The sequence below is a fragment of the Clostridium sp. B9 genome (assembly GCF_050509515.1).
GTDB lineage: Bacteria > Bacillota > Clostridia > Clostridiales > Clostridiaceae > Sarcina.
In genome coordinates this window covers 165,172-222,842 of sequence record NZ_JBNWKA010000003.1, presented here as the reverse complement: position 1 = coordinate 222,842, position 57,671 = coordinate 165,172, and the positions used below count along the sequence as shown (strand labels likewise).

Below are 57,671 nucleotides of genomic sequence, written 5' to 3'. Positions count from 1 at the left end.
GTTTGAGTATATTTATTATTACAAGCACAGCAATGTCATCTTTCAATTTAATTCCAGAATCAATATATACTTACACTAACGGATTCAGCTTTTTATTTGCTCCAGTTTTAACACTTTTAAACCTATTAAATTTTCTATCATATTTATATTTAAAAGAATCAAACAAGATTTCAATTTCAATTAAAACATCTAAGATTTTTTTAATAACAACCGGCTTATCCTTTTTACCTTTCTTAGGTTTTATAAGCATAATACACTATTTTGGATTCTGATATATCTCTTATATACTTTTAAATCATACATTACACAAATTAAATAAATAGCAGGTTTTCACCTCAACTTTATATCTATGATATAATAAATTATAAACTTGGTATAAATTTGTACATTTAGAAGAAAGGGGTTATTTATGCTATATTATTTAGTTGCATTATTTGATAAAGATTCCTATGCTTTAATAAAGCCATTACAAGAATCTCTATCTGATGAATATAAGCTATATGACCATCTCCCGATGCTTCATATTACCCTAGCTGTAATTGAAGATCCTGATATGGATAAATTAAATGAGATTGTTAAAAACACTTTAAAATCATATAAAAAATTTGATGTACATTTAAATGGAGTTATCTGCTTTGGTGATCCATATAAGTCAGTAAACCTTAAGGTTGATGAGGAAAGTGGCATAATAAAAAATTTATCTAGAACTCTTTATGATAATTTAACAAGAGAAGGCTTCAAACTGACATCTTGTCCTGATACATGGCAACTTCATGTTTCAATAGCCAATCCTTACTTTGCCCAAAGAATATGGGGAGAGGATGAGTTTGAATCTGCTTGCACTAAACTAGATAAAGATGGTTTCAATAAAGAGCTTCTAATAGATGACATTCAATTTTGGAGACCAATTAATGATGAAAGTAAAATGGTAGTCTTTGATTATCCATTAAAATAAAACATATAAATGAATTAAATCTTATAAATCAAAGGGATTATGTCATAACTTGATATAATCCCTTTTTTTAATAAGTAAAACGAAAAGGTGTAAGCTTATCTTACAAGGCTACTAGCTTTGTAGAGTAAACTTACACCTACTAGGGTTATATAAATATTTATTAACTTAATCCATAAAAATGGCTAGAGTAATATTTTAAATTCTTAATCTTAGTAGTTTTCATGGAAAACTTCGAAGTAAGCTTGTGGATGTAAACAAGCTGGACATTTGATTGGAGCTTCAGCACCTTCCCATATGAATCCACAGTTTCCACATTTCCATAAAGTTACTTCATCTTTTTTGAATACTTTTCCTTCTTCTATGTTTTTAGCTAATTTAGTAAATCTATTAAAATGAGCTGTTTCAGCTTTAGCTATCATTCTGAAAGCACCAGCTACTTCTGGGAATCCTTCTTCATCAGCTACATCTGCAAATGATGGATAAAGATTACTTAATTCATCATGTTCACCTTCAGCAGCGAATTTTAAGTTAGTTAAAGTATCTGTAGGTAATTCTACTGGATAAGCAGCATTAATTTCTACCATTTCACCTTGTAAATCATCTTTTAAAAATTTATAGAATCTTTTAGCATGTTCTTTTTCATTTTCAGCTGTTTCCATAAATATGTTTGATATTTGAACATATCCTTCTTTTCTAGCTGTACTTGAGAAATAAGTATATCTTGTTCTTGCTTGACATTCTCCAGCGAATGATTTCATTAAGTTTTCTGCAGTTTTAGTTCCTTTTAAACTTTTCATAATAAACCCTCCTACAAATCACTTATTTACCTAAACATGAGATAAACTATTTAAACAAATAAATGATTTCCAATCCTTATTAAATAATAATAGTTATTTCTTACAACTATTATTGTATCACTTTCTCATAAAAGTTCAAGGCTTTTTTAAACATTTTGTAAACTAAAATTAATATTTTCTTTAAAAATATATTCCTAATAAATAATTCAATAATCTTATTAGGGTATAATAAAACTAAGATATTTAATATAAAACTACATATCTGAAAGGAGATTATAAAATGAAAGTAAAAATACATGAAAATACTATAGACTTAATTAAAGATATGCTTTCAAAAAGTGATAAAGATGCCGTAAGAATACAAGCATGTTCTGCTGGCTGAGCAGGTTTAAATATTGAAGTTGTTCTGGATGAACAAAAAGATAATGATGATGTTGTAATAGATAATGGAATAAAAATTGTTGCAGATAAGAAGATATCTCACTTCTTTACTGATGCAACACTAGAATATAAAAACACAATTTTAGGACGTAAATTTAAAGTGTATTAATATGAATAATATTATATTTTTTGGTTAATACTATAAATAGCTTAATACACTCTTAAGTTAACCACACAACTAAATAGAAAAAGAGCTGTCATTCCCAAGACAGCTCTTTTTTATATTTTTAAGCTATTTTATTCTTAAATCGCAAAGAAGAATGTATACACTATAAATACTAAAACACTTAGTACAAATGGTATATTTATTACTTTCTCTTCTTTATATGAAACTCTTGTTGCCACATCTAACTCATCTAAAGTTATATTTAAGTTTCTCTTCTCCATTTTTCTTATTAAATAACTTATTAGGAATCCACAAATAATAGCTACAAATAAATAATAGAAGAAAAACTGTATTTTTACTTCTATAGGCATAGTTTGTATAAGATCCATCTGATGAAGAAGATCTTCCATTGGCACACCCTGGCTAGTTATTCTCTGTACTACTAAATTCCATGTGTTAATTGAAAAATGTATTAACATTGATAAGAATATACTTCCTGTAGCTCTTACAACATAAGCTAAAATCATCCCCATAACAGTAGCATATAAAAATTGATGGGCATTTAAATGTAGTATTCCAAACATAAGCCCTGTCATTATAGCAGCTATATGTTTACTTTTAAACTCATATCCTGATAATACAATTCCTCTTATTGTTATTTCTTCAGTTATAGCAGGAGTAACCCCTATAACTAAAATCATTAACCAAAGTGGATATGAATTCATCTGTTCTAACATTATTGCAACATCATTAGTATAAAATAAACTTGATAAATATGAGAAAAATGCCATAACAGGTTGTGATAGTGCTGCTATTAATAATGCAAAAAATACATCTTTTCCTTTTGGTTTCTTAAAACTAAGTACTTTTTTATAATTACTTTTTGTAACCATTATATATATAATTGCTGGTATTATGAAAAATACTCCATGTACTATCATTAAAGTAATTGGCGGAATTATTCCTAGACTAGAAAGTCCTCTTGCCAAATATCCCTGTCCTAATATCGATACAACTAATACGACTAAAAAGTATAAGCTTACTCTAAATATAGGTTTCATACCTACTCTCCCTTCATAAACATAAATTAAAATCTTATTATAATTCCAAATTTAATATGTAAAAACATATTTCTTCATTATAAAATATACCACATTATAACTTATCTTATATTACTAATTAATTAATTTTTGATTTAATCTCATATAACAATATTATTACCTTCTTAAGCATATTATGTAGTTCACTTTGAAATCCATTATGAAATCATAAAAATTTATAGTAACTAATCTTTTCAAAAATCATACTCTATTTATGTATGACATGTATCTTATTGATAAAACTTTCTCCAAATATCTATCCCTAAAAAAATCAAAATATTTTTATATAAATTGTATAAAAAAAATAATACTGTTAATACTATTTACTGAGGCAATAAGCTTCAATCTTATAATAGCCTCTCCCCCATTTTATTTATACTGACAGTTTCGTTAAAGTACGGAATAACGAAACTGTCTCCCCCTTAAAACCCTTATAATGTAATAAATTTTCTTCATGTTTTTCTAGTAGAGAGTATGAGAATACTCTCTTACTTTTTAAGACAAATTAAAATTATTACATGTTTAATGTTAGACATAAAATATCTTTAGATAAATTATTCAACTAATCTAAGCACATATAGAGAAGGTGGATTCACATGAATCCACCTTTTTTACTTATTGATATCCAAATTATTAAATCTTTTCTACTTCTCTTCTTATCCAGTCTAAGACATTCATCATTGTTCTAGTTCTAACTCTTTGTCTTTCCGCCTTAAAGTTAAATTTCTTAACTTTAGTGTTTCCATCTATTGATAGTCCTACATATACTAATCCTACTGGTTTTTCCTCTGTTCCACCGCCTGGCCCAGCTATTCCTGTAGTTGATACCCCTATTCTTGTACCTACATTTTTAGCTATTCCTTCAGCCATCTCTCTAGCACACTCTTCGCTTACCGCTCCAAACTTGTCTAAAGTTTCTTTTTTAACTCCAAGTCTTCTCATTTTAGCATCATTAGAATAAGTAACTGCCCCCTCCATAAACACCTCAGATATTCCTGGATAGTTTATTAAAGCACTTGCCACCATTCCCCCTGTACAAGACTCCGCTGTTGAAATAGTCATTTTCTTATCTACTAATAACTTTCCTACAACTTCTTCTAGAGGAATTTCTCCTTCACCATATATATTATCTCCAAGTCTCTTTCTTATTTCAGCTTCCATTGGCTCAATAAGTTTCTTAGCTTCTTCCTCATCTATTCCCTTAGCTGTAACCCTTAAAATAACATCAACATTTTTTGCATAAGGGGCAACTGTAGGATTTTCGTTATCTAGAAGATCTGAAACTAAATCTTCCATCTTACTTTCTCCAATTCCAAAAACTCTTATAATTTTTGAAACTAATATCCCATCAGTAAACTTACTTAAATAAGGAACAACATGGTTTGTAAACATAGGCTCCATCTCCCTTGGAGGCCCTGGCATAAGTATTATTTTCTTATTATTTGGTCCTTCTAAAATAGCTCCTGGAGCTGTTCCATTAGGATTTGGAAGTATTATTGCTTCCTTAGGGAAATAGCATTGCTTTTTATTGTTTTCTGTCATTTCTAAGTTATTTTTCTTAAAATAATCTTCTAAATCACACAACAATTCATCTCTTAAGCACATTTCCATTCCAAAATATTTTGCTGCCAATTCCTTGCTTAAATCATCCTTAGTTGGCCCTAAACCACCTGTAGTTAATATTACATCACACTCTTCAAAAGCTCTATCAAAGGCTTCTAGAATCCTATCTTGATTATCTCCAACTACTGATTGATGATACACTCCAATTCCTAAATTAGCTAATTCCTTCGATAAAAACTGAGCATTTGAATTAACTATATCTCCTAAAAGTATCTCAGTTCCTATTGCCATTATTTCAGCTTTCAAAAAATCACCTTCTTCTAAATACTAATCTTTTTCAAATATCAAATTCCATTCCATTTTGTTTTACTATTTTTACTTTTATTATTTGTTCTATTCCAATATAATCCTAAATTCTAAAATTTAAAAGTGTTCCCTATTAAAATAATATGCCACTTTTATATCAATGTTTATTCCTGTAACTCTTAAATAACCATACTTCTTTTAGTTATCAATAAATCTATTATAAAAAAACAAACCTCAGTTCAGCACGAAATATATTGTACTTACTGAGGTTTAATACCATTATTTAATTTCTATTTTCAACCCAAAGGTCTACAAATTCTCTAAGCTCTCTTGTTTCTATTATGCATTTATCTCCATCATCAGAAATATTATCATAAATAGTTGTGAAATCTTTTCTTATCTCAACTCCACAAACATTACCATCTATTTCTTCATAGTCACTTTTTCCACTTAGAACATTGTCTATAGCATCATAAACATAAGTTGGATCTGACCCTTGTATATCTGACATTAAAAATTCTGCAACTAATCTTATTTCAGGATCTACAATAATTATTTTTTTCTTTCTTCCACTTTTAAAAGTTATTTCATCAAATTCATAATGATACTTCATAAAATACCTCCTAATAAACTGGGAAAGCTGAAATAATCTTTCCTGTCTTATCATTTATGTACATGCTTATTTCCATACCATCTTTAGTTTCTCCAACATAAGTATTCTTACTACCTTTTACGAATTCTTTATCTTTATAAGCTTCATTGATAGCATCTACAACTTGTTGAGGTGTCCAATCATCTGGGAAAAAGCTTGATTTACCATTGTTAGAAGTTTTCTTAACTCCATCAACTTCTACCTTAGCTGTATAAACCCCTTCTTTATTTGGCTTAGATTTCGTTCCTTCTATAACCTTACCTTTTCCACCTGGAAAATCTTCGTAGTGGAATCCTACAGCTTTTCCTCTACTATTTATCTCCCCTTCTAAAATATGCTCTAAAGCACCATTTTGAAAGTTCTCAACATGCTTTAAGTCTGATATAGAATTTATAGTCTGTTGTTCTGTACTTTTATTATCATTACTTGGCGTACTAACATTATTAGCACTACAACCTGTAAGTATTCCAGCAATTAAGAACACTCCTAGAAATAGTTTAATAAAATTATTCTTTATTATTTTCTTCACCATTCTCTCTCCTTCTTTATCTTTTTTGATTATTTTTAGATAGACCTTATTATACTAAATATTATAATTTTTTTCACTTTTACATTGCTTCAAATTCCTTTATTCCCCTTATTTTGAGGTTTGACCTATAAAACTCTTAATCATATAATAGGTTATGTTTGTGTATTTATGCTAATGTATTTTAATTTATAGAATAAGAAAATTTTTATTCTGTATTCTATTGCCAAGAGTTATAATTCTTGGATCTGTTTTAAACTAATGTTGATTTATAGATAATAGAAACTATTTGTGAAATTAAGTTCCGTCTTAAGATATAGCTAGAAATCAACGCCCACTTAAAACGAAACCTAATTATTAAACTCGATCACATTATAGGGAACATATTTGTCCCACTCAGAGTAAATATTTATATTAAGGAGAAAGAAATGAATTCAAAAACTAGAGGAATTATATTTATGATACTTTCTTCAGCAGCCTTTGCTACTATGAACTTACTTAGCAAGCTAGCTGAAGGAGTTAATTCATATCAAAAGACATTCTTAACAAATGTTGTGGCAACCGTTATCGTTTGTTTTATTATTGGGTATAAAAAAGGCTCTTTCTTTGGTAAAAAAGAAAGTAGAAAATATTTATTTGCAAGAGGTGTTGCTGGAACCTTAGCAATACTTACTAACTACTATGCATTGGATAAAATGTTTTTATCAGATGCAACAATACTTACAAAGCTAGCTCCATTCTTTACGATAATTTTTTCATACTTATTAATAAGCGAAAAAATTACAAAGAAACAAGCTACGCTTTTATTCGTAGCCTTTGGAGGAAGTTTATTTGTAATAAAACCTCAATTTAGTACAGCTGTTATTCCTGCTCTTATAGGAGTTGCCTCAGCTGGATTCGCTGGATTTGCTTACACAATGATCAGAGTATTAGGAAACAAGGAAGATTTCTGGACAATTATACTTTCATTCACAGGAATAGCAACAATAGTTATGTTCCCTTCAATGTTTATGAATACAGAAAACTTAACTTTATTAAATGTAATGTTATTAATTGGTGCAGGTATAGCATTTACTCTAGGACAAGTAGCTCTAACTATCGCTTATAAAAATGCTCCTGCTTCAGAAATCTCAATGTATGATTACATAGGATTAATAATAGCTGCTATGTACGGATTTGCATTCTTCAGAGAAATACCAGATTTCCTATCATTCTTAGGATATGTAATAATAATTGGAGCATCAATTTTAAATATACTTGGTGGTAAGAAAGCTACTAAAGATTCTCTTAGCTGCTAAATTGAAACTAAAGATATTTTTTAAACTGGTCTGTACTAAAATAACTTTTTAATAAAACTTACAAACAGTATGAAGAGAATATCTAGATGAGCTTTAGAATTTAAGTTATTGTGGAGAAAATATTACGTTAAAAAGCTGAGACTGTTCGAAGCAAAGCAAGTTTCGAAGCTTTAGTAATATTTTTGGAACAATAACTATAAATTCTTAGCGAAATCTAGTAAGTCTCGGAATATGTTTGTAAGTTTTATTATTAAGTTTTGATACACCCAATTAAAACATAGACTAAAGTTAAAAGCCGTGAAAAATTCACGGCTTTTTTGGTTTGTCGAAATATAAAATTATTGTTTGCTAATGAAATCAATTAATTATAAATTTTTATTCAACAAAAATCAATATTAGTTTTTTTGAAATAATGTTATTAAAAAGTTATACTGTATCAAACTGTATAAATTAGAATTCATTTAATAAAACTCACATGGTTATATAACTTTGCAAAAATGAAGTTTTAGTTCTGTTATTTTTATTTCTTATCACACTTTTTATTAAAGATATTTGATACAGATATGGCCACCCCCCCTAAAGCAGCAATATAAATAAGTAATCCTTCTCTAGCTCCAAATCCAATCATATAGCCAAGTCTAGCACACTGCTCAAATCCAAATCTTAAAAAATTATCCATTCACTTCTTCTCCTAATTTAAAAGCTTACTTCTAAGATATGAATCTTTAAAAAATAAAATTCATTATATCAAGAATTCCATATAAACTAAAAAGAAGCATATCAAATTACTAATAAAAGTAAATTCAATACACTTCCTTTAAAGGATGATTTTTATTTTATAAACATGCTAATCAATGATATAGCAAAAATTATTTGGCATATTCCAACGATTCCACCATAAAGCATTGCTTTAGGTCCTTCTTTAACTAAGTCACCAATTTTAACTCTCATACCTATACCGGCTAAAGCTATAATCTCAAAGTTTGAACTTACCCATTTAAAAGCATGTCCAACATTTCCTGGTACAGCTCCTAAAGTATTTAAAATACAAACTATAAAGAAACCTGTTATAAACCATGGTATATGTACTTTATGAGTTGGTTTATGATGATGTTTTATTTCCTCTTTGTTTTCTTCATCTACCTCTATCTTTGCAAATATTAAAACAACTACAACTAAGAAAATTATTCTTATTATTTTAAATACTGTAGCCATTTCAACTACTGGATCTCCAATAAACTTTGCTGATCCTATAACTTGTCCAACAGATTGAAGAATTCCTCCCATTAAAGCAGAAGATTGAAGCACGTCATTATTATAAAATATAGCTGTTATAACAGGTAAAAGAATCATTAATATTGTTCCTGTTACATTTACTATTGTGATTGCTATAACCTTATCTGAATCCTTCGCCTTTACAACTGGGGCAACTGACCCAATAGCAGAAGATCCACATACAGCATTACCTGCTGACATTAATAAAGAATACTTCTGATTAAAGCCAAGCCTTCTACCTAAAAAGTAAGTTGTTGTTATTGTTAAAGCCATTAATATAGCTATGTACAGAACTCCTTGAATCCCTAAATTCATTATATCCATAATGTTTAGAGAAGCTCCCATTAATACTATTGAATAGTTTAATAAGTCCTTTTCTGAGAACTTTGTTCCCTCATCGTATTTACCACTCTTAAAAAAAGTATTTCCTGCAAAAATACCTATGAATATAGCAAATGTAGCAGCCCCTATAGTTGGAAACTTTTTACCTAAAGCTTCAGAAATCATTCCTATAATTAAACAAATTATAAGACCTGGTATTATCTTCTTCGCTTTATTTTTTATGCTATATGTATTTTTAAATTGCATTAATTCACCTCATTTACTTGCTCTATCCCTAAAGTAAGTAAAACTTTATCATTCGTTATTACTTTCTCTTGTTATTGTTATTATATAGTCTTTATTATATAAGTAAAAATACTTATTTTTTATATATTAGATAAGTATTTAGTTATTATAACTTTTCTAATTGGTAGAATAATTAATTCTTATCTATCTGTTTTATTTGGTGTTTTAAGATGATTAAAACTATTTAAAACCAATAAACAACCTAACTTGTCTAGAATTATAAAAAAATAAAAAGAGCAGTAAATAAACTCATATAGTCTATTTACTGCTCTACTAACTTTTTATATCACCATATATTAATATTTCTCGCTTATATTTTTCTTTGCACTTAAATATGTTGCTAAGAAATATCCACCATAAATAACAACTAATATTACAGCTGTAAGTATAACATTTGTCACTATACTGCTATCACCAAACAATCTAACAATAGTTGATGAAACTTTTAAACCAACAATTGAATGAACTATGGCTAATGAAAGTGGCAGCATAAAGTAAATTCCTATTTGAGTAAATAACGCTTTATTTATCATGCTATCATCTACTCCAAGCTCCCTTAAAAGTTTATATCTTTCTACATTTTCTGAAGCTTCTGTAAGCTGTTGAATTGCTAAGACTACTGCTGCTGTCATTATGAAGATTAAGCCAAGATATATTCCTAAATAAGCCATCATAGCTCCCGTTCCAGCTGCATTATCATATACCTCTTCCCTTGACATTCCCCATATATAAACCTCCTCTGTAGCTTTTCTAATCTTTTCTATTTCTTCCTTCTGATTGACCCCATCCTTAAACATAATATTAAATTTGCTCATGTTTGGTTTTAACCCTTCAGTTAAAGAATCATTTACTACAAATATTAAAATATCACCTTTCATTGTGAAATTATTTAAATTTACATTTTTATATTCCTTACTTGCAGGCTCTAGTCTCTTACCTGATATAGTAATTTCTTTATTATCTTTCAATTCCTTATTAACATCTTTTATAAGGTCACTTACATTTCCAACTGCTATATATTGATTATCCTTTAAATCAACTGTTTTTTCTCCAAGCATTTTTAAAGTATCATTATAGCCACTTTCACCCATAACCAATATATCCTTATCATTTGCTACTGGATAAAGACTCTTTCCCTCTTCCATAGCATCCTTTGAAAGAAATTCACTATACTTCACTCCACTATTATATAAAATCATATTTGAATCTTCTTTAGCTATTGAGCTTATATCAATTCCATGATTCTTGAATGCCTCTTCTATGTTTTCTCCCGCATTACTCCAAAAACTAACATCAAAATGACTTAGATTATTTAAATCTGCATTTAAAGCTCTGTTTATTCCTAAGCCACCTGAAAATGTACAAATGGCTAAAAATAGCATCAAGCATATAAATGAAAGTGATATAAATGCTGTGTTAATCTTACTGCTTATTTGCTTCATAACAAACATATTCAAATCTCTAAAATAAATTCTTTTATTGCTTTGTATAACTTTTAAAAAGAAACCTGTTAATGAATAGAAGAATATAAATGTACCAACTGAACCTAGTAGTATTGGTAAACCTACTGCAGAAACTACAGCAATTCCATCATGAAGAACTTTATAATAAGCAGTTCCTATCATTCCGATACTAACTAAAAATAATATTGCTGAAACCCATAAGTTCTTAATTGTTGGCTTTTCATTTTTCTTTGAAGCTGTTAACAGATCTATTAATTTAATCTTTCTTATGCTTAAGAAATTAAAAACTAAAACAACTAAATATATTAAAGAAAAACATAGAACAGTTTTTATAAATCCATTCTTTGAAAATACAAAGGTAAACTTAGTTAAGTCAACTTGAAACATATAGGCAGTTAAAACAGAAAGTCCTTGGGATAAGATAACACCTAAAACTATTCCAACGCCTAAAGATATAACCCCTATAATCAGAGTTTCTAAAAATACCATTCTTGATAAAGTTCCCTTTTCCATTCCAAGAGTTATGTAAACACCAAACTCCTTCTTTCTTCTCTTTATCAAATAATTATTTGCATAAATAATTAAGAAACCCAATACAAAGGCTATGAATACTGAAAAATACCCCATTAAAGTTTCAGCTGCTTCAAAAGCCGACCTTTTTGTTTCACTTAAATTCATCATAATACCTTGAGATTCTATTGAATTAAATGTATAGAATACACATACCCCAAAGATTAGTGTTAAGAAATAAATAACATAGTCTTTATAACTTTTCTTTATATTTTTTCCTATGAGTTTAAAGTACATTATTACTTTCACCTCCAAGAAGAGTTATAACCTCAATTATTCTATTGAAAAACTCTTTCCTTGAATCAGTTCCTTTAATTATCTCATTAAAGATTTTACCGTCTTTTATAAATAAGATTCTATTTGCATAACTTGCTGTAAAAGCATCATGAGTTACCATCATTATTGTTGCATTAAGTTTATTATTCAACTCTTCTAAGCTTTCTAAAAGCATTGTAGCAGCCTTTGAATCTAATGCTCCTGTTGGTTCATCTGCAAGTATTAATGATGGATTAGTAACTATAGCTCTAGCTGAAGCTACCCTTTGTTTTTGTCCACCAGACATTTCATAAGGATACTTATTAAGAACTTCTGTAATATTCAAAGCTTTTGCCATCTCTCTTACTCTCTTATCAATTTCCTTGTTATTAACTCTTTGTATTGTAAGTGCCAATGCTATATTCTCATAAGCTGTTAGTGTATCTAAAAGATTAAAATCTTGAAATATAAATCCAATTCTTTCTCTTCTTAACTTAGATATTTTCTTATCTCCAAGCGTAGTAACATCTTCTCCGTCCAAGTAAATATGTCCACTTGTAACCTTATCTATAGTAGATATACAATTTAAAAGTGTTGTCTTACCACTTCCTGAGGCTCCCATTATTCCAACAAACTCACCTTCTGAAACATTAAAGCTAATATCATTAATAGCCTTTGTAATATTGCCCTTTTTACCATAATACTTCTCTATATTTTGAACCTTCAAAACTTCTTTACCCATACTTTTTCTCTCCTCACTTTAATTTATGTAACTTATTCCTAGCCAAAGATTAATCTTCTTTAATACAAGACTTTAAACTTTATTTTCTCTATACTTAAATTCTATTTCATATTACCAATTCAATCCATAGAACTATATAACACCAAACTAACAAAGTTGTCACATAAAAACTTATTTTATATTTAGGTACTGTTTTTAAGAGAAACTCTTTGCGAAATTAAGTTAAGTCTGAAGATATATCTAGAAATCAATACTTTTAAAACCTAGGCAAAATTAAAAGAGTAGGTTATTACTAACCTACTCAAATATCATCATTTTATTTATAGGAAATACTATTGAAACCTTAGTACCTTCCCCTATTTTTGAAGTCAACCCTATATCAAGTCCAAGCTTATTGCATAGTTTTTTGCAAAGATACAACCCTATACCTGTTGATTTACCAAACTTACGTCCATTCTCACCAGTAAATCCCTTATCAAAAACCTTTAATATATCTTTTTCATCTATTCCGATTCCATTGTCTTCTATATTTAAAATAATATACTTATCTTCTTCTTCACAATATATTTTTAGTTCACTATTACTCTTATTCATATATTTAATTGAGTTTGAAATTATCTGTCCAAGTATAAACTTAATCCATTTACTATCTGAATAAACAGTTTTATCTATATCATAAATATTAATTTTAACTTTATTATTTATCAAAATATCTGCATATGAATTTAAGCACTTTCCTATGCACTCTCTTAAATCCATCTCTTTTATTATATAATCCTTTTCCAAGGTATTACTTCTTGCATAAAATAAAGCTTGTTCTATATAATTATCAATCTTATTTACTTCCTCTTCCATACTCTTAGTCAAAGGTGATTCATTGTTCTCTATTAGAAGCTTACACACCGCAATAGGTGTTTTAACTTCATGAACCCAAAGCTCTATATAGTCTTTATATTCACTATTACTTCTTCTTAAATCACTAATCTCGTCATTCATAGACTTATTACTCTTTGAAATAACATCATATACTAGCTTACTCTCTAAAAATTTACCTTCACTAATAACTTCAGAAATCAAAAACTTCTTATCAAGAGCATCTAAATTCTCATTCAATTCTTTATAATATTCTTTCTTGCGTAAATAATCCCAAATATGAAAAGCTAAAATTCCAATTAAATTTATTAAAATAATAAATACTATAGCAAAACTATCAACATCTAAAGAGTATAATAAAGTAGCAGAAAAAACTAATATAAGCAAGTTTATAGCTATGAATACAATCCTTTCTTTAATAAACTCTTTTAAAATCATATTAATATATACCCTTGCCCTCTTTTAGTCTGTAAATACCCATCAGCTCCTATGCCTTCAAGCTTTCTTCTTAGTCTATTTACATTAACAGTTAGTGTATTATCATCAATAAATTCATTAGTTTGCCATAAAGATTTTATAATATCATCTCTTGAAACAATCTTTCCTTTATTCTTAAGTAACACCTGAAGAATCTTACTTTCATTCTTAGTAAGCTCTTTCTTTTCACACCCAAATTCAACTTCACTAGTAGAAATACTGTACTTTAACCCTCTATATTCAATAAATTCATTTTCTATATTTGAATAACTTCTCTTAAGTATAGCTCCAATCCTAGCTAAAAGTATTTGTGTATTATATGGTTTAGTTATGAAATCATCAGCTCCTAAATTCATACTCATAAGCTCATCCATATCACTTTGTCTACTTGTGACAACAATTATAGGTATATTACTTTTCTTTCTTACTTCTCTACAAATATAGTATCCATCATAATATGGTAAGTTAATATCTAGTAGAACTATATTTGCTTCACTTTTTAAAATTTTATCTACTACATTCTCAAAATCATCTGTAGAATCAACTATATAACCATAACGTTCTAAAAATTTAGAAAGCTCCTCTCTTATCTTAAAATCATCTTCAACAATAAAAATATTATTACTCATGATATTACTCATTCCCCCCTATTAAGCAACTCAACAATAAATTTATATAATTATAACATACATAAGTCAAAGCAAATCCAATTATAGTAACAATACTTTCTCTATATTTTCATATAAAATAAGTTTTTTCCTCATTATTCTCGTAATTTTTATTGGTTATATTATATCTAAAATTGTATAAACACATAAAAAATACTCTTTTATAGTAAAATTTTGTGTTTAAATACCTTTTGTTAATACATATTTAACCATAAGTTAAATAGTATTTTATTATTTCCTTGGAATTTCCAGTTATAATGTATACATACAAGAAATTTAATTAAAAAGATGAGTGAAAAATATGGTAAAGAACTTGATAAGCAAATTTATTAACTATATATCTATGGATAGTAATGTAGATAAAGAAAAGCTTGTAGAAATAGAATTCATCTTGAGAGTATTAACATATGAAGCAATAAAAATATTCTTAGTGCTATCAATCTTAGGGGTATTGGGCTACTTTAAAGAAGCCTTAGTTATTGTCATTACTATGACTCTACTAAAACCTTTTATTGGTGGATATCATGAGGATACCCAAATTAAGTGCTTTATTGCAACTTCAATTATAGTATCAAGTATATTAATACTTTCTCTAAGTAGTAATCTTAGTCTATTAAGCTGTATTATTTTAAATCTATTTAGTATCTTTAGTATATATAACAAAGCACCTGTAATAGATGAAAGATTTCCATTAACAAAAGAGAGTTTGATAAAGAAAAACAGACGTATTGGGATTTGTAATTCAATAATTCTATCAATAATATCTATAGTATTTTTTAGAGTTACTTGGATCTCACAAGCAATAGCCTGGACACTGCTAGTACAAGCTATGCTTCTATTTAATAAATATAAAAAAATATAATTATGAAAAGGGGATTTTTTTTATGAAAGGAAAAATATTTTCAATTTTATCAGTATTATCAGTATTATTAATCAATGCAGGAACTACTTCTTTTGCTACAGTTGGATTAGAAGACATGCCTGAATCATTAAAGAAAAATAGATAATTAATGTGACCAAATATATGCTAGATATAATTAACACACTTTTACAATGTATTATATTTATAAATACTATAAATTATTGTACAGATAAAGTATATCAAAAGAGCAAATCTGAGCGTTTCTTTTATATAATACTGTTATTTATAATAATACTAATAACGACTTTTATTCTTGGAAATTCTAGTATTGCAACTTTTCTTTTGCATTTCTTGATGTTAATTATAGGTGGTGTAATATATAAAAAAGATTTATTATCTGCAAGTATTGCCTTTAGCTTAGTTTATTCTTTTATTGTAGTAACAATAATTATTTCTTCTTGTATTTATAATTTATTTTTCCAAAGTATGGATAACTCAATGTTTTATGTCATGATTATTACGTACGTACCACAATATATTTTGGCATACATAGTCTTGAAAAAACAAAATGTTATTTACTTACTTTTTAGAACAATAAAATCTAGAAACAACTCAATAATTTATTTAATTATTTTCTCAGTTATTCTTGATTTTATAGTTTCATTTAATGTAATTATTCATGATAAGGATAATCCTTTATTTAAACAATTAGTTCTTATATTATTGTTTACTTTCCTAATCTTTATAACAATCTATTTTTGGAATATAGATAAGAAGTCCAAAGAAATTGATGCTCTTAATTTAGCTTTAAAAGATAATATTGATTTATTAAAGAAAGTTAAACATGATTATGGTGCTCAAATTTCTTATCTTTATGGATTACATCTTATGAAAAAATATGATAGACTAGGAGAACTGCTAAAAAATATAATAGATGGTCATAATAGTGTTCCATCAGAGATAGTTGTTTCAAATACCGACTCAATACTAACTGATATAGTTAATAGTATTGATTTAAAAGGAATTAATGTATTCATAGATGAAAATGCAGATTTCTCAGAAACATCTATAAATGAACTAGATTTACAACGAATAATTTCAAATATAGTTAAAAATTCAGTTACTGCTTTAGGTGATCATGGGTTAGGCTTAATTTCTATAACTACGTTCTACAGCTTAAATCAACTTGTAATAAAAATTAAGAATAACGGCCCTAAAATAGAACCTGAAGTGCTAGAGAAAATATTTGATACTGGTTTTACTACTAAGAAAAACCAAAATAAAAATAATGGTTTTGGTTTATCTATTGTAAAAGAATTGGTAGAATCCTATGATGGTAGGGTCTTCGTGAATAGTGATAACATAAGTACTGAATTTACAATTAATATACCAATAAACAAGTAATATTTTAGAATAAACTAGCTTTATGCAACAAAGCATTTAAATATACCCCATACATAATATGTATAGGGTAATATTTTTTTACATGATTTTATATTTAATTATTTAAGCCATTTCAAAAATCTCTGTTGTTTTCTCAACAACCTCACCTTTTACTTTTGAAACTAATTCTCCTCCAGTGGAAGTAAATATATTTGAAGTCAAAATTAAGTCCATTACATTTTGAACCTGAGCCTCTGTTACGTTTTCCTTTAAATTTCTAAGAGTCATAGTAGTTGTTCTACCTTCAAAATTTTTAAAAGACATTACAAGATATAGTTCTCTTTCCATTATGATATCCTCCTTATTTAACACCTGTTTTATTAAGTTAATTTCTATTTGTTTTAACCATCTTTTGTGCATCTAAATAAGGTACTTTTCATACTGTTGATTTCGTAATTAATCCTTTTATTAAAACCAATTAATCTTATTGGTCAATTTAGTAAATTAATTCTTCTATCCTCTATGTTTCTTTAAAATCTTAATTAAAGTAAAAGTTATTTTTAGAATACCTATTATTAATTTAAGTATTTCTAAATCAGCTAATCACCCTCTCTAAATTTATTAGATTTCTACTGGTGCTTGCTCTTCAAACTTGAAATCATCCTCTTTTAACACTTGGGCTACATCAGATAAAATAAGATCTGCTAAAGCTTTTCCTACCTCATAAAGTTTTGAATCTTCAGCATCAACTCTTATTTTAGAAAACTTTTGTGTTGAGAACTTAGGGTTACCGTTATCGTCTACCCCCTTTTGATACTTTAATACTAAGCTTTTCTTTGTTAAGATTGCCTTTGCCATTATTATCAACTCCTTTCACTATATAAATATGAATGAGCTGACCTTTCTGCAGTAAATTTCTAAAACTTTTTTTATTTAATTTTAAACCACTATTTTATATCTCCATATCCACCTGTTTCTGGGTTATACTCTACTCCTTGTTCATTATGTAACGGTACTTTCTTACCATCAACGATTATATAATCATTATCCTCTGGTTGACTCTTACCAGCATCCTCAGTCTCTTGTATTTCTCCATATCCTCCAGTTACAGGATTATAAGGTTCCCCTTTATCATTATATTTAGGTACAACAGTTCCGTCTTGAAGAGTTATTGTACCCCCTTTATTTTTGCTATTTGAATCATCCTTGGATGAGCCCCCTTGTGATGAATTTGATTCACTGTTATTATTACTACTTTCATCATCTGAAGAATTTACTTTAGCACTACCATTAGAGTTCTTCTGTTCATTAGTTTTATTGTTTTGTTTTTGATTTACTCCTGTACTTTCGGCTTTATTACTTGAGTCCTTATCTCCAGTTGATTTTTCATTTTGCTGATTTGCATCAGACTTTGTACTTAAATTATCATTTATGTCTTCTGACTGATTACTACCTTGAGAATCTTTACCTTGATTATCTGTACCCTTTTGCTCATCGATTTGTTGATTTTCACCCTCATCTGTTTTTGGCTGATTAACCATGTTACCATTCTTATCGTATGTAACTCCATTTATAGTAACTTGCCCATCTCCAAAATGAGATACAAACCAATTCTTTATGCTTCTACAAACATCTAATATCTTATTTAAAATCTTATCTAGAACACCACTTTCTTTTAATTCTTGTCCACTTTGTTCTAAAGTTTGATTTATTTTATTACTCATATTATCTAATTGATCTTTTAAGTTAGAATAGTTTAAATCTAATGAATTTATCTTAGCCATAAGTCCAACTAACTCTTGTTCCTGATCTGGTGTAAGTTCTATATTATAGTTATTTACAACGTTATTTACTATTTTACCAACCTCTTGGTCATTCTTGGGTTTCTCTTTTATAACTTCTTTTTTAGCTTCATTTACTATAGCACTAGCCCCATTTTGACCTATATCTTGCCCATCATCATTCTTAGCATCAGCTAAGTTATTAGTTATGCTAAGTTCTTGTCTTGCTACCTCTTTATTTTCTACTGGAATCTCTTTTCCTGTAGCATCCTCAAAAGCTTGTAAGACCCCAGCTAATGCAGATGTACCAGTAACAGGGAATGGTGATGTAGCCATAACATCAGCATCTGTAACTCCTGAAGTTAATAATGCATTACTAAGCATATCTGGAGTAACTGCTGTTAAATTATTAGTCTTAACCTTTATTCCATACCCTGGCTCCTCAATTCTAACAAAAGCACTAGAAAAAGCATTTCCTTTTGCATTAGCAGGAGCAGGTGGCATACCAAGTTGAGCTCTTATTTCTTGAATATCCATAGTTATAACTTTCACATCACTTGGATTTACTCCAAATTCATTAAACATTTCTTTTTTTTGCTCTGCATTTAAGTTAGCACCAAGCGTAACCACTTCATTTGTACTTGCAAATACTGTAGTTATTGAACTAACACTTATAGCTCCAGCTAAAACCAATGTAGTTATTAATTTATTTCTTTTCATACTTTATTCCTCCTCATAAAGTCATACTCTTAATATTTTAAAATAAGCTATGACCTTCCCTTTTCCAAATAGAAATTTAAATATATTTTAAAGTAAACCTCTATAAGTAAATTATAACAAACTAAAAAATCTATTCTTTACAAAATGTTTTAATTTATATTTTAAAGCTATATTTTTAAAAGTTTTGTAGTATAATTATGATAAGTATTCTTTGTTGCGAGACTTTATTTATGAAATAATCTCTTTCAACCGAGAAACTTAGCCAAAAAATAATATAAATATACTGTATCCTAATTGTAAGGAATTCTCTGAACAAAAAGGTAAAACAAATTTGAAATTTTTAAAAGTTAGAAAGGTTTGATGTCAATATGAGTACTAGAATTGCCGTTGTTGGCATTGTTATTGAAAGCCTTGAAGATATAAAAGAAGTTAACTCAATATTGAGTGAATATGATAAATTAATTGTTGGTAGAATGGGCTTACCATACAAGGAGAAAAATGTTAGAGTTATCTCTATTGTTGTAGATGGCACAACTGACCAAATTTCTGCTATAACAGGAAAACTAGGCAAACTTAAAGGTGTTTCTGTTAAAGCTGCCATATCTAAAAATAGTTTTTAGCAACTCTTGCTAAAACATCTGTAAATTTGAATTCCCATAAGTATATTTAGTTATTTATATTATTATTTTGGCAAACTCTAAAAGTAATTTTAAAGGAGATTTGTTATGTTAAAGGATAACGAAAAATATAATGCTTCTGATTTTATCAAGGATGATGAAATCAATAGCCTTATAGAAAAAGGACAAGAACTAGTTGTTGATAAAGAACTAGTTAGAGACATTATTGAAAGAAGTAAATTAGCTGAAGGATTAACACCTGAAGAAACTGCTGTTCTTCTTAACCTTGAAGATAAAGAGTTAATCGAAGAAATGTTTAAAGCTGCTAGAGAAATCAAGGAAAAATTATATGGTAAAAGACTTGTTGTTTTCGCCCCTCTATATGTAAGTAACTATTGCGTAAATAACTGTCAATACTGTGGTTATAAACATTGTAACGATGAACTTAAAAGAAAGAAACTTGATAAAGAACAACTTATTGAAGAAGTCAAAGTTCTTGAAAGTTTAGGTCATAAAAGAATAGCTCTTGAAGCTGGTGAAGACCCTGTTAATGCTCCAATAGAATATATTCTAGATTGTATAAAGACAATATACTCAATCAAATTTGATAATGGAGCTATAAGAAGAATAAACGTAAATGTAGCTGCAACAACTGTTGAAAACTATAAGAGATTAAAAGCTGCAGACATTGGAACATATATATTATTCCAAGAAACTTACCATAAGCCAACTTATGAAAGATTACATGTAAGTGGACCAAAGCATAACTATAACTATCATACAACAGCTATGCATAGAGCTAGAGAAGCTGGTATAGATGATGTTGGAATGGGAGTTTTATATGGTTTATATGACTATAAATATGAAACATTAGCAATGCTTCTACATGCTATGGATTTAGAAGCTACTACAGGGGTTGGACCTCACACATTATCAGTTCCAAGATTAAGACCTGCTGAAAATGTTAGCTTAGAGAACTATCCACATTTAGTTGGTGATGAAGAGTTCAAAAAAATTGTTGCTATCTTAAGATTAGCAGTACCATATGCTGGACTTATTCTTTCAACAAGAGAAGAACCAGTTTTAAGAGATGAAATAATAGCTCTTGGAGTTTCTCAAGTAAGTACAGGTTCATGTACTGGTGTTGGTGGTTACTCAGAAACTTACCATGATCCAGAAGAAAAACCTCAATTTGAACTTGGAGATCACAGATCACCAGTTGAAATGATAGAAAGTCTTATGGAAGCTGGTTATATTCCAAGTTACTGTACAGCTTGCTACAGAGAAGGTAGAACTGGTGAAAGATTCATGGAAATAGTTAAGAGTGGAGAACTTTATAAAGTATGTGAAGCTAATGCTTTAATCACTTTAAAAGAATTCATAGAAGACTATGGTACAGATAGAACAAGAGAAATTGGAGATGCTCTAATAGAAAAATCATTAAATGAAATCAAAAATGAGAAGTTTAGAGAATCTGTAAGAGATAAAATAGAAAAAATAAGCTCAGGTACTAGAGACTTAAGATTCTAGCACTTAATATTCAAATTTAGTTTGTCGAAAATATAAAATTATTTAATATAGAAAATTAGTTAATTTAAATTAAATGAACGGAAATTTAAAAATCAATTATTCATGCAAAGCTTGCTTCAAAGTATTTAGTTTTAACTCCACATTAAATTCTATATCTTTGATTTAAGTTACAATTACATTTTAAAAATCAAAATCAATAATAACAAATCAATTAGTTAATATTTAAGCCAGCGTAAGCTGGCTTTTTTTATATGAAAAATTTCATATTTACATATTTTTCTACAAATCCATTTCAATACTTAAATACCTATAAAACTTTCCATCTTATGTTATTTTTCATACTTTTTATAAAGATACATAAAAGATCCTATAAGTATTAAACATAATACAACATTAAAAAATGTATTAATATAATATAAGTTTATATTTTTTAAAGATTCATTGTTTGACACAATAGTTCCTATTGAATCAAGCGCAAAATTCAAGAAAAAAACTAACATAACTATAACTCCGAATTTTTTAGCCACTTATTGTCCACTCTCCTAACCTTAGATAAATTTTATTTAATTTTCAGTTTTTTTGAGATCATAACCATACTTAATATTATCAAAAATATTCCTATTATAAACTAAGATATACTTAGGACATCTCTAATTTGATAACTAAATATATTAAGTTTAATAATTATAGCGTATATAATTTCAATTATTCCTATAAATAAAAATGCATAACTAATTTTATTTATGTTAATCACTCCTCTTCTTAAAGTATATATTGAAAGTTATTTAAATTTTTCAAAATCATCTATATACAAATCTATGTGTCCACATTCTAAGCATAAATATTTTTTTATATCAGAACTTTTAGGATTAATAGTTATACCTTTTGGAATTTCTATAACTTTAAATGCTCCTCTTGTTGCAATTTCTATTTCTTTCATATTCTCTAGCTTACATACACTACATTTTTTCATACTCATACCCCTTTTATTTAACGTAATTTTTATATTTTGTACTTTAACAACCTCCCCAAACTTGACCTTTATTTGAAAAATAAATTTAAAATGCCCAATTATTTTTTTATTTTTTAAATTATGTTTACAAATTTAACATTAATTTCCGATAAAATCAAGAATAAATCTTAATAAAAGTAATCTATTAAGATTTATTAGTTATAATTTTTATTCAATACTGATTGATTCTCCAACTACATTTTCATAATAATTTTCTAATATTTTTATTCCTTGTTCCAATTCTATATTTCCTTTTATCTCACCATAATAGCCATCTATCTTAAAAATTAATTTTATAAAACTATTATCAGAATCCTCAATAACCTTATACCACCATCCATTTTCTTTACTCAATATATTTAAATCACCTAAATTTCTATCATCAATAAATTTTCTATCCTTTTCTATTATTGAATAATTATAGTTTTCATTTTGATAAAAGTATTCTCTTTGAACTGAATAACCATTACCTATAAAAGTATCTTTTTTATCAACCAATTCAAATCCATCAATGGGTCTAATTTCAGAATCAGTATTCTCAATTTCAATACTTTTCTTCAAAACATTTTCATAATTCATTAATTCAAAATTAATTAAAAAATCAATTATTATATCACTAGTTTTCTTTATAATATTCAAATCTATATACTCAAATTGATTTTCTTTTAGAGCTAAGTCTGGATTGGAATTTTCATCAGTTATAGTTATTACAGGAATTTCTCCCATGTAAAAAGAAAGATCATCTGATGAACCTCCTCTTACTAACTTTGTCTCCTCACTTAATATTGATTTCATCATAAAAGATAATATATTATGCCTTCCATTAACACTCTGAATTATCAAATCTCCAGCTTCTTTTTCTCCAACCATATCAACATTTATGCAACCAATTATATTTTCTTTTTCATCATTGCTTAATTTAGAAATAAAGTTTCTAGAACCAACTCTACAATATTCTTCTGCACTAAAAAATATTATTCCTATATTAAACTCATTATTATAATCCTTTAAAACTTTAGCAACTTCTAAAATAGCACTACATCCTGAAGCATTATCTATAACACCAGTTGTATCTTCTGTTGAATCATAATGTGCCGTTAAATATATAGTCTTTTTATTTTTATCAAAGTTACTTTGTTTTGCCACTATATTTCTTCCTTCCCCTAATTTTTCTGAATTATAAGGATTATTATTAAAATACTCTTCATTAGTTTTTGTACTCATTGTTGATCTAAGTGTTTGCTCATAAACATCAAATTCCTCAAACTGAACTTTATATCCGTACTCTTCTAGTTTATATTTTATATATTCACTAGCTTCTTTTCTCCTTCTGAACCATAATCTCTTATATTAGAAGCTATACTTTTTAAATTTTCTTCAATAGTACTTACATCTGCCTTTATATTAACCTCAATATTATTAGCTTTTTCAATTGCTTCACTTGTATTTTCAATCACCTTACTATCATCTTTATATGTGCAACCACTAATCCCACAGCATATAAATATAGCTAAAATTAAACTTAACCTTTTCACATTATTACCCCCTACTAATTTCTTATTTTACATTTTATACAGTTATGTAAAGATATATACCTTTCAAACCTCTTTGGTTAAGTTGTTTGCAAAATGAGTAAATTACTATGCCTCAATCTATGTTAATATTAAACTAACTATAGTTTTTTATTATTATGAGAGGAGATTTTTCACATGACAGGAGTAATGTCTAATGTTGTTCCAATAATATTGCTTATTTTACTTGGATACATCATAAGAATTAAAGGATTGCTTAAAGAAGAAACAATGATAGGCATTAAAAAGCTTGTATTAGATATATCTTTACCAGCAATTTTATTTTCAACATTTCTTAATATGCATTTTGAGAAGGGATATTTTTCAGTTATATTTATATCCTTTGCTATGCTTTGTACTTTTTTTCTGATTGGATTTTTAATAAACAAGTACAAGCCCTTATACCATCCCATGAACCCATTTATATCATCAGCATTTTGCTTTGGATTACTTGGTATCCCTCTATTTGGAACAGTTTTTGGTATGGAGAACCTAGGAAAAATATCAATACTAGGGGTAGGTAATGAGCTTTTTTGTTGGCTTATTTACTATAACGCTCTAGAACTTGGATTTAATGATAAAAAATTTTCTATTCACATAATTAAAGGATTATTTAAATCTCCATTATTAATTAGCATATTTATAGGGATTCTATTTAATTTACTTGGTTTTGCAGATCTATTCAAAACAAATGCTATATTAGTAGGAGTTTATACAACAATACAATACATAGCTAATCTAGGAACACCTTTAATATTACTTATAATTGGATTCACACTAAAATTCAATAAAGAATATACTAAAAAAAGCATAATCTTCGTTATAACTAGAACGATTATTATACTTGGAGTTGGTTACTTAGTTAAATTTTTAATTATAGACAAACTAATAACAAATGATACTTTATTTAATTATGCATACTTTACATTTTTAATTTTACCACTTCCATTTTCTTTACCAATCTTCGCTTCAAAACATTGTCCAGAATACGAAGAATTAGTAAATAACACGGTTGTACTTTCTACTATATTATGCATAATAACCTTTATTGCATTCATATTATTAATATAAGATATATTCGAAAGTTAAAGCTTAATTAACTCACCAACTTAATTTAAATAGCATAAATCAAACTTTAAACCTATCAATAATTCTAAAAAAGCCATAGACATTGTTAATTATTTGACTATCTATTATAATGGTTGTAAAATTAAATTAAACGATATGTTAAATGTTAGGTATTATTTGAGAATTTATTTTTTTATGGGAGGTTTTTATTATGCCAAGTAGATATTCAAAACATAAAATAGTGTTAACTTTAGATAAAAGTTTTTCTTCAATGGAAGCTTTAAAATATGCAGTTATAACACGTCTTCAAAATGAAGGATACAATTGTAAAGATACAAATGAAAATATTGGTCTTTACCCATTATTAAAAATAAATGCTAAGAATTTTATGCTTACATTAAAGAACGCTAGTGAGCAGGCAATTAACTTTGAAAATTGTAATGAAGTTATTTTAGTACCACACCGCTAAACTGTGGACAATGGTCATAAAAATGAGATGATTAAGAATTGTATAATTCTTCTAATCATCTCATTTTTTTATACAAGACTCTGTCTTAATTTATTAGTGATTTAAAACAAAGCCCTATATTATTTTATTTATTTAAAAACTACTTCTAATACTTGCTCATAACTTGTATAATAATTATTATTAATTAGCTTTATTATGAAATAGGGGTATTCCCTTACTGTTTTTTAACTATGTTTAATAAAATCTAAATAAATAGTCTAATTTATTGTATTTAATTTCATTCTACAATGAATATATAAAAGAATAATACCACTTAGATAAGTGGTATTATTCTAATTATAGTTTCCAATATTTTTAGACTATATATTTTAAGTAAAACAATATTTAGTATATATCTAAAATACTAATAACTATATGTTGTGAATAACTACAGAGTTATCCACAGACCCATGTGGATAACTTGGTAATAACTCTGTGAATTACTTTGTATTTTTATTATTTATTAATGAAAGTTTATTAATTAAAAAATAAAATTTATCAAGTTCTAAAAGTAGCTATAAACGGCTTGAAATAGCCATTTTAAACTGTAAATTTTTTACTATTTTTGATAGCTTATTTACCTTATTTGATTTGATTTTTAACAGAATATTTCAACAAAAAAGTTATCCACAGTTTTATACCCAAATGAAAATATTTTCACCAAAGAATTATACAAGGAGGTGCAATTCTGCTATTCATTTCTTGCAATAGTAGAAAAACTTATGAGTAATTTAAATGAAACTCCTAGAGGAAGTAGAATCCATATTTCTCTTTTCGGTAAAACAAATTCAGGAAAGTCTAGTATAATAAACGCCCTAACTGGTCAAAATATATCTCTTGTTTCTGATGTACGCGGGACAACTACTGACCCAGTATATAAAGCAATGGAACTTTTACCTTTAGGCCCTGTAGTATTTGTTGATACTGCTGGTTTTGATGACGAAGGAGAAATAGGTAAATTAAGAGTTGAAAGAACAGAGGAAGTTGTAGGTAAGACTGATGTTGCTCTTATTACACTTTCACTTTCAGAAATATTAGATTCGATAAAAGAAGGTATTCCTTTTGAAAAGTTATTAGAAAAGGAAATGCTATGGCTTGGTAAGTTAAAAAAAGCTAATAAACCTGCAATCTTAGTTATAAACAAGTGTGATCTAGTTTCAAATAACCTTGTTGAAACTAAAGTAGACTTAAAGAATATAGATGATTCAAAAAGTGTTGATTCTAACTACTTTACTGAGGAAAAGCTAAATAATACTTTAAAAGAAATCGGCAAAATACTTGCTATTCCTTATGTTGCTATAAGTGCAAAAGGAAACCTTAATATAGCAGAGCTTAAGAAAGAGCTTATAAAAGTGTCTCCAGCCTCAATAACAGAAAGTGCAATAATAGGAGATAAAATCAAACCTGGTGATAATGTTCTTTTAGTAGCTCCACAAGATATACAAGCTCCTAAAGGAAGACTTATTCTTCCTCAAGTACAAGTTCTAAGAGATGTATTAGACTATGGTGGAATTCCAACAATGGTCACTTTAGATAAACTTGATGAAGCTTTAAAAATATTTAATGGTAAACCAGACCTAGTAATAACTGATTCACAGGTATTTAAGCAAGTTAATGAAAAACTAGATAGAGATGTTCCATTAACATCTTTCTCAATACTTATGGCTAGATACAAAGGGGATTTAGATAAATTCTATGCTGGTGCTAAAGCTATAAAAAATCTTAAATCTGGAGATAAAGTTTTAATAGCGGAAGCTTGTACTCATCATCAGTTAAAAGGAGACATAGCAAGAGAGAAACTCCCTACTTGGTTAGAAGAAATCTGTCCTGGAATAATAGTAGATAACTGTTCAGGAAAAGACTTCCCTAAAAACTTAAATGAGTATGCTTTAGTTGTTCATTGTGGCGGTTGCATGTTTAACAAAGCTGAAATAATGAATAGAATCGGAATATGTGATGATGCCTTTGTTCCAATAACAAACTTTGGTACATCAATAGCTGAAATAAATAATATTCTAGATAGAGTTATGGAGCCTCTTAAATAACTTAATATTATAAAATTAATAAAGAGAGATGTATTAAAAAGTTGTTTTGATATAACCTCTTTTTTAAAGCAGTTTTGATTTCTAGATATAGATGAAATTAAGTTAGGTCTGAAGATATAGCTAGAAATCAAAACTCACTTAAAACATAGCCTAATTTTAAAATGGCACTTGCTAAAATTGAAAGGTTATTTCAAACCTAGTCCTCTTTAATCCATTCTATAGTTGGCCAAACATCTACCCCATCGTTCTTTTGTTTTTCTCCATAAGTACTTCTACCATCTCTTATATACTTAGCAAGTAATATTTTCAACTCTCTTACTATCTCTGGTTTTTCTTCACATATATTATTTTTCTCACCTATATCATGCTTTAAGTTATAAAGTTGAACACTTGGCATGTTAGAAGTATCATCTTTATTTGGTGCAGGATAACTCCAGCCTCCAGAACCCGGACACATTTCAAGCTTAAAATCACCTTTTCTTATAGATAATGATCCATCATCACTTTGACTAACAGTAGCTTCTCTTATAGGTTTTTTATATTCTTCATTAAGCCAAGCTTCTAAGTTACTTACACTATCTTCTCCCATATTTGAAGGTAATTTAACCTCAAATAACTCTGCCATGGTAGCCATAAAATCAACTAATGATACTGTTTCTTTAATTCTTCTTCCACCATTTATTTTATCTGGCCAAGTAATTATTAGAGGTACTCTATGTCCCCCCTCATATATATCAGCCTTATGCCCCCTAAACTTATAACTTGGATTATGCCCAAGGTCTATAAGCTCTTGAAATCCTGCCATTGGTGCGAATCCATTATCAGATGTGAAGATAACTATTGTATTATCATATAACCCATTATCTTTTAAGCACTTATTTATTCTTCCAACTTCACTATCGCACATCATCACAAAATCACCATATTCATTTAACGCTGACTTTCCTTTAAATTCATCTAAGGGAAGTATAGGTGTGTGAGGTGCTGGCATTGGGTAATATATAAAGAAAGGCTCTTTTTTATTGTCCTCAATAAACTTTATAACCCTATCAGTCATATTAGGGAATACCTCTTCATGATTGAAATCATCCGCAGTAGGCCCTTTTCTCCAAAATCCCTTACCTTCTCCACTTGTAAACTTTGTTGGTTCCATAGTAACTCTGTTGTTTTCTATATAAACATATGGTGGCATATCTAGTGATGAACTTATCCCATAGAAATAATCAAACCCATAATGATTTGGTGTTTTTCCTATTTCCTTTGAATAATCAATTCCTTCTGGAGCATCAAAAGTTACAACATCTTGTTCTTCTCCAACCCACTTCCAATCAAGCCCTAAATGCCACTTACCAATACAAGCTGTTTTATATCCTTGATTTTTAAACAAATTAGCTACAGTTTCTCTACCCTCTTCTATTAAAGGCTTACTATATCCTCCTAGAACTCCATTTTTTAATCTAGACCTCCAATTATATCTCCCAGTTAATATTCCATACCTTGAAGGTGTACATAATGATGATGAAGCATGAGCATCCTCAAAGGATAATCCTCTTTCACACATCTCATCAAAGTTTTCAGTCTTAAACCCACAATTCTCATTAAAATGAGATACATCTCCATACCCCATATCATCAGCTAAAATATAAATTACATTTGGTTTATTTCTCATAAAAACTCATCCCCCTACATATTTCTAATACCTTTCCTATCCCCCCCTAAATATAACATATATTACCGCTCACAAACCTACACTAAACAAACCTAAATATTAAATTTATGGAACTCTTTGCGAAATTAAGTTAGGTCTGAAAATATATCTAGAAATCAATATCCACTTAAATCAGTGCTAAACAAAAAAGATGTATCAAAACTCATTTTGATACATCTTTTAAAACTACTCTATTCTAAACTCATCTTCTTTTATATCAACTTTTTCTACTTTTAAAGAATCCATATCAACTTTTTGGCTCTCTAAATTTTCTTTACTATTTGCCTTTTCTGTAACCTCAATAGTTTCCACTAATACTTCATCCTCATGTTGCTTGTCTAAATTTAAAGTAAAGTCAAACTCATCCTTATCAATATTCTTTTTACTATCCTTATTTTCTATATTATTACCTGATATTGAAAGATAGAAGATTCTATATACTGTACGTTTATATGGTATGAACCATAAAAGCCCTATACCTAGTGTTATTACTGAAAGTATAGCCCATCCTATTAGACTTAATTCTAATAAGAAGAACTCCCATTTATGACCTTTCATCATTTTGAAAGCCTTGGCTACAGCATCCCATATTCCTAAGTTCTCATCTTCAGCAATAAGATATTGAACTGGTAGGAAATATAAACCTAATATAATTGAATATATAGCAACTATAATTACTACTATTAGTATCGAAACAACAAAAGTTCCAAGCAGGTTCATAACTAAATCAAATTCATTCATGCTCTGTGTAAATAATGTACTATATAAAGTTGAAGTAATATAATTATATATTGGAGCTATCATTATAATAATTGATATTATGAATATTGGTAACTCAAATAATATTAATACCAATGTATTTTTTATAAAACTAATCCATACCTTACGTGATGGTAGTCCTTCTTTCATAGATACCTTTTCATCACTATCTACAAATTTAATAGTATATACCACGGCTACAGCACTAAAGAATGGTGCTAATAAAAATGTATTAGCTAAACTTAAAATTGAACCTATGATTCCTCCACTTAATTCATTAATTCCAAATGTAACTATCCCCTGTACTAGTCCAATTATCAAAGTTAATAAAACGAAATTAGTCCATCTTCTCTTCAGCTTTTTTTCTGCTAAAGATTTTATTTCTATTCTTGTCATTTTTCTCACCTCAATTCATTTATAAATAAAATGGTAAACCTTGTTTTACCAATTGTCAATCTAATCCATATAATAAATAAAGCTGCATACTTTTTAAAGTACACAGCATAAAATTTATCTTATTTCATCTATTCTTCCTGTGATTGAAAGATAATAAGTTCTAAAAGTAACCTGTATGTATGGTAATAACCATAAAAGCCCTATTCCAAAAGTTAATATTGAAAGTAATCCCCAACCTAAGAAGCTAAGTCCTAGAACAAATAACTCCCACTTGTGTCCTTTCATTATCTTAACAGACTTACAAGTAGCTTTCCAAACACCAATCTCCTCTTCTGCAACTAAATATGATAATGGGAATAAGAAAACTCCTACTATTGAACCTAGTAATATTCCTATTAAAGCTATTCCTCCAGCCATTATCCATATCATCATAACAGGATCAAAAGGTAATCCTCCCATAAACATAGCCGCATGCATTGTAGAAGCCATAGTTATAAATAAAACTTCTCCAAATACAACTACTATAATAACTGGTATTGTACATATTGCTACAATAACTATCATCTTAATAAATCTAATCCACATATTCACAGATGGTATTGCTTCATTTAAAGAAACCTTTTTTGAACTGCTAACAAATTTAATAACATATATTACTCCAACTGCAGTTATAGCAGGAACTAATAATATATCATTTGCAAAACTTAATATAGAATACTCAGCTGCTATTTGACTAGCTACAATCTCTATAATAGCTAATATAAGAGTAAGTAAAACTATATTAGTCCATCTTCCTTTTAGCTTTTCTTTAGCTAAAGTTTTTATTTCCTTTCTTGTCATATGTTTTTCCTCCACTTTCTATGCTAATAAGATATTAACACCCTGTTAAATACATTGTCAAACCTAGATTTCAAGCTACTTTCACAATAATAACAACTAAAAACTCATATAAAAAAGGTTGTATTAAAATAACCTTTTAATACAACCTTTGATTATTATAAATAATAAACTTAATAAACGTAAAGTAATTCTCTTACAGCCTCTTTAACTTCTTCCCTTAAAATCCACTTAAAATTACTCTTCTCAGCCTCTTCATCATAAACTTTTTCTCCTTCAAGCATGATAAGCCAGTACCTAAACTTGTATTCCCAACTATTTAGGTTAACCCCCTCTGAAAGTTTAAGATTAAAATATTCAGCTATTTTCTTTCCTAAGTTTTGAATTCTTAATCCAACATCACAAAACTCTAATTCTTCGCCTATCAATGATGTTTTAAGTGGTTGTCCACTATTAGCATATAGATCTAATATTATTTTCATCTCTTTTAATCCAACTAGCTCTGCATTTTTTAATATATTAATCCATTGATCCTTGGTTAGAGTATTAATTAAAACCTTTTCATCGAACTGCTCTTTTCTTTGTTCCACTCAAAATCACCCCATAATAAAAAAATATACTAGAAGATTATATTCTCCTAGTATATTTATATTGTACTTAATCTATCATTATGATTTTTTTAATGTTAGTTTACACAAATTTAAAGCTTTCATTATAAACTATTCTTCCTTTTCCTCTATGTCTACCACAACCATTTAATTTAATTACCATACTTCTCATATATGGATTTAAAACACCTTCATATAATTTTCTATTTGAATTATTTTCAAAATAAACAACTCTATAAATAGGTATATCTTTATATAAATAAATATGACATATTGTATTTTTACTCTTCTTATCAACAAAAGTAATTTTCTTATCAGATTCCATTATGTTGTCTATGTATTCATTACTTTTATTTATTTCAATCAAATTCTCTTTCTTTAATTCTGAAAATAAATTTTCTCCAATTCTCTGGGATCTATTAACATTTTCAGCATAATTAGTATCTCTAAGATTATTTATCATCAATATGTTGTTGCTATTATGATAATCTATTCCTACTATACTCCCTTCATTATTAGAAAGCATAAAAATACATAATACTAAAACTAAAAAAACAGCCCTTAATTTTTTTATAAGGTTATAATCCAAATTACTGCAAAACTCAAAAATAGTTGCAGTTATAACTAAACTTATAAGTAATCCTGTCCCTAAGTTATTTATTGAAAGATAACATATATACAAACCTAAACTACAAACTAGTATGCCTAAAAAAATCTTTTCTTTATTATTAAGTTTTCTAGCCCACGCCAGTCCAGCCATAACAGCAGTTATAAATATTATTGCTAAAACATATGGAGAAAATCTTTTTACCATAAGCTTGGTTACATGTTTATTCTCTATTTTTTTAACTTCCTTACTTACATCAATATATAAATTAGCCATATCATCTTTAGATAAATTCTTATCTTTTATGTAAGTTCTCATATATGGATCTAAATATCTATTTTCATCTTGTCCAAAATAAACCACATTTATGGCCATAAGCTTGTACACTTCTATTCCACTTTCATTAGAATATTGATCATACATTTCCCCTAAACCATTAGTGTTATTTTCTATTTCATATTCAAAAAAATCACTATATTGAAATCTTACTTCATCAGCTATCATTCTTTTAATTTGTTCAGAACTCGTAAAATTACTAATCGTTATTATACAAGAAAAAAGAATAAGCAATATAAATACTAAATATTTATAAAGTCTAAATTCATATACTTTTTCTACAACATCTACATTTCCCTTATTCTTCTTAAGTTTTATATTCAAATAAAATCCCCCTTCTTGAGATTTCACTACCTTTCTTACACTCTCAATCCAATTATATACTAAAATTTCAAAAATATCACTTTTAGTTATTATAATATTAAACTCTATTTTAATTATTAAATATATTCTCTTATATGTATAAATAATCTTTCATTTTGAAAAAATATTTTTATAAACTTTTATTAAATGAAAAGATTCTTATAAATCACTATTGAACGTAACTACAAATAAATTATGATATTATTTTTGGTAATATAATGAGTAAATTTTAAACTTAATGCCAAAAATTACTTGATAATAATTATTGTTTGTTATATAATGAAATTGTAATTCAGAGTAATTGACTAGGAATTAATTTTAGGAGATGATATATTATGATAAGAGAAAAAACTAATAAAATCTCAATAATAGGAGCAGGATTTGTTGGCTCAACAACAGCCTTCTCATTGATGCAAGATGGATTAGCATCTGAAATAGTAATAGTTGATATAAATAAGGATAAAGCACACGCTGAAGCTATGGATTTAGCTCAAGGTGCTGCATTTGTTAAGTCTGTTGATATAAAATCTGGTGGTTATGAGGATACAAAAGATTCAGACATCGTTATAATCACTGCTGGCGTAGGCCCAAAACCTGGTGAAACAAGATTAGATATTATAAATAAAAACTTAAAAATATTTAAAAGTATAGTTCCTGAAGTTGTTAAATACAGCCCTGATTCAATACTTTTAGTAGTTTCAAATCCAGTTGATATTTTAACTTACATCACTTATAAGTTATCTGGATTCCCTAAAGAGCGTGTTGTAGGTTCAGGTACTGTATTAGATACTTCAAGATTAAAATACATGCTTTCAGAACACTTTGATATAGACGCTAGAAACGTTCATACTTATATAATTGGCGAACATGGTGATTCAGAAATAACAGCATGGAGTTTAACAAATATTGCTGGAGCAAATGTTGATGAATACTGTAAAACAGTTTGCGAACAATGTGATGGAAGTTACAAAAAACAACTTCCTGAGAAAGTAAAAAATGCTGCATATGAAATAATAAATAGCAAAGGATATACTAACTACGCAGTAGCTCTTGCCGTTACTAGAATAGTAGAAGCAATCCTTCGTGATGAAAATTCAATTCTAACAGTTTCTTCTTTATTTGAAGGACAATATGGAATCGAAGATGTTTATTTAGCAATGCCTACAATAGTAGACAGAAGTGGAGCTAGAAAAATACTTGATGTTCCACTATCAGATCAAGAAAAAGAAGACCTTGTTAAATCAGCTAGTATTTTAAAAGGTCATATAGAAAGTTCTGAACTTGATTAACCTTTTAATTTAATAAGAGACATATTTTAAAGATTGAAGAAGTAAATATTCCCTCTGCTTCTTGGATAATAATAAATTTACCTCTTCAAATCTTTTTTTAATTTAATTTAACTATTTATAGACGACCTAACTTACGCTATTCAAGCTTAAATTAAATCTCTAAAAAAATTATAATAACTATTTATTTTGATATTAATTAATGTTCAAAATTTATTTGAACATTAATTAGCATCAAAAAGCTAACACAAATTATGTTCCTTAATTACATTAGACCCTTTAAAAATTTCAATAAAGACTGTGTATAAAACTCCCTCCCTCTAAGCGGATTTTATACATGGTCTTTCTTTGATATAATAAAAAAAATAGTTAAATTAAAAAGTTAGGAGTATGGATATGATTTCTTCATCTTTAATTAAATTTTATATCTTAAAATATGGGGTTATAGGTGTATTCATTTCATGTATGCTTGAATACTTAGCTGTTCCAATTCCAAGTGAAATTATTCTTCCTTTTGTTGGGGCTGTTGCTAAAAGTAATAATCAAAATATCTTCTTGTTAACATTTGTAGCCGTGTTAGGTGGGACTGTAGGATCTTTAATAATGTTTTTATTTGGTAAATATATTATTAAACATTTTATAGATAAACTTAAATCTAGATACCCTAATTTAAAACAATCTTTAGAGCATTCAGAGAAATACCTTTATAAATATAGGTATTTTGGTGTATTTATTTCAAGAACTATACCAATGGCAAGAAGTCTAACTTCAATCGTTGCAGGTACTATTGAAATGAAATTAAGTAGATTTTTATTTTTTTCAGCACTTGGTATGACACTTTGGGATTTTTCACTTATAAAAATTGGAACTATTTATACCCAAAATGAAGACTTAATAAATCAAATACTAAAAAAATATTCTTTCTTTTTTATAGCTTTAATTTTATTGATTATTCTTATTTATATTATTATAAAAATAATTAAGCATAAGAGAAAATCTTTACATACTTAAATAATATATAAGTTAATAATTCAAAGTCTATAAATTCATAAATTAATTGAGGTTCTGTTAAAAAAGAGTTACATAATAAAAAGACTATATGCACCTATAAATTGCATACAGTCTTTTTACATCAAAAATAATGTTAAAATTTTAATTTCTTTGTCTAAAGCTTTTCTATTATCTTGATTCTATATCAGCTTTTAATTCTTTAGCAAATTCTTTAGCTTCAACAGCTTCTTCTTTTATTTCTTTATCTAGTTCTTTATTTATAGCTCTTCCTAATTTACCTGCTTCTTTTTCGTCTTCTTTGTAAGCTGGACTATTTTCATCAAGAACTTTTATATCCTCTTCAATTTTATTAATCATTTTTTCTTTTAATTCTTCTGCTTTACTCATTTTTAAACCCTCCATCAAATGAACATTTTGTAAACTTTGTTTACAATTTAATTATACTCCTATATTTTTTATAATTAAATACCCTTGCCTAATAATTATAACTTTAGCATTTTACAACCTTTTATATTAAATTTATTTAGTTTTTAATATATAACTCTTAAAAATTTTTAGGTGAATATAATATTTCAATAATTATTTGATAACTATGAATGGTCTAAATATAATAAAAAGCTTGTAAGTTATTAAAAATATACCTACAAGCTTTTATATAATTTCTATTTTGTTAAAACTACTTCTCCTTGAATTTCTTCATCTTCTTCATTATTTTTCACACCTATTTTACCTGTTTTTAATCTTCTTTCATAAACAGCAGCTAAGATGTATCCTATTAATCCAAAGGCTATAGGACCAGCAATAATCCATATTCCCTTTTGTATGTCCCCTTCCATGAAAGGCTCTATTATTGAGAATGCAGTTGCAAATATTATTGTAATCAATGTTACTGTTCCTGCTATAACACCCCATTTTTTATTAAAAAATTCATACTCTTTTTTTATATTGTCATTTAATTTAAATCTTATATAAGCATAAACTATAAATGCCCATGGAATTGATGTCGCTATAGTAACCATAAATGTTAAGTTATTAAATATTGTGTTTGCTGTATCTCCACCAAATCCTATAGCTAGCATTACAACTATAATTATACTTGCTTGTATAAATAATGCATTACCTGTAAATCCATGTTTATTTTTCTTAGTTATAAACTTAGGTAGCATTCCTTCTGGCATACCTTCAAACATTTGTTTAATTGGACAGTAAAGCATTAACGGTAAGTTAAGCTTCGCAATAAAATTAATCCAAGTTGTAATTCTATTTACCCACTCTCCTAAAGCTATTGAAGCACTTTGAGACATTCCTAAACATTGACCTAAATTATAAAACTGAGCTTGTGTTAAATATATTGTATAGTTATATAAGTTAACGCCTTGATGATCAAAAGCATCTGACCAATTAACTGCCATACCACTTATAATAACTATAACTATATATAATACAGCTATTATAATGCCTGATAAAATCATAGCATTAGGAACATTCTTCTTAGGATTCTTAACCTTATCAACTAATCCTCCACTGTTCTCCATTCCCCCTAATATGAATATTGCAAATACTAGGAACCCTACTGCTGCAAGTGGATTATTATATGCTTGGTTTGGCCCCATAAATAATGATTGAACCCCCTGAAACTCTAATGGTTGTTGGAACTTAAACCCTGAAAGGAAAAATACTAAAAGTCCACCACCAAGTATTAAAAGGTGCATTATTATTGTAATAAGCATTGATATGTTTGCTAACTTTGATACTGATTTAACTCCTTTACGACAGAAGAATACTATTAATAAGAACCAAGCTATACCTATTAAAGTTGTTGTTGCAGTATTACTTAATCCAAATATATGCCAAGTTTGTGAAAGGTCTTTTCCATAAATCATATTAGAAAAAGTTATTGATATTGAACTTATACTAAACCACCATATGATTGCTGATATATACCATATGAAAGCTCCAACTGTACTAAACTTTGTGCCAACTGATAATCTCATCCAAGAAAATATCCCACCTTTTTCTTCACTAAAAGCCGAACTCATTTCTGACACTATAAAAGTATATGGAATAAAGAATAAAATAACACCGATAATTACATATGTTATTGATGCATAGCCCATCTGATAATATATTTGCTGACCATTTGCTAGTCCATAAACAGTCATGAAGATCATAGCAACGAAAGACCAAAAACCTATTTTGTAGTTTTTCCCATTTTTCTCTTCTTCTCCTTTAAGAAATTCTTCAACTTCTACTAAATCTTCATCATGTACTTGACTACTTTCCTTCATTTCTTGTTCCTCCCCAATAAAATGTATATTTTCTCGTTATATGCATATTTATAAATTTTTTATGCATATTTTCTCAATATAAATTCTTTTTTCTCTCAATTTCCCTTATTAACCGCTAATATTTTCTTGCATTTATTTTAATCCCAAAATCATTTTTGCAATTTTATTATTCACCTTAGCGAATTAACCTTTTATTAACATCAAATTCATTATTTGTTAGTATTTTATGATATTATCAAAGAAAAGTCAAAGGTTTTTTTAATAATTAATTCATATACATATACATTTGTATTTTATACAAATACACACCATACTTTTAATCCACCATTGAAAAACACTTTTTTTGCAATATACTTTTATTCCAATTTCATTTTCTTATGAAATTACGTGAATAAAAGCAATTTTATAAGTATGCATTTTATTTGCATACTTATAAAATTATTTGTTATATTTTATTAATTTTTTAAAATTATTTTAATGTTAAAACATCTTTTTAACTAAAACTTATGGTTATTATACTTTTTTTGTAAATTTTATTTTAATTTAACAACATTTCCATTACCAAAATCATATTTATATAGTGAAAGATTCTTGTAATTTTTCTTTCTAAAACTTATTTTTTCTCCCCCAAATACGAAAACTACGAATCTAAATCTTTAGATTCGTAGTTTTTTATTTTAGATAAATATTTCTTTATTTATGATTGTAACTTTTTATTTCAATTATAAAATTATTCTTCTCCATCTATTTCTATTGTTAATTTTCTTCATAGATTGTACAATCTAATTATGAATTTGGCATATAAATCATAACTAGATTAAATATATAAATCATAAGAAGAAGGGTGATACTATGAGTAAATCTAAAAAAAGTAAAAAACAAAAATTCTTACATGCAATCACTGTAGCTATATGCATAATAACTTCAATAACTTTATTTGCCGGCTTTGCAGTAAACATGTTCTAATTAAATTTAATATATTAAAATAAGAGGCTAATAATTGTATACAATTATTAGCCTCTTATTTTAGCCAATTAAAAACTATAAATCTTTTTTTCTATATCTTATGAAAGCTACAACAGTAGCTATTAAACATATTATTGTAGATGTAAAGAATACGCAATCTAACCCATATAAAAATACTGATTCATGTCCTGGTACATAATTAGATACCTTATAACCTAATTTATAGCTCATTCTTCCATATAAGATTGTTGTTGCAAAAGTAAATCCATAAGCCATGGCTAGATTTGAAACTAATGAATTCATGCTACCAGCAATCCCCAATCTATTTTGTGGAATTTTTTGCATAACCAATGCATTGTTAGTTGATTTAAATATTCCATTCCCCAATCCCATTACAGCACAGCAAACTCCTAAGTAGATTAATGATGAATTTATATTTATTTTTCCCATAAAAAATAATCCTACTGTTAATAATGCTACTCCTATTAATGATATTAGTCTTCCATTAAATTTATCTGAAAGCGATCCACTAAATGGAGCTACTATTGATAAACATAGTGGATAAATAATTAAAAATAATCCTGCATGTAAAGAGTTCATTTGTAATACTTGTTCTAAATATAATGGGATTATTATATTCATACTACTTATGGCTAAAAATGAAAGAGCTGAACAAGCTATACTCAATGAAAATAATTTAATATCAAATAGTTTTAAATCTAGTATTGGTGATTCCACTGTCTTTTCTAAATATATAAAAATAATTAATGATAATATAGCAATTATAAAACCTAGAATTATGTATTTATCTGTATATCCTAAAACTTCGCCTTTAGTTATTGCTAACATACTTGATACTATAAAAATAGCAAAAACTACAGTTCCCTTTATATCTATTTTTTCATTTGAATCAGTCTTCATTCTAGGAAGATACTTCATTGAAAATAAGAATGCAATTATTCCTATGGGAACATTAATCCAAAATATAAGATCCCATCTAATAGCAACTAAAACTCCACCAAGAGCAGGACCAACCATAACCCCCATAGCAACAGCACTTGCTGATAACCCCATAGCTCGTCCTCTTTCTTTCTCATCAAAAACAGAGGTTATTATTCCCATTCCCGTTGCCATAGCGCAAGCCCCTCCAATTGCTTGAATACTTCTTGATGCTATTAATAGTGGTAATGTTTTTGATAACCCACTAAGAAATGAACCTATAGTAAATATTAAAACTCCAGCCTTAAATACCCTACACTTTCCTTTTACATCCCCAATTCTTCCACATAATAATACCAAAGCTGATATAACCATAAGATAACTAGTAACAATCCATTGCGTATCTAATATAAGTTTATTTAAATCTGAAGAAATTTTAGGCAAAGCAACATTTACTATACTACCATCTATACAAGCCATGAATGTCATTATTACTACACAAAATAAAATAGCCCATTTATTCGATTCAATTCCAGTTTTACTTTTCATCTCATTCATAACCGTTCTCTCCTCCCATAGTTTTTATTTATATTATACACCTTTTATTAACACTCTATTAACATTTGCCTATCCTCTATAAAAAACAGAATAAATTAGTTTTATTATTTCATACTTAAACCATTAATATCTAAATAAAAAAGTAATTATTAAAGCTAAGAAAAATATATATATTTAAGTTTTATATTATTATAATTAAATAACCTAATCCTAAATCACTTATAAATCTAAACATTATTAAAATAAACCATTTATTTTATAAATCTTATTTTTATCCACTTTGATTATTTTAATTTAAAGGATTATATTTAACTTAAGGTTGTTCATGTTATAAAATTTGTTCACAAATTAAAAGTTAACCTTAGTAAACTAAATGCAAAACCCTTTTTACTAAGTAAGTAATACACTTCTGTAAGTGGCTATAGTTCAAAAAGATAACATGAGCAACTTTTAAATAAATCTTAATTTGGAAGTGATTTAAATGAAAATACTACTTCATATTGATGAACCTAATAAATGGTCATTAGTCCTAGGAAATATAAAAAATGTTTTAGCTAATGGTGAAGAAAATAATACAACTTATGAACTAGAAGTATTAGCTAATTCTATGGCTGTTTTTCAGTTAAGAGAAGATATAGCTAAAAATTCTAATTTACTAAATCAAGTTAATGAATACTCAAAGAAAGGTGTAGTCTTTGCTGTTTGTAATAATTCATTAAAAAAATTCAATATAGATCCTAAAGAGTTAATCTCCTTCTGCAAAGTAGTTCCAGCAGGAATTATTGAGCTTGCTAAAAAGCAATCTGAAGGATATTTATATATAAAACCATAAAATTTAACATAACCCCACTACCCTTTAAAATTATCTAAAAAGACCTATGTTGGTAGAAACATAGGTCTTTTTATTTTATAATTTAAATTTTAAAGCATAAAATAAAATTCAAATCATAAACTAGTAACATTAAATGGGACTACTATATAAAATATAGTATATTTTCATTTTCAGTACCTTGTAATATATAATAGCTTATGATATATTATAGTAAAAGATTTACAAATTATAAATAAAAATCTATTGAAGCCTTTCTATTACAAGGTTTCTAAAGATTTATTTTAAATATGAAAGCAGGTGAACAAATGAATTCTCAGTTTAAAAAAGGGGTTTTAGAGCTTTGTGTTCTCTCACTACTGTCAAAGAAAGACTACTATGGCTATGAACTTATAAGTAAAATTTCAGAGAGAATATACATTTCAGATGGTACTATATACCCTATTTTAAGAAAACTTAGTAAAGAAGGATTTTTCACAACTTACTTAAGAGAATCTCAAGAAGGTTCACCAAGAAAGTACTATAAAATTACTGACTTAGGACTTCAACGTAAAGAACTTTTAAAGCGTGAATGGTTTAACTTATTGGACGGCATAAATTATTTATTAGAGGAGGGGGAGTAAAATTGAATAAACAAGAATTTCTTAAAGAATTAAAACAAAATTTAAGAGGCTTTTCCCAAGAAGAGATTGATGATATTCTATATGATTATGAAGAACATTTCTCTATAGGATTATCTTCAGGTAAAACAGAAGAAGAAATTGCAGAAGATCTTGGTAACCCAAAAGATATAGCTCAGCAATACAAAAAAGCAAAAGGAAACCCAACCATAGAGGAAACAGCTAAGTACTATAAAGAAAAAGCTAGAGAAAAAACTAAAGCTTTTAGTAGAAGCATGTCAGATAACAAAAATAAATCTGATAGATTTATGAAGATAGCAATTTTCATACTATTAGCAGTAATACTATCCCCTATAATTCTAGGGGTTGCTGGAACAATACTTAGTACATTTGTAGGAGGTATTGGTCTTATATTTGGATCAGCTATAGGAATGATTTCATGTGTAGCCGTTGCTGCCACTACCCCAAGTAACCTTACTGCATTATTCTTTGGTGTAATTTGGATTCTAGTATCACTTATATTCTTTGGAATACTAATGACTATACTTGGATATTATGGAATAAAGTTTTGTATATTCTTAGTAAAAAAGGCTATGGAATACTTAACTGGAGAACCTCCTTTAAAAGACAAAAAATCATTTTGGAGTAAAAAAGGGATAGTTGCTATAATAGTTTCCTTAGTTGTTGCAATAGCTACATTCTCAATAGGATTATTCCAAACAATATCTTCTGGATTATCTATAGGAAGTGATTTAGCTCCTCAGGTTGGTAGTTATCTAAATGAATTTGGTGACGATAGTTTCTTTGATCTTAACTTTTTCGGAACTAATCGTAATATAAATATAACTAAAACTGAAAATCTAGATAATGTTAATAGTCTAAATATAAATTCAGTTATATCTGATGTTGATATAGTTAAATCAAATGATAATATGATTAAAGTAGAACTTAATGGTGATTATAAATCAAGTGATAATTCAAGATTAATAGACTTATCTTTAGTTAAAAATAATAATGATATTTTAATCAAAGAAATCAATACACCCCATAATATATCTTCTAATGACTTACACTTAGTGATTTATATTCCTGATAATTATAAAGGAGATATATCTGTTTCAAGCGTAGCAGGAGATATAAAGTCTGATAAAATTTTAGAACTTAACTCTCTTAAAGCAGATTCAGTTAGTGGAGATGTTGAATTTTCTTCTGTATCAGCACCAATAGTTGATGTTAACTCAACATCTGGTGAAATAAAGTTCAATAATTTAAATACAAATTCTTCTGCATTAAAATCAGTATCTGGTGATATTAATGTTGATTCATATGTAGGTTCTCTAACTGCTGAATCAAAATCTGGTTCTGTAGATTTTAATATATCTGAAATTAAAGGTCCTTCTACTATAAATACAATTTCAGGAGATATAGACATATCTCTAGGTATTTCTAATGACCTTGTTTTAGATGGAAAAACTATTTCAGGTAACATCTCAGTTTCAAATGATTTAAATAATCAAACAATTGAAACTGGTGATAAATTCTTAAAAGCTACTTTTAATGATGGTAAAAACAAACTTAATATAACAACAACAAGCGGAAATATTGAGTTAGATAATTAGATATAAAAAAGCATCCTGTGGGTATCCAGGATGCTTTTTTTGTTAGTTGTTATTTTTGTTAGTTGTTAATTTGTTAGTTGTTAATTTGTTATTAGTCGTTATTTACCGATTTTAATTTTTAAATAAGGGTTATTATACATTTTGGATTTAAATAAAATTGTCTTAAGGGTTATTTTGGAGTAGGCAACTCCTAAAGTATTAATATATTTTATACTGTTTTAACATAATAAACTTTCCTGCTTAAAGTTATATAAACTCAAGACAGGGTTTTAAATATTTGCTTTGACTTTTAGTTAATTTGTTGTGTGCTTTAAGTTCAAGAGAACTTATTTTAATAATTTTAAAATGTATAACTTATTATCTGAATAAGCTTCCACTAATTATTAGTTTTTGAATTTCATTTGTACCTTCATAAATTTGAGTTATTTTAGCATCTCTCATCATTCTTTCTAATTGGTACTCTCTCATGTATCCATTACCACCTAGCATTTGAATAGCCTCAGTAGTAACATGCATAGCAGCATCTGTACAAACTAGTTTCGCTTTAGCAGCTGATATTGAATAAGATTTTCCATCTTGTTTATCTAATGCAGCCTTATATAACATATATTTAGCTTGTTCTATTTCAACTTCTAATTCAGCCATTTTAAATGCTAAATACTGTTGTTTAAATAGTGGTTTACCAAACTGCTTTCTTGTCTTCATATATTCCTTAGCAATTTCAAAAGCTCCTTCTGCTATACCTAGCCCTTGTGCTGCAACACCTATTCTTCCTCCATCTAGAGTTTTCATAGCTATTTTGAAACCATCACCTTCTTTTCCAACTAAATTACTAGCTGGTACTACGCAATTATTAAATAAAACTTCTGAAACCTGAGCAGATTTTATACCGCATTTATCTTCAATTTTACCAATAGACACTCCTGGAAAATCTTTTTCTACAATAAATGCTGATAATCCTTTAGGTCCTTTTGTTTTGTCTGTTAGCGCAAAAACTATGAAAGTTCCTGCTAATGGTGCATTTGTTATGAAACATTTTGCTCCATTTAATACATACTTATCACCTTGTTTTTCAGCTACGGTTATAACTCCACCAGCATCAGATCCAGCATTAGGTTCAGTTAATCCAAATGAACCTAACTTTTTACCAGAAAGTATATCTGGAAGATATTTTTTCTTTAGCTCCTCTGAAGCATTACTAATACCTCCAGCACATAATGAAGTTGTTACTGAAAGTGAAATTCCCATAGATGCATCAACCTTTGAAATTTCTTCAACCGCTAATACATATGATAGATAATCTCCACCCGATCCACCATACTCTAATCCATAAGGTAGACCTATAACACCTAATTCACCTAACTTTTTATAAGCTTCTAGTGGAAAAGTACTGTTTTCATCATTTTCAATAGCAAAAGGTTTTAATTCCTTTTCAGCAAATTCTCTTACTGCTCTTTGTACATCTAGTTGTTTCTGTGTTAAACTAAAGTCCATACTATAAATCCTCCCAAAAATTCTGTAATTATATCAAAAGCTAAAAGCCTTTTATTACCTTGTAAATTAAAGTTCTTGCCTTATTGCTTATCCTATTTTAACCCCATAGGCTTATCATAGAATATACGCTCGTCTATAAACCTAAGTGGCTCATCTATTTTAGGAACAAAGTCCATGTGAGCTAATATATCTTCTTCAAGATTAACTCCTGGTGCAATCTCAGTTAAATGCAATCCATCTTCTTTTAATTCAAATACAGCTCTCTCTGTTATGTACATAACTGGCTGTTTTGTCTTGTTAGCATACTCACCACTAAAAGTAATCTGCTCAACAGCTTTAAGAAACTTATTGCATTTTCCTTCTTGCACAATGTGTAATTCTCCATCACTTACAGCTACTTTCAAACCAGAAGCTGTAAATGTTCCACAGAAAATTACCTTTTTAGCATTTTGAGTTATATTAATAAATCCACCACAGCCTGCTATACGAGGTCCAAACTTACTTACATTTATATTTCCTTGTTCATCAGCCTGAGCTAATCCCAGAAATGCTAAATCAATTCCTCCACCATCATAAAAATCAAACTGGTATGGCTGATCTAAAATAGCTTCTGGATTAATACAAGCTCCAAAAGCTGCTCCCCCTTGAGGAACTCCTCCAACTGGTCCAGATTCAACTGTAAGTGTCATATAATCTCCAATACCTTCTTCATTAGCAACCAATGATATTACCTCTGGTATTCCTATACCTAAGTTAACTATTGTATCTTTTCTAAGTTCCATAGCCGCTCTTCTTGCAATAACTTTTCTTGCATTCAGAGGTGCTTTTTCTATGCTACTTAGTGGTATTCTTATCTCACCTGTATATGCAGGATTAAATTTCATTCCTAAACATTGTTCATGATCACAAGGTTCTGAAACAACAATACCATCAACATATATTCCTGGAATTTTAACAAGTCTTGGATCTAAGCATCCGCTTGATACCACTCTTTCAACTTGTACAAAAACTTTTCCTCCATTATTTTTACAAGCCTGAGCTATTGAAGTTACATCTAATGTAGCAACTTCTCTATCTAAAGTTATGTTTCCACACTCATCAGCTGAAGATCCTCTTAAGAAACAAACATCTATTGGAAAAGATTTGTATAATAACTTCTCATCTCCATCTATCTCTACAAGCTTTACTATATCTTCCTTTGTCACTTCATTTAATTTACCTCCACTAATCCTTGGATCAACAAAAGTATTTAAACCAACATGAGTTATAGTCCCAACCCTTTTACCTGCTATATCTCTAAATAATTGAGCCAAAGTTCCTTGTGGTAAATTATAGGCTTCAATTTTATTTTCAACAGCCATTTTTCCAAGCTTTGGTGCCATATTCCAATGCCCTGCTATTACTCTCTTTGTCATTCCTTCATGAGCAAAGTGATCTGCTCCACTTCCATCTCTATTACCTTGTGCTGCAGAATACATTAAAGTTATATTCTTAGGATGACCAGTTTCTAAAAAACGCTTCTCCAAAGCCTTAGTTAAGGATTCTGGGCAACAGCTAGCAACAAATCCTTCTGTTACTACGGTATCTCCATCTTTAACTAACTCTGCTACTTCACATGGTTTTAAAAAACTAACTCTTACCATACATAACAATCCTTTCTTGGGGTAGTATATTATTTAAAGTTGCTTAAAATTAGTTTCTATTTAACATTTATAACTTAATATAAGATTTTATATATTTAAATTAGTTTTATTTATCCTGAAAGTCGGCCTTTCTTTTTTCTACAAATGCACTCATTCCTTCTACTTGATCTTCTGTTGAGAAACATAGACCAAATAAATCTGCCTCATAGTTGTAAGCTGATTCAGTATCCATGTTTAATCCATTATTTATAGCAGCTTTAGCTAATCTCACTCCTACTGGGCTCTTCATCATTATTTTATTAGCTAATTCTCTAGCTTTATCCATTAATTCTTCTGACTCATAAACCTTATTAGCTAGACCTATTCTATGTGCTTCTTCAGCATCTATCATATCTGTTGAAAATATAAGCTCCTTAGCTATACCTTTACCAACAAGCCTTGGAAGTCTTTGTGTTCCTGCAAATCCAGGAAGAATACCTAAATTAACTTCTGGTTGCCCAAATTTGGCTTTCTTTGAAGCTAATCTTATATCACATGCCATTGAAAGTTCACAGCCTCCCCCTAATGCATATCCATTAACAGCAGCTATAACTATTTGTGGCATGTTTTCTATATCAGCAAAAACTTTTTGAGCTAATCTTGAAAATTCTCTTGCTTCTATAGCATTTAAACCTTTCATTTCAACAATATCAGCTCCTGCTACAAAAGCCTTCTCTCCTGCTCCAGTTATAATTACAGTTTTGATATCTTTTCTCTTTGAGATTTCAGTTATAACCTCTCCAAGTTCAGTTATAGTTTGGTTGTTTAATGCATTTAATGCCTTAGGTCTATTTATTGTAACCTCAGCAATTCCATTTGCTTCATTAAAAATAATATTTTCCATAAAAATCTACTCCCTTTCAACCTTTAATAGTATTAAAAATTAACTCTGTAGCCATAAACCTTTAATTTATATATCTTAAATAGGTGCAATGAGGTTTAAATTAAAATTCTAAATATAGTAATTGTCTATTTAAATCAATAATTTTAAAAGGTGGTAATTTTAAAAATCATTGTTACTAAACATTGTAAATCAGCTTATAGCCTACAGATAAGGAAGTCATTTAATCAATAAAAGTTTATTCCACGTCCATACTCATAAATTTAAGTGGTAGTGCTAATAGTACTCCGCCCCCAACCATATTCCCTAAAGTAACCCAAAATAAGTTTCTAAAAATAAGCGGTAAGCTTATGCTACCTGATGAGAAATATGCTATAGAGAATATTCCCATATTAGCAATACTGTGTTCAAAGCCAGCGATAACAAATGCAAATATACACCAGAACATAATTATTAATTTTCCTGTCTCAGATTTCATCTTTATTGTGCTAAGGAATGCTATACATACCATGAAGTTACAAAGCATACCTCTTAAGAAAAGTTCTATAGAGGGCAAATTAAGTTTTACATCGACTATACTATTTGCATAATCTTTGATTAGATCCATAGATGCACCACTTTTCACAAATAAAAACGCTAATATTATAGATCCTATGAAATTGCCTAAATAACTCATTAACCACACTTTTAAAGCCATGGTTAATGTGCAATCCTTGTTATATATCCCTATAGCCATTACTAAATTATTCCCTGTGAAAAGTTCTCCCCCTATAAAGGCTATAAGCCCAAGAGCTAATGAGAAGGTAGCTGCAACCATTATCCTTGCTACTTCTGGATACGAATCATTTAAAACTGCTCCAGTTGTGTAAGAAAGTATAATAGCTACTACTAAGAAAAATCCAGCAACTATAGCTCTAAAAATATATTTGATAGGAGTTCTATCTGCGAACTTAAACTTATTAACTGCTATGTCTGAAATTAAATCTATATCTTTTCTTTGCATTTACGCTCCTTTTTTATTTATATTTATTATTTTATTTGGCTAATTTATAAAACGTCATTTGATTCATTAATTTAAATCACTAAAGCGCACAAGAATTTTAACCCTTCGACTACTTTATATAATGACCATATTTAAATTATTATTTTTTTAAGGGTAATCTTATTTTTAATTAATATGGAATGGAGCTTTAAGTAACATTAAGATTAATGCTTAAGGAGAAGTTGAAAGATAATATTCTATTACTAAATTACTACATTCCATATAAATAAACTTTTTATATATAAAATTCTCTTTTAGTAAACAACATTTATATTGGGCGAAGCCCAAAAATTTATTGAAAAATTTCACTCCAATCCAATTAATTCCAAAACCCACCAATATAATGTTATTTTTAGAGTATTAGGCAATTATTTTAACTTATCGTATCCTTCATAATTAACTTTAACTAGCTCTCCAGTTTCAAATGATTCTTTACAAGCATATCCAACAATAGTTGATAATACACCATCTTCAACTGTTACAGCTGGTTTTCTATTTTCTAATACACAATCAACGAATTCTTTAACCTCTGCTAAGTAGGCATCTTCAAATCTTTCTAAGAATCCACCAGCACATTCTTTATTAACTCCTCTATCATCAAATACAGTCACTAAATTTTTGTCTGGAGTTGTACCTATTCTTAATGTTCCTTCTGTACCTATAATCTCAGTTTCTATGTGATATCCGTGAGCACAATTTCTTCCTGCAACAAGTAAAGCCATTGTCCCATTTTTAAATTTAACCATAGCTGCCCCTGTTTCAGCATCATTAATTTCATCAAACTCTTTATATCCATAAGCTCCGCCTATAGCCCACAATTCATCTGCTTCTGATTCTAAATACCATCTAGCTAAATCTATATCATGTATTGCCATATCTAAGAATAATCCACCGCTGTAGCTATCTTTAGCAAATTTTAAGAAGCTTGGTAAAGCTTTAGCTGGATCTAATCCATAGCATCTAACTAATATTGGTTTACCTATAACACCCTCTTCTATTTTTTGTTTAGCATAAGCATATGATTTATCATATCTTCTCATAAAGCCTAACATGAATATTTTTTCTGGATGAGAATTTACTGCTTTCATAGCTTCAACGGCATCTTCTAAATATAATCCAAGTGGTTTTTCACTAAATACATGGAACCCTGCATCTAAGGCTTTTTTAATTTGTTCACAATGGAATCCTGATGGTGAGGCTATAAATATAGCATCTAACTCTTTATTAGTTAACATTTCATCAAAATCAGTATATCCATATGGAATATTCCATGCTTTTTTAACCTCTTCAACTTGAGCTTCATCTATTGAACATACTGCTAAAAGATTAGCATTTGGAATTTTAAATGCTAAGTTCTCTGCATGAGCTCTTCCTAGTCTCCCCAATCCTACAATACCAAAATTCACTTTTTTCATTTTAAATTCCTCCAAACCCATAATTCATATTTATCTCTTCATATTTTCTTTTTAATTTGTATATTAAGGTCAATTTAACTAATTTAAACTAACCATTTTAACTTTTTAACAATCTATTTCTTGCTAAGCTAATCCTATTGGAGAGAATAGTAAGTATATACATACCATTACAATAACAACAGCAGCCGATGCTGGTTTTGCATATTTCCATGGAGTCATATCTACTAAAGATTTATCCGCTTGTACGAAATCTGTTTCTCTTGGCTTGATCTTACCTATTACTAACATAACGATTATACCTATTGGTAATAGAACTCCTAATACATATAGGAAGTGTACGTTTGATAAGAAGAATTTTGATAACGTATACAAAATAATGTGAACTACAAATACTGCTTTAGCAGCTAAACTTGGTACTCTCTTTGTAAAGAAACCAACGATTACACATGCTAATATTGGAACATTAAAGTATCCGTTACACTCTTGTAAGAAGTTATATAATCCTGATGGAGCATATAATATGAATGGTGCAACTATAACTGATATTATTGAAACTACTATTATAAACTTTTGACCCACTTTTACAAGTTGCTTATCTGAAGCCTCCGGATTTATCATAGGTTTGTATAAATCTAGAGTGAATAGTGTTGATGAACTGTTCATTGCACCGTTTAATGAACTCATTGCTGCTCCAAATAATACGGCTGCAAATATTCCTAATAATGGTGCTGGAAGTACATCAAGTAATAATGTTGGATAAGCCATATCTGCATTTGGTAATGAATCTCCATACTTTGCAAAAGCTATTATTCCAGGGAATACTAGTATAGCTGGAGTTAATACTTTAATTAATCCTGCAAGTATAGCACCTTTTTGAGCTTCTTTTAAACTACTAGCTCCTAAAGCTTTCTGTACTATTGACTGGTTTGTACACCAGTAGAATAAGTTATTAAAGAATAATCCTGTAAATAATACTGGCCAAGGAATTAATGGTGATTGTGCATTTGCTGGATTAATAGCATTAAGCTTTTCTGGGCTTGCTAATATAATTTCAAAGCCTCCAACAAAGTCTCCATTTCCTAAAAGTAATATACCTAATACAGGTACTAAAAGTCCTCCAATTAATAATCCAAGTCCGTTTACAGTATCAGAGAAGGCTGCTAATTTCATACCTCCAAGAACTGTATATATAGCTCCTACTACACCTAGTAAGAATCCAGTTAATGCAACTGCTTGGAATGTTGTTATTCCTAAGAGGTCTGAAATACCAAATATCTGATTTAATACTAATCCTCCTGAGTATAAAACAGTTGGTATATATGTTACAACATAACTTACTAAGAATAATATTGATACTATTCTTTTAGTAGTGCTGTCGAATCTCTCTTCTAAATAATCTGGAATTGTAGTAATCCCACCTTTTAAATATCTAGGTAAAAATATAAGTGCTAGTGTTATAAGAGCTACACAAGAGGTAACCTCCCATGCCATTGGTCCCATATTTGTAGCATAACTTTGTCCATTAAGGCCTATAATCTGTTCAGTCGAAAGATTTGTAAGTATCATAGTGGCAGCTATTACAGGACCACTTAAGCCTCTACCTGCTAAGAAATATCCTTCTGCTGTTTCTGTATTGTTAGTACCCTTAGCTTTATACCAAGCAATAGCAAATACAGCTATTAAGAAGATTGCAAAACTCAAAAATATGAACATAAATTTTCCCCCTACCATATTTATTGCTGGTAGCAATATCCCTTTAAAATATTGCTACCACATTTTTGTTTTTCATCTACCTAAAAACTTATCTTAAAGGTCAGTTTTTTCCTTTATGTATTTTCTAGCTTTTATTGCATATTCTAATGGGTTTGCTATTGCTGGATCTTGTTCTGCTTCTACTAATAAATATCCTTCGTAATTGTTTTCATCCAATACCTTAAAAATTGGTTCAAAATCTATACATCCATCTCCAGGTACTGTGAATGCTCCTTTTCTAACCCCTTGTAAGAAGCTTAATTTATCATTCTTAACTTCTTCAACTACTTCTTTTCTAATATCTTTTAAGTGAACATGTTTTATTCTATTAACATATTTCTTTAACACTGCTAAAGCATCTTCACCTGAGTAAACTAAGTGACCTGAATCAAATAGTAAATAAACTAAGTTCTCATCTGTTAAATCCATTAACTTATCTATTTCTTCAGTTGTCTGTACCCCAGTACCCATATGATGGTGATAAACAACTTTCATTCCTTTTTCCTTAGCTAAAGCTCCTAATTTATTTAAACCTTCGGCTAACTTTTTCCACTCTTCTTCATTAAATACATATTTTCCATCAAATATTGGAGTTTCCATTTGTCCTTGAATACTGTGTCCTTGTTCAGAAACTACTATTACTTTAGCTCCCATAGCATTTAAGAAATCTCTATGTTCTATAAATGCTTTCTCTGTTTCTTCATATGGCTTAGTTGTTAAGAATGAACTGAACCATGCACTTGCTATTTCCATTCCTCTTAAATCTAAAGCTTTTTTAAGAACTTCTACATCTCTTGGATATTTATTTCCAACCTCCGATCCTTTGAATCCTGCTAAAGCCATTTCACTTACACATTGCTCAAAAGTATTCTCTTTTCCTAAGTCTGGCATGTCATCATTTGTCCATGCTATTGGTGCTATTCCTAATTTTACATTTGAATTAAACATAATATTATCCCCCATTACCTTTTTTATTAGTCAGAATAGCCACCTCACAAATAGCTATTCTGATTTAATTCTTTTATACCTTTAAAATACCACTTACTTTTAGTATTCTATCTTAACTGGTCTACCTTCTTTTAATGATTTAGTAGCAGCTAGTCCAACTAATACTGAATATAATCCCTCATTAGCTCCAACAGGAACCTCTGTATTGTTAACTAAACAATCAACAAATTGTTGCATTTCATTTATATAAGCATCCATATATCTTTCTAAGAAGAAATACTTAGGTTTTTCTGCAACTATACCATCTACACACGCCATTGTAACTGTAGTATCTGTATCATTGTCAGCCATTACATATCCTTTACTTCCAAATACTTCGATACGTTGGTCATATCCATAAGCAGCTTCTCTACTATTATCTATAACCCCTATACATCCATTTTCAAATTTTAATGATATTATAGCTGTATCTACATCTCCTACTTCTCCTATTTCAGGATTGACCATACAAGCACCTTGTACATAAACTTCTGAAATTCTACTTCCACTTAAGAAAGCAGCCATATCGAAGTCATGTATTGTCATATCTAAGAACATTCCTCCAGAAACCTTAACATACTCTATTGGTGGAGCTTGTGGGTCTCTTGAAGTTATTTTTATTATGTGTGGATTGCCTATCTTATCATCATTAATAAGAGTTTTTAACTTAGCAAAGTTATGATCAAATCTTCTATTAAATCCAACTTGATATTTAACACCTGCTTTTTTAACAGCCTCTAAAGTCTTCTCGATTTTAGCAACATCGTAATCTATAGGTTTCTCACAGAATATGTGTTTACCCTTTTCAGCAGCTTCTATTGAGATTTTTGAATGAGTATCTGTTGATGAGCATATGATTACTGCATCAATCTCTGGATCATTTAATATCTCCATGTAATCTCCAGTATAATTTGGAATCTTGAATTCCTCAGCAGCTTTCTTAGCTGACTCTTCAAATACATCTGCTATAGTCTTAACTTGAGCACCTTTTACCTTTTCTTGAATAGATTGAGCATGGATTCTACCTATTCTTCCAGCTCCAATAACACCAATATTAATCATGACCATTTCCTCCCTATAATTTAATCTTAGATTTATCTTAAAATACTTCGAAGTAGTTTACTTCAAAGATTTTAATATCTCTTGTAATTCTTAATAAATTTCTCAGTCTGTTTCTCATAAATGGTTATATTAAATTTTCAAATGTATTTTAATTAATATTTTCTTGCTTCTTTTAAGTTCTTTTCTTTATTCTCAAATGCTTTATTAACACTTTCAATCTCTGATTCTTCAGCTATACCAACATGCCACCATGCACCATAACCATCAGTCATTGTTTTTGGTAATACCTTTATATCTATTAAAGTAGATACTGTTTGCTTTTTTGAATCTTCTAAAGCTTCTTTAAGCTCTGAAGGAGTTTTAACTGTGTATGTTTTAAGTCCATATCCACTTGCTACCCTAGCGAAGTCTATTGGAATTAAACCACCATCTAACTTTCCTTCTTCATCTCTATATCTAAACTCAGTTGCAAGGCTTCCTATACCATTACCCATTTGTAGATTATTTATACAACCAAATCCACAATTATCAAATAAAAGTATATTTATCTTTTTATGCTCTTGCATTGCTGTTGCTATCTCTGAATGTAACATTAGGTAACTTCCATCTCCAACCATTGAATAAACTTCTCTTTCCGGTTCAGCTAACTTAGCACCAAATGTTGCAGCAATTTCATATCCCATACATGAATATCCATATTCCATGTGGTATGAATCTTTAACATCAGTTTCCCACATTCTTTGAAGATCTCCTGGTAAACTACCAGCAGCCCCAACTACTATGGCATCCTCATCTATAGTTTCTCTTATAACTCCTAAAGCAGTTGTTTGAGTTAATCTACTTCCTGTTAATACGCTAAATTCTTCTATACACCCTTCTCTTTTAGCCTTTATTAAAGCCTCAAAATTCTCATCATAATTAATGCTTGTTAATCTCTTCATCTCTTCTTTCCAAGCTTTTTTAGCATCTACTATTTCATTATCATATGATGATTCATATCCATTAGCCTCTAACATAGCTTCTAACTCTTCTATACAAACTTTTGCATCACCTATTATTTTATGTGCATCCATTTTTCCACCATGGAATTTTGATACGTTTATAGTTACAAAATCAACTTCTGGATTTTTGAATAATGATTTTGATGAAGTTGTGAAGTCTGAGAATCTTGTTCCAACACCAATTACTAAATCTGCTTCCTTAGCAATCATATTAGCAGCAAGGTTACCTGTAACCCCTATTCCACCTAAGTTTAGTGGATGACTTGATTTTATAGCACTCTTACCTGCTTGTGTTTCACATATTGGAATATTGAATTTCTCGGCAAAATCTACTAAAACTTCTCCTGCTTCTGAGTACCTAACCCCACCACCACAAATTATGATTGGTTTCTTCTTTTCTCTTATAACCTCTAATGCCTCATCAAATTCATCTTGAACAGCTAGAGGTCTTGTTATTCTATGAACTCTTTTCTTGAAGAAATATTCTGGGAATTCATATGCCTCACCTTGAACATCTTGTGGTAACGCTATGCAAACAGCCCCTGTTTCAGCTGGATCAGTTAATACTCTCATAGCATTTATCATTGCTGACATTAACTGCTCTGGTCTATTAACTCTATCCCAATACTTACATACTGGCTTAAATGCATCATTAGTTGTTATACCTAAATTGTAAGATTGTTCAACTTGTTGAAGTACAGGATCTGGCTGTCTTGTAGCAAATGAATCACCTGGTAATAATAATAATGGAATATTATTAACTGTGGCAGTAGCTGCTGCTGTAACCATATTTGCAGCTCCTGGTCCGTACTGAACTTGAACAAGCGATTATTTTTCTACGATTGTTTTGTTTTGCGAAAGCTGTAGCTGCATGAGCCATGCCTTGCTCATTTCTTCCTTGATAAACTCTTAGTTCACCCGGATTTTCATACAAAGCCTCTCCCAATCCAACTACAATACCATGTCCAAATATAGTGAATATACCATCAACAAATTTTTCTTCTTTGCCATCAAAAGAAACATATTGATTATCTAAAAAATTTACTAGCGCTTGGCCTGTAGTCATTCTCATAAACTTCTCATCCTTCCTATTTCTCATCTAATAACCAAATATGGTCTGGGTCATTTATTCTATCTGTCCATGGATTACCCTCTAAATGCCTTATCATCCAACAGTAATACATTCTATATCCTGGAGCAGTTGCCTGCGGATGTGTATATCCACCTTCTATAATTGCATATCCTCCATCCTTAACCTTATAAGCATCATCACCTATAAAGCATGCTCCAAAGCCTTGTGGCTTATCAAATTTATAGTAATAAACCTCTGGTTGTGGATGCTCATGAGGAATATAACTTGACCATCTTCCTGGATAAGAAATAATTTCTCCATTAACCATATTAGAATATGGTGCATTACTATAATCAAAGAATGTCTTTATCTTACGAGCTGCTGTTCCATCCCATATGTCTAAAGATGATTCTTGAAGTATAACATCTTCTGGTCTATAAAACTTAGCTAGAAACTCTTTATCATTTTCCGCTTTTTGAATTAGCACCTCTGAATCGTCTAAAGCTTCTATCTTAACCTTTACATTTTTGCAAACATGAAGACAATGTCCCTCTTCTTCAAATACATTTTTTCTGCTTGCTTCATATTCTTTGTTTTCCCAAAGGTACTTAATCTTACCTTCCATAAGAAGTACTGCTACTTCTTTCTTAGGCTCTAAAATCTCTATTTCATCACCTTTTTTTAGCTTCATAACATCTATATCCATTAGCATATTGCTATGTTTACCATCAATCTCAGTTACTACTTTTCTTCCATTCTCATCAAACCCTATATTTTCTACCATAGTTATGACCTCCTTAGCACCTAGCTATCATTTCTCCATACTCTTCTTTTTCTTTCTTAATAAAATCTTTAATATCTTCTACTGTTGGCATATCTTCTGAACAACTATGACTTGCAACTAACATTGCTGCTGATGCGCTTCCAAATTCTAAGGCATCCATCATATCCCATCCTTCTAAAACACCATAAATAAATGCTGATGCATAAGCATCTCCACCACCAAATGATTTTAGAAGTTTAACTGGAAAAGGTTTTATTCTATATGATTTACCATCACCAGTATAAGCTGTTGATCCATCTTTACCATGTTTAATAACTACTATCTTACTTCCATAATCTAACCATCTCTTAGCAGTCTCTTCATCAGTACTATCTTTAGCTATTAACCCTTCCATTAAGTCAAATTCTTCTCTTGAACCCATTATGATATCACTTTCTTTTCCTACTATTGAGTAGTAAATTGCAATATCATCTTTATTTTTCCAATTATATTCTCTATAATCAACATCGAAGATTACTACAGTTCCATTTTTCTTAGCAAGTCTTAAAGCCTTTAATGCTGCTTCTCTTGATGGACTCATAGCTAAGGCAGTTCCTGATATAACTACTGCCTTAGTATTTTTAATATACTCTTCATCTATATCATCTACATTTAACTGTAAATCTGCTACACCATTTCTATACATTAAGATGCTGCTTTCAGTAGGACTTAATATTTCTGTAAATGTTAATCCTAATGATTCTCCATTATCAGCTTTACTTATTTCAGATACATCAATTCCCTCATTTTTGAAGTAATCTACTACAAACTGTCCAAATTGATCATCTGAAACTTTTCCTATAAATCCAACTTTTTTACCTAGTCTAGCAAGCCCAACTGCTATATTAGCAGGGGATCCACCTAAGTATTTATTAAAATTCCTACTTTCTGATAATGACTTATGAATATCCGTAGGATTAAAATCTATTGCTACTCTTCCTATTGGAACAATATCAAACTTTCTACTCTCATCAAACTC

At 28.8% G+C, this 57,671-nt stretch carries 50 protein-coding genes and 1 pseudogene (1 of these 51 running past the window's edge); 15 read left to right on the top strand and 36 right to left on the bottom strand.

Going from position 1 to position 57,671, the window contains the following annotated elements:
* Nucleotides 1-409 precede the first annotated feature (409 nt).
* Complete coding sequence (locus ACQZHJ_RS01110) at nt 410-955, top strand: 2'-5' RNA ligase family protein (RefSeq protein WP_430483712.1); 546 nt, start codon at nt 410-412, stop codon at nt 953-955.
* Nucleotides 956-1,164: 209 nt separating this feature from the next.
* Here the strand turns inward: ACQZHJ_RS01110 and rbr are convergent, their stop codons facing one another.
* From rbr to ACQZHJ_RS01085, 5 genes are all read right to left on the bottom strand, one after another.
* Nucleotides 1,165-1,752 (bottom strand): rubrerythrin, encoded by a 588-nt coding sequence (gene rbr / locus ACQZHJ_RS01105; protein ID WP_430483711.1) that lies wholly within the window; start codon nt 1,750-1,752, stop codon nt 1,165-1,167.
* A 684-nt stretch (nt 1,753-2,436) separates the two neighbouring features.
* The gene (locus ACQZHJ_RS01100) at nt 2,437-3,360 is read right to left on the bottom strand and encodes a CPBP family intramembrane glutamic endopeptidase (RefSeq protein ID WP_430483710.1); all 924 of its coding nucleotides are present in this window, start codon (nt 3,358-3,360) and stop codon (nt 2,437-2,439) included.
* A gap of 672 nt (nt 3,361-4,032) precedes the next feature.
* Nucleotides 4,033-5,268 carry a competence/damage-inducible protein A gene (locus tag ACQZHJ_RS01095; protein WP_430483709.1) on the bottom strand — a complete coding sequence of 412 codons (1,236 nt, stop codon included), beginning with the start codon at nt 5,266-5,268 and terminating at the stop codon, nt 4,033-4,035.
* A 283-nt stretch (nt 5,269-5,551) separates the two neighbouring features.
* Nucleotides 5,552-5,881: a hypothetical protein gene (locus tag ACQZHJ_RS01090; protein WP_430483708.1), complete on the bottom strand. Its 330-nt coding sequence runs from the start codon at nt 5,879-5,881 to the stop codon at nt 5,552-5,554.
* A gap of 10 nt (nt 5,882-5,891) precedes the next feature.
* Nucleotides 5,892-6,449, bottom strand: a complete 558-nt coding sequence (locus tag ACQZHJ_RS01085; protein ID WP_430483707.1) for an EndoU domain-containing protein — start codon at nt 6,447-6,449, stop codon at nt 5,892-5,894.
* A 425-nt stretch (nt 6,450-6,874) separates the two neighbouring features.
* Here ACQZHJ_RS01085 and ACQZHJ_RS01080 point away from each other — a divergent pair, with 425 nt between their 5' ends.
* Complete coding sequence (locus ACQZHJ_RS01080) at nt 6,875-7,744, top strand: DMT family transporter (protein ID WP_430483706.1); 870 nt, start codon at nt 6,875-6,877, stop codon at nt 7,742-7,744.
* A gap of 520 nt (nt 7,745-8,264) precedes the next feature.
* Here ACQZHJ_RS01080 and ACQZHJ_RS01075 read toward each other — a convergent pair.
* From ACQZHJ_RS01075 to ACQZHJ_RS01050, 6 genes are all read right to left on the bottom strand, one after another.
* Nucleotides 8,265-8,423, bottom strand: a complete 159-nt coding sequence (locus tag ACQZHJ_RS01075; protein ID WP_430483705.1) for a hypothetical protein — start codon at nt 8,421-8,423, stop codon at nt 8,265-8,267.
* A gap of 152 nt (nt 8,424-8,575) precedes the next feature.
* Nucleotides 8,576-9,607, bottom strand: coding sequence for a YeiH family protein (locus ACQZHJ_RS01070; protein ID WP_430483704.1), 1,032 nt, complete (start codon nt 9,605-9,607; stop codon nt 8,576-8,578).
* A 335-nt stretch (nt 9,608-9,942) separates the two neighbouring features.
* Nucleotides 9,943-11,916 carry an FtsX-like permease family protein gene (locus tag ACQZHJ_RS01065; protein WP_430483703.1) on the bottom strand — a complete coding sequence of 658 codons (1,974 nt, stop codon included), beginning with the start codon at nt 11,914-11,916 and terminating at the stop codon, nt 9,943-9,945.
* Complete coding sequence (locus ACQZHJ_RS01060) at nt 11,906-12,676, bottom strand: ABC transporter ATP-binding protein (protein WP_430483702.1); 771 nt, start codon at nt 12,674-12,676, stop codon at nt 11,906-11,908. Before ACQZHJ_RS01060 ends, ACQZHJ_RS01065 begins: the two co-directional genes overlap by 11 nt.
* Before the next feature lie 297 nt (nt 12,677-12,973).
* Nucleotides 12,974-13,987 (bottom strand): sensor histidine kinase, encoded by a 1,014-nt coding sequence (locus ACQZHJ_RS01055; RefSeq protein ID WP_430483701.1) that lies wholly within the window; start codon nt 13,985-13,987, stop codon nt 12,974-12,976.
* Nucleotides 13,984-14,658 carry a response regulator transcription factor gene (locus tag ACQZHJ_RS01050; protein WP_430486845.1) on the bottom strand — a complete coding sequence of 225 codons (675 nt, stop codon included), beginning with the start codon at nt 14,656-14,658 and terminating at the stop codon, nt 13,984-13,986. The genes ACQZHJ_RS01055 and ACQZHJ_RS01050 overlap by 4 nt, the downstream gene beginning before the upstream one ends.
* A gap of 337 nt (nt 14,659-14,995) precedes the next feature.
* Between ACQZHJ_RS01050 and ACQZHJ_RS01045 the strand changes: the two genes are divergently transcribed.
* The 3 genes from ACQZHJ_RS01045 to ACQZHJ_RS01035 all read left to right on the top strand — a co-directional run bounded on the left by ACQZHJ_RS01045 (nt 14,996) and on the right by ACQZHJ_RS01035 (nt 16,960).
* A complete protein-coding gene (locus ACQZHJ_RS01045) occupies nt 14,996-15,556 on the top strand; it encodes an accessory gene regulator B family protein (protein WP_430483700.1) in 561 nt (186 codons plus the stop codon).
* A 22-nt stretch (nt 15,557-15,578) separates the two neighbouring features.
* The gene (locus tag ACQZHJ_RS01040; RefSeq protein WP_430483699.1) at nt 15,579-15,701 is read left to right on the top strand and encodes a hypothetical protein; all 123 of its coding nucleotides are present in this window, start codon (nt 15,579-15,581) and stop codon (nt 15,699-15,701) included.
* 209 nt (nt 15,702-15,910) lie between these two features.
* The gene (locus ACQZHJ_RS01035; protein ID WP_430483698.1) at nt 15,911-16,960 is read left to right on the top strand and encodes a sensor histidine kinase; all 1,050 of its coding nucleotides are present in this window, start codon (nt 15,911-15,913) and stop codon (nt 16,958-16,960) included.
* 102 nt (nt 16,961-17,062) lie between these two features.
* Here ACQZHJ_RS01035 and ACQZHJ_RS01030 read toward each other — a convergent pair whose 3' ends face one another.
* From ACQZHJ_RS01030 to ACQZHJ_RS01020, 3 genes are all read right to left on the bottom strand, one after another.
* Complete coding sequence (locus tag ACQZHJ_RS01030) at nt 17,063-17,287, bottom strand: DUF2922 domain-containing protein (protein ID WP_430483697.1); 225 nt, start codon at nt 17,285-17,287, stop codon at nt 17,063-17,065.
* 273 nt (nt 17,288-17,560) lie between these two features.
* Nucleotides 17,561-17,797 carry a DUF1659 domain-containing protein gene (locus tag ACQZHJ_RS01025; RefSeq protein ID WP_430483696.1) on the bottom strand — a complete coding sequence of 79 codons (237 nt, stop codon included), beginning with the start codon at nt 17,795-17,797 and terminating at the stop codon, nt 17,561-17,563.
* An 89-nt stretch (nt 17,798-17,886) separates the two neighbouring features.
* Nucleotides 17,887-19,440: a DUF1002 domain-containing protein gene (locus ACQZHJ_RS01020; protein ID WP_430483695.1), complete on the bottom strand. Its 1,554-nt coding sequence runs from the start codon at nt 19,438-19,440 to the stop codon at nt 17,887-17,889.
* A gap of 368 nt (nt 19,441-19,808) precedes the next feature.
* Here ACQZHJ_RS01020 and ACQZHJ_RS01015 point away from each other — a divergent pair, with 368 nt between their 5' ends.
* Nucleotides 19,809-20,060, top strand: a complete 252-nt coding sequence (locus tag ACQZHJ_RS01015; RefSeq protein ID WP_430483694.1) for a TM1266 family iron-only hydrogenase system putative regulator — start codon at nt 19,809-19,811, stop codon at nt 20,058-20,060.
* A gap of 105 nt (nt 20,061-20,165) precedes the next feature.
* A complete protein-coding gene (hydG, locus tag ACQZHJ_RS01010) occupies nt 20,166-21,587 on the top strand; it encodes a [FeFe] hydrogenase H-cluster radical SAM maturase HydG (protein WP_430483693.1) in 1,422 nt (473 codons plus the stop codon).
* Nucleotides 21,588-22,368: 781 nt separating this feature from the next.
* Here hydG and ACQZHJ_RS01005 read toward each other — a convergent pair.
* The 3 genes from ACQZHJ_RS01005 to ACQZHJ_RS00995 all read right to left on the bottom strand — a co-directional run bounded on the left by ACQZHJ_RS01005 (nt 22,369) and on the right by ACQZHJ_RS00995 (nt 24,134).
* On the bottom strand, nt 22,369-22,560 hold the full coding sequence (locus tag ACQZHJ_RS01005) for a hypothetical protein (protein ID WP_430483692.1): 192 nt from the start codon (nt 22,558-22,560) through the stop codon (nt 22,369-22,371).
* A gap of 207 nt (nt 22,561-22,767) precedes the next feature.
* A complete protein-coding gene (locus ACQZHJ_RS01000; RefSeq protein WP_430483691.1) occupies nt 22,768-23,823 on the bottom strand; it encodes a M28 family metallopeptidase in 1,056 nt (351 codons plus the stop codon).
* A gap of 77 nt (nt 23,824-23,900) precedes the next feature.
* On the bottom strand, nt 23,901-24,134 hold the full coding sequence (locus tag ACQZHJ_RS00995) for a hypothetical protein (protein ID WP_430483690.1): 234 nt from the start codon (nt 24,132-24,134) through the stop codon (nt 23,901-23,903).
* Between the two features lie 174 nt (nt 24,135-24,308).
* Here ACQZHJ_RS00995 and ACQZHJ_RS00990 point away from each other — a divergent pair, with 174 nt between their 5' ends.
* The 3 genes from ACQZHJ_RS00990 to ACQZHJ_RS00980 all read left to right on the top strand — a co-directional run bounded on the left by ACQZHJ_RS00990 (nt 24,309) and on the right by ACQZHJ_RS00980 (nt 27,791).
* Complete coding sequence (locus tag ACQZHJ_RS00990; RefSeq protein ID WP_430483689.1) at nt 24,309-25,241, top strand: AEC family transporter; 933 nt, start codon at nt 24,309-24,311, stop codon at nt 25,239-25,241.
* Nucleotides 25,242-25,449: 208 nt separating this feature from the next.
* Complete coding sequence (locus ACQZHJ_RS00985; RefSeq protein ID WP_430483688.1) at nt 25,450-25,707, top strand: hypothetical protein; 258 nt, start codon at nt 25,450-25,452, stop codon at nt 25,705-25,707.
* A gap of 761 nt (nt 25,708-26,468) precedes the next feature.
* The gene (locus ACQZHJ_RS00980) at nt 26,469-27,791 is read left to right on the top strand and encodes a GTP-binding protein (protein ID WP_430483687.1); all 1,323 of its coding nucleotides are present in this window, start codon (nt 26,469-26,471) and stop codon (nt 27,789-27,791) included.
* A 196-nt stretch (nt 27,792-27,987) separates the two neighbouring features.
* Here ACQZHJ_RS00980 and ACQZHJ_RS00975 read toward each other — a convergent pair whose 3' ends face one another.
* The 5 genes from ACQZHJ_RS00975 to ACQZHJ_RS00955 all read right to left on the bottom strand — a co-directional run bounded on the left by ACQZHJ_RS00975 (nt 27,988) and on the right by ACQZHJ_RS00955 (nt 33,366).
* Nucleotides 27,988-29,460 (bottom strand): sulfatase family protein, encoded by a 1,473-nt coding sequence (locus ACQZHJ_RS00975; RefSeq protein WP_430483686.1) that lies wholly within the window; start codon nt 29,458-29,460, stop codon nt 27,988-27,990.
* A 225-nt stretch (nt 29,461-29,685) separates the two neighbouring features.
* Nucleotides 29,686-30,654, bottom strand: a complete 969-nt coding sequence (locus tag ACQZHJ_RS00970; RefSeq protein WP_430483685.1) for a DUF975 family protein — start codon at nt 30,652-30,654, stop codon at nt 29,686-29,688.
* A 114-nt stretch (nt 30,655-30,768) separates the two neighbouring features.
* Nucleotides 30,769-31,494, bottom strand: a complete 726-nt coding sequence (locus ACQZHJ_RS00965) for a DUF975 family protein (protein ID WP_430483684.1) — start codon at nt 31,492-31,494, stop codon at nt 30,769-30,771.
* A 170-nt stretch (nt 31,495-31,664) separates the two neighbouring features.
* Nucleotides 31,665-32,081 carry a hypothetical protein gene (locus tag ACQZHJ_RS00960; RefSeq protein WP_430483683.1) on the bottom strand — a complete coding sequence of 139 codons (417 nt, stop codon included), beginning with the start codon at nt 32,079-32,081 and terminating at the stop codon, nt 31,665-31,667.
* A gap of 100 nt (nt 32,082-32,181) precedes the next feature.
* Nucleotides 32,182-33,366 carry a hypothetical protein gene (locus ACQZHJ_RS00955; RefSeq protein WP_430483682.1) on the bottom strand — a complete coding sequence of 395 codons (1,185 nt, stop codon included), beginning with the start codon at nt 33,364-33,366 and terminating at the stop codon, nt 32,182-32,184.
* A 374-nt stretch (nt 33,367-33,740) separates the two neighbouring features.
* Between ACQZHJ_RS00955 and ACQZHJ_RS00950 the strand changes: the two genes are divergently transcribed.
* Together ACQZHJ_RS00950 and ACQZHJ_RS00945 are read left to right on the top strand one after the other, a co-directional pair.
* A complete protein-coding gene (locus ACQZHJ_RS00950; RefSeq protein WP_430483681.1) occupies nt 33,741-34,694 on the top strand; it encodes an L-lactate dehydrogenase in 954 nt (317 codons plus the stop codon).
* A 393-nt stretch (nt 34,695-35,087) separates the two neighbouring features.
* Nucleotides 35,088-35,702, top strand: coding sequence for a DedA family protein (locus tag ACQZHJ_RS00945; protein WP_430483680.1), 615 nt, complete (start codon nt 35,088-35,090; stop codon nt 35,700-35,702).
* 168 nt (nt 35,703-35,870) lie between these two features.
* On the opposite strand, the gene ACQZHJ_RS00940 is transcribed toward ACQZHJ_RS00945, so the two are convergent.
* The 3 genes from ACQZHJ_RS00940 to ACQZHJ_RS00930 all read right to left on the bottom strand — a co-directional run bounded on the left by ACQZHJ_RS00940 (nt 35,871) and on the right by ACQZHJ_RS00930 (nt 40,453).
* A complete protein-coding gene (locus ACQZHJ_RS00940; RefSeq protein WP_430483679.1) occupies nt 35,871-36,089 on the bottom strand; it encodes a hypothetical protein in 219 nt (72 codons plus the stop codon).
* A gap of 275 nt (nt 36,090-36,364) precedes the next feature.
* A complete protein-coding gene (gene yjeM, locus ACQZHJ_RS00935) occupies nt 36,365-37,990 on the bottom strand; it encodes a glutamate/gamma-aminobutyrate family transporter YjeM (protein WP_430483678.1) in 1,626 nt (541 codons plus the stop codon).
* A gap of 1,041 nt (nt 37,991-39,031) precedes the next feature.
* Complete coding sequence (locus tag ACQZHJ_RS00930) at nt 39,032-40,453, bottom strand: MFS transporter (protein WP_430483677.1); 1,422 nt, start codon at nt 40,451-40,453, stop codon at nt 39,032-39,034.
* A 481-nt stretch (nt 40,454-40,934) separates the two neighbouring features.
* On the opposite strand from ACQZHJ_RS00930, the gene ACQZHJ_RS00925 reads away from it, so the two are divergent.
* The 3 genes from ACQZHJ_RS00925 (at nt 40,935) to ACQZHJ_RS00915 (ending at nt 43,521) form a co-directional block, all read left to right on the top strand.
* Nucleotides 40,935-41,285 (top strand): DsrE family protein, encoded by a 351-nt coding sequence (locus ACQZHJ_RS00925; RefSeq protein ID WP_430483676.1) that lies wholly within the window; start codon nt 40,935-40,937, stop codon nt 41,283-41,285.
* 305 nt (nt 41,286-41,590) lie between these two features.
* A complete protein-coding gene (locus tag ACQZHJ_RS00920) occupies nt 41,591-41,905 on the top strand; it encodes a PadR family transcriptional regulator (RefSeq protein WP_430483675.1) in 315 nt (104 codons plus the stop codon).
* A gap of 2 nt (nt 41,906-41,907) precedes the next feature.
* Complete coding sequence (locus ACQZHJ_RS00915; RefSeq protein ID WP_430483674.1) at nt 41,908-43,521, top strand: DUF4097 family beta strand repeat-containing protein; 1,614 nt, start codon at nt 41,908-41,910, stop codon at nt 43,519-43,521.
* A 357-nt stretch (nt 43,522-43,878) separates the two neighbouring features.
* On the opposite strand, the gene ACQZHJ_RS00910 is transcribed toward ACQZHJ_RS00915, so the two are convergent.
* The 11 genes and pseudogenes from ACQZHJ_RS00910 to iolC form a co-directional block, all read right to left on the bottom strand.
* Nucleotides 43,879-45,015: an acyl-CoA dehydrogenase family protein gene (locus ACQZHJ_RS00910; protein WP_430483673.1), complete on the bottom strand. Its 1,137-nt coding sequence runs from the start codon at nt 45,013-45,015 to the stop codon at nt 43,879-43,881.
* A gap of 92 nt (nt 45,016-45,107) precedes the next feature.
* A complete protein-coding gene (locus tag ACQZHJ_RS00905) occupies nt 45,108-46,658 on the bottom strand; it encodes an acyl CoA:acetate/3-ketoacid CoA transferase (RefSeq protein WP_430483672.1) in 1,551 nt (516 codons plus the stop codon).
* A gap of 106 nt (nt 46,659-46,764) precedes the next feature.
* On the bottom strand, nt 46,765-47,541 hold the full coding sequence (locus ACQZHJ_RS00900; RefSeq protein WP_430483671.1) for a short-chain-enoyl-CoA hydratase: 777 nt from the start codon (nt 47,539-47,541) through the stop codon (nt 46,765-46,767).
* A 235-nt stretch (nt 47,542-47,776) separates the two neighbouring features.
* The gene (locus ACQZHJ_RS00895) at nt 47,777-48,541 is read right to left on the bottom strand and encodes a formate/nitrite transporter family protein (protein ID WP_430483670.1); all 765 of its coding nucleotides are present in this window, start codon (nt 48,539-48,541) and stop codon (nt 47,777-47,779) included.
* A gap of 407 nt (nt 48,542-48,948) precedes the next feature.
* Entirely contained in the window at nt 48,949-49,995 is a 1,047-nt protein-coding gene (locus ACQZHJ_RS00890; RefSeq protein ID WP_430483669.1) for a Gfo/Idh/MocA family oxidoreductase, read from the bottom strand.
* 123 nt (nt 49,996-50,118) lie between these two features.
* Nucleotides 50,119-51,708 carry a solute:sodium symporter family transporter gene (locus ACQZHJ_RS00885; RefSeq protein ID WP_430483668.1) on the bottom strand — a complete coding sequence of 530 codons (1,590 nt, stop codon included), beginning with the start codon at nt 51,706-51,708 and terminating at the stop codon, nt 50,119-50,121.
* Nucleotides 51,709-51,801: 93 nt separating this feature from the next.
* On the bottom strand, nt 51,802-52,695 hold the full coding sequence (iolE, locus tag ACQZHJ_RS00880) for a myo-inosose-2 dehydratase (RefSeq protein ID WP_430483667.1): 894 nt from the start codon (nt 52,693-52,695) through the stop codon (nt 51,802-51,804).
* A 99-nt stretch (nt 52,696-52,794) separates the two neighbouring features.
* A complete protein-coding gene (iolG, locus tag ACQZHJ_RS00875; protein ID WP_430483666.1) occupies nt 52,795-53,796 on the bottom strand; it encodes an inositol 2-dehydrogenase in 1,002 nt (333 codons plus the stop codon).
* Nucleotides 53,797-53,948: 152 nt separating this feature from the next.
* Nucleotides 53,949-55,869, bottom strand: a pseudogene (gene iolD, locus ACQZHJ_RS00870) (3D-(3,5/4)-trihydroxycyclohexane-1,2-dione acylhydrolase (decyclizing)).
* A 16-nt stretch (nt 55,870-55,885) separates the two neighbouring features.
* Entirely contained in the window at nt 55,886-56,653 is a 768-nt protein-coding gene (locus ACQZHJ_RS00865; RefSeq protein ID WP_430483665.1) for a 5-deoxy-glucuronate isomerase, read from the bottom strand.
* A 13-nt stretch (nt 56,654-56,666) separates the two neighbouring features.
* Nucleotides 56,667-57,671, bottom strand: partial view of a 5-dehydro-2-deoxygluconokinase gene (iolC, locus tag ACQZHJ_RS00860; protein ID WP_430483664.1) — the 3' portion only. The gene runs 12 nt beyond the window's last position; the window shows 1,005 of its 1,017 coding nt (coding positions 13-1,017); the start codon falls outside the window, past its right edge; it ends in the stop codon at nt 56,667-56,669.

What these genes read in the sequence shown, in the direction of transcription:
- ACQZHJ_RS01110 (WP_430483712.1), top strand. Translation starts at nt 410, where the DNA reads ATGCTATATTATTTAGTTGCATTATTTGATAAAGATTCCTATGCTTTA.
- rbr (WP_430483711.1), bottom strand. Translation starts at nt 1,752, where the DNA reads ATGAAAAGTTTAAAAGGAACTAAAACTGCAGAAAACTTAATGAAATCA.
- ACQZHJ_RS01100 (WP_430483710.1), bottom strand. Translation starts at nt 3,360, where the DNA reads ATGAAACCTATATTTAGAGTAAGCTTATACTTTTTAGTCGTATTAGTT.
- ACQZHJ_RS01090 (WP_430483708.1), bottom strand. Translation starts at nt 5,881, where the DNA reads ATGAAGTATCATTATGAATTTGATGAAATAACTTTTAAAAGTGGAAGA.
- ACQZHJ_RS01080 (WP_430483706.1), top strand. Translation starts at nt 6,875, where the DNA reads ATGAATTCAAAAACTAGAGGAATTATATTTATGATACTTTCTTCAGCA.
- ACQZHJ_RS01075 (WP_430483705.1), bottom strand. Translation starts at nt 8,423, where the DNA reads ATGGATAATTTTTTAAGATTTGGATTTGAGCAGTGTGCTAGACTTGGC.
- ACQZHJ_RS01070 (WP_430483704.1), bottom strand. Translation starts at nt 9,607, where the DNA reads ATGCAATTTAAAAATACATATAGCATAAAAAATAAAGCGAAGAAGATA.
- ACQZHJ_RS01065 (WP_430483703.1), bottom strand. Translation starts at nt 11,916, where the DNA reads ATGTACTTTAAACTCATAGGAAAAAATATAAAGAAAAGTTATAAAGAC.
- ACQZHJ_RS01060 (WP_430483702.1), bottom strand. Translation starts at nt 12,676, where the DNA reads ATGGGTAAAGAAGTTTTGAAGGTTCAAAATATAGAGAAGTATTATGGT.
- ACQZHJ_RS01055 (WP_430483701.1), bottom strand. Translation starts at nt 13,987, where the DNA reads ATGATTTTAAAAGAGTTTATTAAAGAAAGGATTGTATTCATAGCTATA.
- ACQZHJ_RS01045 (WP_430483700.1), top strand. Translation starts at nt 14,996, where the DNA reads ATGGTAAAGAACTTGATAAGCAAATTTATTAACTATATATCTATGGAT.
- ACQZHJ_RS01040 (WP_430483699.1), top strand. Translation starts at nt 15,579, where the DNA reads ATGAAAGGAAAAATATTTTCAATTTTATCAGTATTATCAGTATTATTA.
- ACQZHJ_RS01035 (WP_430483698.1), top strand. Translation starts at nt 15,911, where the DNA reads ATGTTAATTATAGGTGGTGTAATATATAAAAAAGATTTATTATCTGCA.
- ACQZHJ_RS01030 (WP_430483697.1), bottom strand. Translation starts at nt 17,287, where the DNA reads ATGGAAAGAGAACTATATCTTGTAATGTCTTTTAAAAATTTTGAAGGT.
- ACQZHJ_RS01025 (WP_430483696.1), bottom strand. Translation starts at nt 17,797, where the DNA reads ATGGCAAAGGCAATCTTAACAAAGAAAAGCTTAGTATTAAAGTATCAA.
- ACQZHJ_RS01020 (WP_430483695.1), bottom strand. Translation starts at nt 19,440, where the DNA reads ATGAAAAGAAATAAATTAATAACTACATTGGTTTTAGCTGGAGCTATA.
- ACQZHJ_RS01015 (WP_430483694.1), top strand. Translation starts at nt 19,809, where the DNA reads ATGAGTACTAGAATTGCCGTTGTTGGCATTGTTATTGAAAGCCTTGAA.
- hydG (WP_430483693.1), top strand. Translation starts at nt 20,166, where the DNA reads ATGTTAAAGGATAACGAAAAATATAATGCTTCTGATTTTATCAAGGAT.
- ACQZHJ_RS01005 (WP_430483692.1), bottom strand. Translation starts at nt 22,560, where the DNA reads ATGAAAAAATGTAGTGTATGTAAGCTAGAGAATATGAAAGAAATAGAA.
- ACQZHJ_RS01000 (WP_430483691.1), bottom strand. Translation starts at nt 23,823, where the DNA reads ATGAGTACAAAAACTAATGAAGAGTATTTTAATAATAATCCTTATAAT.
- ACQZHJ_RS00990 (WP_430483689.1), top strand. Translation starts at nt 24,309, where the DNA reads ATGACAGGAGTAATGTCTAATGTTGTTCCAATAATATTGCTTATTTTA.
- ACQZHJ_RS00985 (WP_430483688.1), top strand. Translation starts at nt 25,450, where the DNA reads ATGCCAAGTAGATATTCAAAACATAAAATAGTGTTAACTTTAGATAAA.
- ACQZHJ_RS00980 (WP_430483687.1), top strand. Translation starts at nt 26,469, where the DNA reads ATGAGTAATTTAAATGAAACTCCTAGAGGAAGTAGAATCCATATTTCT.
- ACQZHJ_RS00975 (WP_430483686.1), bottom strand. Translation starts at nt 29,460, where the DNA reads ATGAGAAATAAACCAAATGTAATTTATATTTTAGCTGATGATATGGGG.
- ACQZHJ_RS00970 (WP_430483685.1), bottom strand. Translation starts at nt 30,654, where the DNA reads ATGACAAGAATAGAAATAAAATCTTTAGCAGAAAAAAAGCTGAAGAGA.
- ACQZHJ_RS00965 (WP_430483684.1), bottom strand. Translation starts at nt 31,494, where the DNA reads ATGACAAGAAAGGAAATAAAAACTTTAGCTAAAGAAAAGCTAAAAGGA.
- ACQZHJ_RS00950 (WP_430483681.1), top strand. Translation starts at nt 33,741, where the DNA reads ATGATAAGAGAAAAAACTAATAAAATCTCAATAATAGGAGCAGGATTT.
- ACQZHJ_RS00945 (WP_430483680.1), top strand. Translation starts at nt 35,088, where the DNA reads ATGATTTCTTCATCTTTAATTAAATTTTATATCTTAAAATATGGGGTT.
- ACQZHJ_RS00940 (WP_430483679.1), bottom strand. Translation starts at nt 36,089, where the DNA reads ATGAGTAAAGCAGAAGAATTAAAAGAAAAAATGATTAATAAAATTGAA.
- yjeM (WP_430483678.1), bottom strand. Translation starts at nt 37,990, where the DNA reads ATGAAGGAAAGTAGTCAAGTACATGATGAAGATTTAGTAGAAGTTGAA.
- ACQZHJ_RS00930 (WP_430483677.1), bottom strand. Translation starts at nt 40,453, where the DNA reads ATGAATGAGATGAAAAGTAAAACTGGAATTGAATCGAATAAATGGGCT.
- ACQZHJ_RS00925 (WP_430483676.1), top strand. Translation starts at nt 40,935, where the DNA reads ATGAAAATACTACTTCATATTGATGAACCTAATAAATGGTCATTAGTC.
- ACQZHJ_RS00920 (WP_430483675.1), top strand. Translation starts at nt 41,591, where the DNA reads ATGAATTCTCAGTTTAAAAAAGGGGTTTTAGAGCTTTGTGTTCTCTCA.
- ACQZHJ_RS00910 (WP_430483673.1), bottom strand. Translation starts at nt 45,015, where the DNA reads ATGGACTTTAGTTTAACACAGAAACAACTAGATGTACAAAGAGCAGTA.
- ACQZHJ_RS00905 (WP_430483672.1), bottom strand. Translation starts at nt 46,658, where the DNA reads ATGGTAAGAGTTAGTTTTTTAAAACCATGTGAAGTAGCAGAGTTAGTT.
- ACQZHJ_RS00900 (WP_430483671.1), bottom strand. Translation starts at nt 47,541, where the DNA reads ATGGAAAATATTATTTTTAATGAAGCAAATGGAATTGCTGAGGTTACA.
- ACQZHJ_RS00895 (WP_430483670.1), bottom strand. Translation starts at nt 48,541, where the DNA reads ATGCAAAGAAAAGATATAGATTTAATTTCAGACATAGCAGTTAATAAG.
- ACQZHJ_RS00890 (WP_430483669.1), bottom strand. Translation starts at nt 49,995, where the DNA reads ATGAAAAAAGTGAATTTTGGTATTGTAGGATTGGGGAGACTAGGAAGA.
- ACQZHJ_RS00885 (WP_430483668.1), bottom strand. Translation starts at nt 51,708, where the DNA reads ATGTTCATATTTTTGAGTTTTGCAATCTTCTTAATAGCTGTATTTGCT.
- iolE (WP_430483667.1), bottom strand. Translation starts at nt 52,695, where the DNA reads ATGTTTAATTCAAATGTAAAATTAGGAATAGCACCAATAGCATGGACA.
- iolG (WP_430483666.1), bottom strand. Translation starts at nt 53,796, where the DNA reads ATGATTAATATTGGTGTTATTGGAGCTGGAAGAATAGGTAGAATCCAT.
- ACQZHJ_RS00865 (WP_430483665.1), bottom strand. Translation starts at nt 56,653, where the DNA reads ATGGTAGAAAATATAGGGTTTGATGAGAATGGAAGAAAAGTAGTAACT.